Below are 57671 nucleotides of genomic sequence, written 5' to 3'. Positions count from 1 at the left end.
AAACTGGGGCATACCGGTCGCTAGGACGGTGTTCACATAGTGAGAATCCCCAGTTCCGCTAAGGGGCTTGGGTGGATCACGGTCCTGACGGCGGCCCTGTGAGGGTCTCCGGATATCGGACAAGGGCTCTGATCCCAGCGGACGGCGGGCCGACCCCGCGACGGCGCGGCTCTCCGGCCCGAACATTGCGCGAGTGTTACGCAGTGTGACGCCGGGCGTGGCCGAGATCAGCCGCTCGGTGAGGGCGGGGGAGTCGTCCACTCCTCCGGTGGGCGCCAGTTCTCCGAACTCCCGGTGGCCCCCTTCGCCGCCTCGCAGCGCCGCCGCGACTCCCGGTCGGCGAACGCCGTCGCCGCCTCGCGGCCCGCGCGCCGCTCCTCGGCCCGGGCCGCCGTGAGCACCTCGTCGTGGATCGCGTACTGCTCGTTGGAGAGCCCCTTCTGCTCCCAGTCGAGCCCGGCCCAGATGCTGCCTTCGAGGGCCTCCCTCACCCAGTACGACACCAGGCTCGTACAGATGTCCGCGGGGGTGCTGACGTGCGGGGCGGGCGTACTCGTACGGGGTGGGGGCGCAGGATCCGCCGCGCCGCCGCAGCCGGTCGTGAGGGTCAGCAGGCATCCGGCCAGGGCCGCGGCGAGGGGCGGCCCGGGAAGGTGAACTCGGCTTCCTGTCACGGGTGTTCCCTCGATGGGTGAACGGCTCGGGCGTACTCCGGGAGAGGTCAGCCAGTGAAGCGGCTCGGCCCGCTCGGGGCAAGAGGGCGCGAGGGGAAGGCAGTTGGCGTGAAAACGCCGAAGAGGGGCGGTGCGTTCACGCACCGCCCCTCTTCGACCGCCTTTGGCTCAGGCGCCGTTCGTCCGTCCCGCCGCCGGGATGTTGCCCGCGTCCTGGGGGTTGATCTCGCGCAGCATGCAGGTCAGCCGCGCCGAGCAGACCCGCTTGCCCTGCTCGTCGGTGATCACGATCTCGTAGGTGGCGGTGGACCGCCCGCGGTGCACCGGGGTCGCCACACCGGTCACCAGGCCGCTGCGCGCGCCGCGGTGGTGGGTGCAGTTCAGGTCGACGCCCACCGCGATCTTCGAGACCCCGCCGTGCAGCATCGAGCCGATGGAGCCCAGCGTCTCGGCGAGCACCGCCGAGGCGCCGCCGTGCAGCAGCCCGTACGGCTGGGTGTTGCCCTCCACCGGCATGGTGCCGACGACCCGCTCGGCCGACGCCTCCACGATCTGGACGCCCATCCGGTTCCCGAGGTGTCCGGCAGAGAAGAGCGCCGGGAGGTCGACGCCCAGCGCCGCGTACTCGTCGATGACCTCCTGCGGGAACTTCACATGCTGCTGTTCACCCATGGTCCGGCTCCGTTCGTCCGCGTACGGCTGCTGATCGCGTGGTCGCGCCGCGTGATCCCGCGACGCGCTGCCTGAGCAAACGCTTAGGCGGAAGGTGATTGTTCCAGACGGACGACGACGGACTTGCTCGCGGGGGTGTTGCTGACGTCGGCCGTCGACTCCAGCGGCACCAGCACGTTCGTCTCCGGGTAGTACGCCGCCGCGCACCCCCGCGACGTCGGGTAGTGCACCACCCGGAAGCCCGCCGCCCGCCGCTCGGTGCCGTCCGTCCACTCGCTGACCAGATCCGTGTACGCCCCGTCGGCGAGCCCGAGCGCCGCCGCGTCCTCGGGGTGCACCAGGACGACCCGGCGGCCGCCCTTGATACCCCGGTAGCGGTCGTCCAGACCGTAGATCGTGGTGTTGTACTGGTCGTGCGAGCGCAGCGTCTGGAGCAGCAGCCGGCCCTCCGGCACCCTCGGGTACTCGACCGGCGCGGCCGTGAAGTTGGCCTTGCCCGTCGCCGTGGGGAAGCGGCGCTCGTCACGCGGGCCGTGCGGCAGCGTGAAACCGCCCGGGTTCGCCGCGAGCCGGGCGTTGAAGTCCTCGAAGCCGGGCACCACACGCGCGATGCGGTCACGGATCGTGGCGTAGTCCTCCTCGAAGCGCTCCCAGGGAGTGGCCGAACCGTCGCCGAGGACGGCCCGGGCCATCCGCGCCACGATCGCCGGCTCGGACAGCAGATGCGGACCCGCCGGCGGCAGGTTGCCCCGGGAGGCGTGCACCAGACTCATCGAGTCCTCGACCGTCACGACCTGCCGGCCGCTCTTCTGCACGTCCTTGTCCGTGCGGCCGAGCGTGGGCAGGATCAGCGCGCGCGTGCCCGTCACCGCGTGTGAGCGGTTCAGCTTCGTCGACACGTGGACGGTCAGCCGCGCGTTCCGCATCGCCGCCTCCGTCACCTCCGTGTCGGGCGTCGCCCCCACGAAGTTGCCGCCCATCGCGAAGAACACCTTGGCCTCGCCGTCGCGCAGCGCCTGGATCGACCGGACCACGTCGAAGCCGTGGTGACGCGGCGAGACGATCCCGAACTCCTTGTCCAGGGCGTCCAGGAACGCGGGCGCGGGCCGCTCGAAGATCCCCATCGTCCGGTCGCCCTGCACGTTCGAATGGCCGCGCACCGGGCACACGCCCGCGCCCGGCCGCCCGATGTTGCCGCGCAGCAGGAGGAAGTTGACCACCTCGCGGATGGTCGGCACCGAGTGCTTGTGCTGGGTGAGGCCCATCGCCCAGCAGACGATCGTCCGCTCCGAGGCGAGCACCATCTCCAGGGCCCGCTCGATCTCGGAGCGGTCCAGGCCGGTCGCGGCCAGCGTCTCGTCCCAGTCCGCCGCCCGGGCCGCCGCCGCGAACTCCTCGTAACCGTGCGTGTGCTCCCGTACGAACTCCTCGTCGACCGCCCCGGACGTCTCCAGGACCAGCTTGTTGAGGAGCCGGAAGAGGGCCTGGTCGCCGCCTATGCGGATCTGGAGGAAGAGATCGGTGAGCGCCGTGCCCCTGAGCATGCCCTGCGGGGTCTGCGGGTTCTTGAACCGCTCCAGGCCCGCTTCCGGCAGCGGGTTCACCGAGATGATCCGCGCGCCCGCCGCCTTGGCCTTCTCCAGCGCCGACAGCATGCGCGGATGGTTCGTCCCCGGGTTCTGCCCGGCCACGATGATCAGGTCGGCCCGGTGCAGGTCCTCCAGCGAGACACTGCCCTTTCCTATGCCGATCGTCTCCGTCAGCGCCGAGCCCGAGGACTCGTGGCACATGTTGGAGCAGTCCGGCAGGTTGTTGGTGCCGAACTCGCGCGCGAAGAGCTGGAGCAGGAACGCGGCCTCGTTGCTGGTCCGCCCCGAGGTGTAGAAGAGCGCCTCGTCGGGGGAGGCCAGGGCCCGGAGCTCCTCGGCGATGATCGCGAAGGCCCGCTCCCAGGTCACCGGCTCGTACCGCTCGCCGCCCTCCGCCAGCAGCATCGGCTCGGTGATCCGGCCCTGCTGCCCCAGCCAGTAGCCGCTGCGGGTCGCCAGGTCGGCGACGGGGTGCGCGGCGAAGAACTCCGGGGTCACCCGGCGCAGCGTCGCCTCCTCGGCGACCGCCTTCGCGCCGTTCTCGCAGAACTCCGCGACGTGCCGTTTGTCCTCCTCCGGCCACGCGCAGCCCGGACAGTCGAAGCCGTCCTTCTGGTTGACCTTGAGCAGGGTCCGGGCGGTGCGGCTCAGCCCCATCTGCTCCCGCGCGATGCGCAGGGTGTGCCCGATGGCGGGCAGGCCGGCTGCGGCGTGCTGCGGCGGCGTGACCTGCGGTGCGTCCTGAACCGGGTCACCGGCCGGCGGCTTGCTGACCATCGCGCTCTCCCTTGAGCGGTAATCCTGTGGCGTACGTCTTCGATCCTGTCACGGACCACCGACGGCCCGGCGGGCCGGGCGGCGCGGAGGGAGCCGGGCGACCGGGAATGTCAGTGGGCCGTGGGAGGATCGTCCCGTGGCCGAGACAGCATCGAAGAAGACCGAGAAGACCGAAGCGGACCGCCCGCGACTCCTCCTCATGGACGGGCACTCCCTGGCGTACCGCGCGTTCTTCGCGCTGCCCGCGGAGAACTTCACCACCGCGACCGGGCAGCCGACGAACGCCATCTACGGGTTCGCCTCGATGCTGGCGAACACCCTGCGCGACGAGGCGCCCACGCACTTCGCCGTCGCGTTCGACGTGTCCCGCAAGACCTGGCGGTCGGAGGAGTTCCCGGAGTACAAGGCGAACCGCTCCAAGACCCCCGACGAGTTCAAGGGGCAGGTCGAGCTGATCGGCGAGCTCCTCGACGCGATGCACGCCCCGCGCTTCGCCGTCGACGGCTTCGAGGCCGACGACGTCATCGCGACCCTCGTCACCCAGGCCGAGGCCGAGGGCTTCGAGGTCCTGATCGTCACCGGCGACCGGGACTCCTTCCAGCTGGTCACCGAGCACACCACCGTGCTCTACCCGACCAAGGGCGTCTCCGAGCTCACCCGCTTCACCCCGGAGAAGGTCCAGGAGAAGTACGGCCTGACCCCCTCGCAGTACCCCGACTTCGCGGCCCTGCGCGGCGACCCGTCCGACAACCTCCCCGGCATCCCCGGCGTCGGCGAGAAGACCGCCGCCAAGTGGATCAACCAGTTCGGCTCCTTCGCCGAGCTCGTCGAGCGCGCCGACGAGGTCAAGGGCAAGGCCGGCCAGAACTTCCGCGACCACCTGGAGTCGGTCCGGCTCAACCGCCGCCTGACCGAGATGGTCCGGGACGTCGAGCTGCCGAAGACCGTGACGGACCTCGCCCGCGAGCCGTACGACCGCACGGCCGTCGCCCTCGTCCTCGACACCCTGGAGATCCGCAACCCCTCGCTGCGCGAGCGGCTCCTCGCCGTCGACCCCGGCGCCGCCGAGGAGGCCGCCCCGGCGCCCGCCGCCGGTGTCGAGCTCGACACCAGCGTCCTCGGCGCCGGCGAGCTCGCCCCCTGGCTGGCCGAGCACGGCACCGAGCCCCTCGGCATCGCCACCGTCGACAGCTGGGCCCTCGGCACGGGGAACGTCTCCGAGATCGCCCTCGCCTCCGCCGGAGGCGCCGCCGCCTGGTTCGAGCCCGGCGACCTGGACGAGGCCGACGAGCGGGCCTGGGCCGCCTGGATCTCCGACCCCGACCGCCCCAAGGTCATGCACAACGCCAAGGGCGCCATGCGGGTCTTCCCCGAGCACGGCTGGAGCATCGCGGGCGTCACCATGGACACCGCCCTCGCCGCCTACCTGGTGAAGCCCGGCCGCCGCTCCTTCGCCCTCGACGCGCTCTCCGTCGAGTACCTCGGCCGCGAGCTCGCCCCGGCGGCCGCCGCCGACGGACAGCTCGCCTTCGGCGCCGACGACACCGCCGAGGCCGAGGCCCTGATGACCCAGGCGCGGGCCGTCCTCGACCTCGCCGACGCCTTCGACGAGCGGCTCGGCGAGGTCGGGGCCCGCGAACTCCTCCACGACGTCGAGCTGCCCACCTCCGTCCTCCTCGCCCGCCTGGAGCGGCACGGCATCGCGGCCGACCGCGACCACCTGGAGGCCATGGAGCAGCAGTTCGCCGGCGCCGTGCAGCAGGCCGTGAAGGAGGCGCACGCCTCCGTCGGCCACGAGTTCAACCTCGGCTCGCCCAAGCAGCTCCAGGAGGTCTTCTTCGGCGAGCTCAACCTGCCGAAGACCAAGAAGACCAAGACCGGGTACACCACGGACGCCGACGCGCTCGCCTGGCTGGCCGGCCAGACCGAGCACGAACTGCCCGTGATCATGCTCCGCCACCGCGAGCAGGCCCGGCTGCGCTCCACCGTCGAGGGCCTGATCAAGACCGTCGCCGCCGACGGCCGGATCCACACCACCTTCAGCCAGACCGTCGCCGCCACCGGCCGCCTCTCCTCCACCGACCCCAACCTGCAGAACGTGCCGGTGCGCACCGACGAGGGCCGGGCCATCCGGCACGGCTTCGTCGTCGGCGAGGGCTTCGAGGCCCTGATGACCGCGGACTACAGCCAGATCGAGCTGCGCGTGATGGCCCACCTCTCCGAGGACGAGGGGCTCATCGAGGCGTTCGCCTCCGGCGAGGACCTGCACACCACGGTCGCCTCCCAGGTCTTCGGCGTCGAACGGTCCGCCGTCGACGCCGAGATGCGCCGCAAGATCAAGGCCATGTCGTACGGCCTGGCCTACGGCCTGTCCGCGTTCGGCCTCTCCCAGCAGCTGAGCATCGACCCGGGCGAGGCCCGCGGCCTGATGGACACCTACTTCGAGCGCTTCGGCGGGGTGCGGGACTACCTCCACCGGGTCGTCGACGAGGCCCGCGCCACCGGGTACACGCAGACGATGCTCGGCCGCCGCCGCTACCTGCCCGACCTCAACAGCGACAACCGGCAGCGCCGCGAGGCGGCGGAGCGGATGGCGCTCAACGCGCCGATCCAGGGCACCGCGGCCGACATCGTCAAGGTCGCCATGCTGAACGTCGACCGGGCGCTGGCGGAGGCCGGCCTCTCCTCGCGGATGCTCCTCCAGGTCCACGACGAAATCGTGCTCGAACTCGCCCCCGGCGAGCGCGAGCAGGTCGAGTCCCTCGTGCGCGAGCAGATGTCGGCCGCGGCCGACCTGCGCGCCCCGCTGGACGTCTCGGTGGGCGTCGGCCACGACTGGGACTCCGCCGCGCACTGACACCACCATGACGGCGGTGGGCCGGCCGGCCCACCGCCGTCATCACGGGCTCCGCTGCCGGGCGAAGCCCGGCCCGTCCCAGGACTACGGGCGGCGCCGCCCGTCGCCCGGGCCCGCCCCATCGGAGCGGGCCCGACGGGTGTGCGCCAGGTGGACCAGTCGGCGGGCGGCCCCGCGGCCCCGCTCCCGAGACTGGTGGGCATGATCACGAGCCGCCGCTCCCGCCTCCGCGTCTGGGCCCTCCTCGGCGCGATCCTCGCGGGGACGGGCACCGCCTGGCCCGCCGAGGCGCACCCGGCACCCGCCCTCTGCACCTCGCCCGGCGAACCCGCCCTCGCCGCCCGGCTGTCCCAGGACATCGCGGCCGCGCTCAAGGGCCGCGACGGCACGGTCTCCGTCGCCGTCGACGACGTCCGACACGGACTGCGCTGCCGGCTCGGCGACACCCTGGCGTACGACTCCGCCAGCATCGCCAAGGTCCTCATCCTCCAGGCCGTCCTCGGCCGCGCCGAGGAGCTCGGCCGGGCCCCCACCCGGCTGGAGGCCCGGAGGATGAAGGCGATGATCACCCGCTCCGACAACACCGCGGCCACCGACCTCTGGCTGGGTCTGTCGCGCGCCCGGCTGAAGCGGGTGCTGCGCGAGGCCGGTGCCCAGGACACCGTCCTCGGCCACGACCGCTACTGGGGCCTCACCCGGACCACCGCCCGGGACCAACTGGCCCTGCTCGCCGCGGTCTCCCGCCGTACCGAGGCCCTGACCCTGATGGGCCAGGTCGTCCGCGACCAGGCATGGGGCGTCACCGCGGGCGCGCCCCGCACGGTCGAGGTCCACCTCAAGAACGGCTGGCTGCGCCGCGCCACCCACGCCTGGCGCGTCCACAGCATCGGGATCGTCCGCCCGGCCGCTCCCGCCCCGGCCGCTCCCGCCCGGGACGCTCCCGCCCGGGACGCTCCCGCCCCGGACGCGACTGCCTCGGACCCGGCCGCCCCGGCCGCGGACCCGCCCACCCCCGCGATCGACTACCGGATCGCCCTGCTGAGCCACGACAACCGCACCATGCGGTACGGCGTCCGCACCCTGGAGGGGATCGCGCTCGCCGTGCACCGCAGACTGGGCGGCGGCCCGGCGGCCCGCGGCTTCACCCCGCCCGAGAAGATCAGCGGGATCCCGGACGGGAGCGTTCCGCACGACGCTCCGGGGCCGCCGTCGCGGGACCAGGCGGGGGACCGGACGCCCCTTCCCGCAGCCTCGCCCCCACCCCGTACAGCACGAGCCCGACGGCGAGCCCCGCGCCGGCCCCGAAGCAGGCCGTCGGAATGACGTCGAGGGGCGTCTCGATCCGGTCCCAGCCCCAGTACGAGGCCCGGCGCAGCACCCGGTGGACGACACCGGCGACGACGCAGCCACCGATCAGGCCGACCGCGACGAGCCGCCCGCGCCGGCCCGGCACCGGCACCCGGGCCGGCAGCTCCACCCCGGGGCCGGCGGACCGCAGCGCCCGCGCCGCGAACCGGACCAGCAGGCCGAGGGCCAGCGCCGAACCCCCGTACTGCGCGTACAGGTAGACCGGGAAGCCGGCCACGACGTCGCCGAGGAACGGGACGGCCCGGGTGCCCCAGCGGTCCAGGTGGGTGAAGGAGTCCCACACCACGTGGGTCGTGGAGCCGAGCACCGCGGAGAGGAAGAACCAGCCGACGAGCGCCGCCGTGTGCCGGTCGCGCCAAGGGCGGCCCCGGACCAGCCCGTACACCCGCCCGCGCCACCGGGCGGGCAGCAGCGCCACGAGCGGCTCACGGACGGTCAGCCACAGGCCGACGAGCACGGCGGTGATCAGCACGTCGGCCGTGACGATCCCGACGGGGGAGTGGGTGACGTCCCCGAGGACCATCGCCCCCGGGGCCGCGGTGGCGGCGAAGTAGGTCATGTCGGGGGCGAAGGAGCCCGCGACCAGCGCGGAGGCGACCAGCGGACCGCGCGCGGTCCCGTTCCGGCGCAGCCCGGGCAGCACGGCAGCGGCATGACTCAGCGTGAACGGCAACGGGAGGTCCCCTCGCTTGCGGTGGCGACGGCCGGAGTGCGGGAGCGGCCGCAGTGCAAGAGGGCCCCGGACCTCCCGGCGGTTCCCTCACCCACCGCACCGGACGACGGCGAGCGGAACAAGGACCAGAGGTGACGAAACCGTGAAACACGGTCAGACGCCGGTGCCCGGCGGTCTCGAGTTGGCATAGGGTCGCCTGGGGTCACGCGCGGGGAGCGTGGGGCCGGAGTCGACGGGGAGGGGACCACGGGTATGGCAGCGCACATCGGTCATCGGCTGCGCAAGGGGGCCACGAGCGGCGTGGTGGTGGCCGCGGCGGTCGCCGCGCTCGCCGCCTCGCAGGCGCCGGAGGCCGCGCCGCCCGCGGACAACGCCAACGGGGACCACGCCATCGGAGCCGGCGACACCGCGCCGCCGTCGGGTGACGGCTCCGCGACCGGCGATTCCCCCTACTTCACCGAACTGCCGCCGCTGCACACGCCGAACAAGCCCGGCGCGGGCACCGACCTGCCGGTGATCACCGGGCCCGCCGAGGCCGGCATACCCGCGTCCGTCCTCGCCGCGTACAAGCGGGCCGAGCAGTCGATCCGCTCGACCGCCCCCGGCTGCAACCTGCCCTGGCAGCTGCTCGCCGGCATCGGCAAGGTCGAGTCCGGACAGGCGCGCGGCGGCCGGGTCGACGCCAACGGCACGACCCTCTCGCCGATCCTCGGCCCCGTTCTCAACGGCGTCGGTTTCGCGAACATCTCCGACACCGACGACGGTGCCTACGACGGCGACAAGATCCACGACCGCGCCGTCGGCCCGATGCAGTTCATCCCGTCGACCTGGGCGACCTGGGGTCAGGACGCCAACAGCGACGGCAAGAAGGACCCGAACAACATCTACGACGCCGCGCAGGCCGCCGGCCTCTACCTCTGCGCGAACGACCGCAACCTCGCGCTCAAGGCCGACCTCGACCGGGCGATCCTCAGCTACAACCGCTCGACGGAGTACCTGAACCTGGTCATGTCCTGGGTCACGTACTACCAGCGCGGCACCCACCAGATCCCGGACGGCACGGGCGTGATCCCGGTCGACCGCAGCGACGACCCGGGCCGGGGCAACCGTCCCACCGCGCCGCTCTCGCCCGCCCCGACGACTCCGGCGCCGACGCCGGGCACCCCGACGCCGAAGCCGTCGCAGACCCACCCCGGCACGGTCACGCCCCCGACCGTCCCGACCAAGCCCCCGGTCACCCCGCCCGCCGTCACACCGGCCGGCAAGGTCACGCGGCTCACGATCGTGGCCAACGGGAGGCTGACCACCACCACCGGCAGCGACTTCACGGGATCCCCCCGGGTCGCGGCGCTCGACGCCTCGGGCAAGCCGGTCGCCGGGGTCGCCGTCCGCTTCGAGATCGCCGGGACCACCGACTCCCGCTTCGCCGGCGGCGCGAGGTCCGTCACCGTCACCACCGGCTCGGCCGGCCTCGCCACCGCTCCCGCCCTCCGGGCCGGAGAGCAGACGGGGTCGTTCACCGTGCGCGCCACCGTCGTGGGACGCACCCTGGCCGCGGCCGACTTCGCCGCGACCGTCACGGAACGCCAGGCGGACACCCTCACCCGGGTCGGCGAGGACTCCCTGTCGGCCGCCACCGGCACCGCCTTCGCCCAGCAGGTCCAGGTGAAGGCCACCGACAAGGGCGCCCTCGCCCCCGGCGTACGCGTCACCGCGGTGATCGTCACCTCGAAGACGGAGCCCACCGAGAGCACCGAGGGCCCGTACTTCAAGCAGGGCGACGAGGTCGTCCGCACCGTCACCCTCACGACCGGTGTCGACGGACTGCTCACCCTCGCCCCGGGCACGCTGCTCGCCGGCGACAAGGCGGGCCCGTTCTACCTGCGGCTGACCACACCCGGCGGCGGCAGCGTCTTCGTCGACCTCACGGTCACGGCGCCTCCGACGCCGGAACCCACGCCGGAGCCGACGCCCTCCGGCACGGGATCGCCCGAGGCCACCCCCTCCGCCACCTCCTCTCCCACGGCCTGACCCCCGGGCGAACCGCCTTCCGCGCCGCCCCGCCGTCCCCACCGGACGGCGGGGCGGCGCTCCGCGTTACCCGGGTGCAACGTGTTCTCATCTCGCGGTCGCGTTGCTACGGTGCCCCCGCCCTGACGACGTATCAGATCGCACCCCGGGAGGCCGACCATGCGTGCCCTCGTCGCCGCCGCCATCGGACTCGCCCCAGTCCTCCTCTTCGTCCTGCTCGTCTCCCTGGTCGATCTGCCGCCCGACGGCCCCACCTCGCCCAAGCCGCTGCTCACCGCCGATCCCGGCCCCAAGAAGTAGAGGGGGCGACCGTGCGCCGCCGAGCCAGCCTCGTCCTGCTCGCCCTTGCCGTCTTCTGCGCCGCGATGGCTCCGGTCCTGCGCTGGTACGCCTTCCCCCGCCTGGCGAAGATCCCGCCGAACCAGTACCAGGAGACCGTCCTGGAGGCCCGGCCCGCGACCCTCCTCAACTACTCCACGCTCCAGGCCGAGAAGGTCGACAAGATCACGATCGTCCAGACCCTCAAGGGCAACGTGGAGGAGTCGCGGCGGATCGAACGCGACGCCGGACGCGACGTCGTCGTCTGGGACTCCCTCTCCTACGTCATGGGCCCCGACGGCAAGATGGTGTCCCGGATCCCCGAGCGGTACATCTTCGACGCCCACACCCAGGCCCCCGTGCACGCCACCGGCGAGACGGTCGACGGCGACCCGGTCCGGCGCGAGGGCATCGAGTTCAAGTGGCCCTTCCTCACCGAGAAGCGGGACTACCAGTACTTCGACGCCCAGACCCGCACCGCGGCCCCCATCCACTACAAGGGCACCCGCACCTTCCGGGGCATGGAGGTCTACTACTTCGAGCAGACCATCCCCTGGACCAAGGTGCCCATGCCCAAGGCCATGCCGGTCAAGGGCATCACGCCGAAGATCCTCGCCGACTCGGGCCTCACCCGCTGGTACACGACCAAGCGCATGTTCTGGATCGAGCCGGTCACCGGGGCTCCCGTCAACGGCGAGGAGATCCACAAGGAGGAGCTCCGCAACGCCAAGGCACTGATGGGCCGGGACACCCTCACCGTCTTCGAGGGGCACGTGAAGATGCGCGAGGACTACATCGAGAGCATCGGCGAGCTGGTCTCCTCCAACCGCCTCACCGTGCTGCTGCTCGTCTCCTACATCCCCTGGAGCCTCACCGCCCTGGCCCTGGCCCTCCTCGCCCTCGCCCTCTGGCTGGAGGCCCGGTCCCGCCGCCCGGCACCGGAGCCCGCCGCCGCCCCGGTCACCGCTCCCGTCTGAGCCGGGCGCTCGTGTGCCGGGTCGGCTCCGCCGCCGACGGGTCCTCCGGCCACGGGTGCTTCGGATACCGCCCCCGCAGCTCCGCCCGCACCGCGCGGTAGCCCTCCCGCCAGAACGACGCCAGGTCCGCGGTCACGGCCGCGGGCCGGCCGGCGGGGGAGAGCAGATGGACCAGCACCGGGACGCCCGCCACCCGGGGCGTCTCGGCGAGACCGAACATCTCCTGGAGCTTCACCGCGAGCACCGGCCGCCCGTCGCCGTAGTCGACCCGGATGCGCGAACCGCTCGGCACCTCGATCCGCTCCGGCGCCAGCTCGTCCAGCCGGCCCGCCTCGCCCGAGGCCCATGGCAGCAGCCGCCGCAGCGCCTCGCCCGCGTCGATCCGCCCCAGATCCGCGCGGCGCGCCGCCCGCGACAGCTCCGGCTCCAGCCACTCCGCGGCCCGGTCGACCAGCGGCCCGTCCGCCACGTCCGGCCAGGGTTCCCCCAGCTCCCGGTGGAGGAAGGCGAGCCGCTCCCGCAGCTCCCCGGCCTCCCGGCCCCACCGCAGCAGTCCGAGGCCCTCTCCCCGCAGACCGTCGAGCAGCGCCTCCCGCACGAGCTCCGGCGCGGCGCCGGCCCCGAGCGGCCGGACGGTCAGCTCGACCGCGCCCAGCCGGTCCACCGAGCGCGCCACCACGTCCCCGTCCTCCCAGTGGACCTCCTCGCCGGTGGACCGCAGATGCCCGGCCGCCCGCCGGGCCACGGACTCGTCCACCACGGCCGCGAGCCGGACCCGCGCCGTCGCGTCCCGCGCCGTACGGTCCGCCACCGCCACGGCCAGCCACGGCGTGGCCCGCAGCGCCGAGCCCTCGGCGATCCGCGCCCCGCTCCCCGAGACCATCAGATAGCCGCCCTGCTCCCGGGCCCTGGCGACCCGCTCCGGGAACGCCAGGGCCGTCACCAGCCCGGCGACGACATCCTCGCCCTCCCCGAGGGAGTCCCCCGGGGACTCCCTGAACGGCTGCCGCCCGGAGCCCCCGCTCCCGGCTCCCGCCTCGCCGGCCGACCGCTCCAGGCGCCGCGCCTCGGCCTTCCATCGCGCCCCGTACCCGTCGGAACCCCGGCGGGCCGCACGCCAGGCCGCCGCCAGGTCGTCCCCGTAGTCGCGCGGCGGCTCCTCGCTGAGCAGCGCCACCACCTCCGCCGCCCGGCGGACCCCGACCTCCGCCGCACCGTCCAGCAGGGCACGGCCCAGCCGGGGGTGCAGCCCCAGCCGGGAGAGCCGGACACCCCGCTCGGTGGCCCGCCCGGCCCCGTCCACCGCCCCGATCGACTCCAGGACCGCGCGGGCCGCCGCCATCGCCCCGGCGGGCGGCGCGTCGAGCAGCGCGAGGCCCGCCGCCGCCGGGTCGCCCCAGCACGCGGCCCGCAGCGCGAAGTCCGCCAGGTCGGCGATCCTGATCTCGGGTGACGGGTACCGGGCCCGGCCGCCGTCCTCCGCCTCGGACCAGCAGCGGTACACCACGCCGGGCGCCTCGCGGCCGGAGCGCCCCGCCCGCTGGGTCGCCGCGGCCGTCGACACCGGCACCGTCGCCAGCGAGCCGAGCCCCCGCGCGTGGTCCATCCGCGGCTCCCGCGCGAGCCCTGAGTCCACGACGATCCGCACGCCCGGCACCGTCAGGCTGGACTCCGCCACGGACGTCGAGAGCACCACCCGTCGCGGCCCGCCCGGCCCGGTGCCCCGCAGTACCGCGTCCTGCACCGCCGTCGGCGCCCGGCCGTGCAGCTGGAGCACCTCGGCGTCCAGGCCGGCCAGCAGCCCCGCCGTCCGCGCGATCTCCCCCGTGCCCGGCAGGAAACAGAGGACGTCGCCCTCGTGCCGCTCCATGGCCAGCCGCACGGTGGCCGCCACGTGACGCAGCAGCGCCGGGTCCACCCAGGTGCCGTGTGCGGGCCTGACCCCGGCGGGAGGCGCGGCGAACCGGACCGCGTATCCGTGCCCCTCGCCCTTGCTCCACACGATCGGCGCGGGCCCGCCGCCCTCCACCGCGGTGAGCAGCTGGGCCCACGCCTCCGCGTCGCCGGTCGCCGAGGCCGCGATCAGTTTCAGTTCCGGCCGCAGCGTCGCCCGTACGTCGACGAGGAAGGCCATGGCGGTGTCGGCGTCCAGGTGCCGTTCGTGGCACTCGTCGAGCAGGACCACGTCCACGCCCGCCAGCTCCGGGTCGCGCTGGAGCCGCTGGAGGAGGATGCCCGTGGTGACCACCTCGATCCGGGTCGAGGGCCCGGTCCGCCGCTCGCCGCGCACGGAGAAGCCGACCGCGCCGCCCACCTCCTCGCCGAGCAGCCACGCCATCCGCCGGGCCGCCGCCCGCACCGCCATCCGGCGCGGCTCGGCCACCAGCACCCGCCGCTCCGGTCCGTCCCCTATGAGCCCGGCCAGCGCCGGCGGCACCAGCGTCGTCTTGCCGGTGCCGGGCGGAGCGGACAGCACCGCCGAGCCGCGCTCCGCGAGCGCGGCGAGCAGCTCGGGGACGGCATGGCGGACGGGGAGACGGTCGAGTGCGTCGTGTCGGATCACGCGTTCAGTCTCGTACGTGGAGAACGAGAGGTGGGCCCCGTTGTCCACAGGGCCCACCCGGTCATACGACTGATACGACTATTCGCTCCGCGGGAACGCCCGCATCCCCGCGAGCGCGACCCGCCTGCCCGTGGGAACGCCCGCCTGCCCGCGACCGCGACCCACCTGCCCGCGACCGCGAGACCGCTCCGCTACTCCGCGCGCTCGCACACGAAGATCGCCGTGCCCGGGATCAGGTTCCCCCGCAGCGGGGACCAGCCGCCCCACTCCTGGTCGTTCCACGCCGGCCACTCCGGCTCGACCAGGTCCAGCAGGCGGAAGCCGCCGGCCACCACGTCCCGCACCCGGTCCCCGATCGTCCGGTGGTGCTCCACGTACACGGCCCGGCCCTGCTCGTCCTGCTCGACGTAGGGCGTGCGGTCGAAGTAGGAGGCCGCCACCGAGAGGCCCTCCGGCCCCGGCTCGTCCGGGAACGCCCAGCGGATCGGGTGCGTCACCGAGAACACCCAGCGGCCACCGGGCCGCAGCACCCGGCGCACCTCGCGGAAGACCCGTACCGGATCGGCGACGAACGGCACCGCGCCGTACGCCGAGCAGGCCAGGTCGAAGGAGCCGTCCCGGAAGGGCAGCGCCCCCGCGTCGGCCTCCACCAGCGGCACGTCGCCCCCGATCCGCAGCGCGTGCTGGAGCTGGCGGTGCGAGAGGTCGAGCGCGACCGGCCGCGCCCCCTGCTCCGCCAGCCACCGCGAACACTGCGCCGCGCCCGCGCCGATCTCCAGGACGGTGAGGCCCTTCAGCGACGAGGCCGGACCCAGGAACCCGGCCTCGGCCTCGTCGAGCCCCTCGGGACCCCACACGAACCGGTCGTCACCGAGGAAGGAACCGTGGTCGCTCTGGTACTCGTCGGCATTCCGGTCCCACCAGCCACGACTGGCCCGGCTGCTCTCCGCGTCCCCCGCGTCACGCCGGGTCGCCTCGGCCTCGTCCTCGGTCGCGTCTTCGTGTTCGTACTCTTGGTTCATCTCGCCCGCCGATGTAGTTTGCGCTCAGTGCCGCGGTGCGGCCGACCCCGCCGATGCGGCGTGGGAGGCATGAGTTGCGCCGGAATTGCGGCGTTCTGCCCCGGGTGCGCGCTTCGCGCATTGACCCTGTCCGGCTGCCCCCGTATGCTAAAGGTTGCGCTGCGGGCCTGCGCGCCTCAGACGGAGCAGGCCGCGCTCGTACCTGGTTTATGTCCCCTCGGTTTTCGAGGCTTCCCCCGTTCGCGGGCGGGTGCCTCATTGGCTGTCCGGCTTCTTGGTGCGATACGGGCTCTCGGCGTAGCAGTACCTACGACTTTCTGTCCGTAACCGGAGCCCTTTCCCACATGACGAGCAGCACCGAGACCACCGCCACCAGCACCACCCCGCAGGTTGCGGTCAACGACATCGGTAACGAGGAAGCCTTCCTCGCCGCGATCGACGAGACGATCAAGTACTTCAACGACGGCGACATCGTCGACGGCGTCATCGTGAAGGTCGACCGGGACGAGGTCCTGCTCGACATCGGTTACAAGACCGAAGGCGTCATCCCGAGCCGCGAGCTCTCGATCAAGCACGACGTCGACCCGAACGAGGTCGTCAAGGTCGGCGACGAGATCGAGGCCCTGGTCCTCCAGAAGGAGGACAAGGAAGGCCGCCTGATCCTCTCGAAGAAGCGTGCCCAGTACGAGCGCGCCTGGGGCACCATCGAGAAGATCAAGGAAGAGGACGGCATCGTCACCGGCACCGTCATCGAGGTTGTCAAGGGTGGTCTCATCCTCGACATCGGCCTCCGTGGCTTCCTGCCGGCTTCCCTCGTCGAGATGCGTCGCGTCCGCGACCTCCAGCCCTACGTGGGCAAGGAGCTCGAGGCGAAGATCATCGAGCTGGACAAGAACCGCAACAACGTGGTCCTGTCCCGCCGTGCCTGGCTCGAGCAGACCCAGTCCGAGGTTCGCCAGACCTTCCTCACGACCCTCCAGAAGGGTCAGGTCCGCTCCGGCGTCGTGTCCTCGATCGTCAACTTCGGTGCCTTCGTGGACCTGGGTGGCGTCGACGGCCTCGTGCACGTCTCCGAGCTGTCCTGGAAGCACATCGACCACCCCTCCGAGGTTGTCGAGGTCGGCCAGGAGGTCACCGTCGAGGTTCTCGACGTCGACATGGACCGCGAGCGTGTCTCCCTGTCGCTGAAGGCGACGCAGGAGGACCCGTGGCAGCAGTTCGCCCGGACCCACCAGATCGGTCAGGTCGTCCCGGGTAAGGTCACCAAGCTGGTTCCGTTCGGTGCGTTCGTCCGCGTGGACGAGGGCATCGAGGGTCTGGTCCACATCTCCGAGCTGGCCGAGCGCCACGTGGAGATCCCGGAGCAGGTCGTCCAGGTCAACGACGAGATCTTCGTCAAGGTCATCGACATCGACCTCGAGCGTCGTCGCATCAGCCTCTCGCTGAAGCAGGCCAACGAGTCCTTCGGTGCCGACCCGGCCTCGGTCGAGTTCGACCCGACCCTGTACGGCATGGCCGCGTCCTACGACGACCAGGGCAACTACATCTACCCCGAGGGCTTCGACCCCGAGACCAACGACTGGCTCGAGGGCTTCGAGACCCAGCGCGAGGCGTGGGAGACCCAGTACGCCGAGGCGCAGGCTCGCTTCGAGCAGCACCAGGCTCAGGTCATCAAGTCCCGCGAGGCCGACGAGGCCGCCGCTGCCGAGGGTGCTGCCGCCCCGGCCGCCGGCAACGCCGGTGCGGGCATCTCGGGTGGTTCGTACTCCTCGGAGTCGGACGACAACTCCGGCGCCCTGGCGTCGGACGAGGCGCTTGCCGCCCTGCGCGAGAAGCTGGCCGGCGGCCAGAGCTGAACAGGCTCTCCGCTGAGCGCTAGCCGCTAGCGAATCGAGGCCCGTTCCCCTTCGGGGGAGCGGGCCTCGGTCGTTTTCCGGCGCCGTGCCGGGTCAGGGGGTGACGGCGATGTTCGTCAGGCCGTTCCCGCCGGTCACCGTGTTCGAGGCGTACACCGTGGTCGTACAGGTGCCGCTCTGGTGGGCGACGTTGATCGCGAGCCGCTGGGGGCCGGTCGCGCCCGTGAGGTTCGAGCGGTTGCCCCGGAAGACCGTGCCGCAGCCCCAGCCGCTCTGCTGGCTGTGGGTCTCGAAGCCGTTGTTCGTCGTGTTCACGCCGGTGTTGTCCTCCACGAGGACGCCGTTGCCCTTCACGTCGACCCAGGAGTCGTCGTAGTTGGCGCCGGTCAGCCCGCGCCCGTCGAAGGTGTTGCCGACGATCCGCGCCCCGGTGGTGCCCTCCTTGATGTCGACGCTCTCGCCGCCGACGTCCGGCCCGATGACGTTGTTCAGGATCTGCGCGTTGTCGCTCCGGTCTGTGAGGGTGTTGGCGGTGCCGACGTACACCCCCTCGCCCATGCCCCGCCCGTCGTTCCCGGTGTCGTAGATCCGCGAGTTCCTCAGGACGCCGTTCCTGCTGGAGTTGCGGAAGTGCACGCCCTCCATGTCCAGGTCGTGCACGGTCACGCCGTCGATCACCACGTCGTTCGCGGAGTCCGCCATGATCCCCTTCTGGCCGCCGGTCACGGTGATCCCCGCGACCGTCCAGTACGAGGCGCCGTTGAGGTGCAGCCCGTAGCCGCCGCCGGCCGTCAGGACCGCCCGCGAGGAGCCGGTCAGCGTGATCCGGGCCGTCGCGGTGCCCGGGACGGTGGCCTTGAAGTTCCCGGTGTACGTGCCGTCCGCGAGGTGGATCGTGTCGCCGGGGCGGGCGGCCGCGAGGGCCGTCTTGAGCTGCGCGGCGGTCGACACCTCGACCGTGGCCGCCGCGGCGGGCGTGGTGACGAGGGGGACGGCGAGCAGAGCCGGGAGCAGGGGGAGGAGCAGCGTTCGGGTGCGCATGGGGATGCCTTCCGGACGGGAACGAGGGGGAGTTCCTGTATGTGCACGATGGTCGGGATGCTGAACGCGATGCTGTCCCGAGACGGTAGGGAGAGGTCGTGGTCATGTCAAGGTCTGGACCAGTGGTCGACGGGTGGCTCCTGGCCCGGAACTCCGCCGGAAGATCGCCCGGTGCGGGAATGGCCGTGCCGCACACGGCGTTTCCAGAGAGAACACGAGGAGGAGCGGTAATCGTGCTTGATCCCCAGGATTTGTACGAATGGGACGCGAAGGGCCTGGCGGTCGTCGACTTGGCCCTGGCGCAGGAGTCGGCCGGGCTGGTCATGCTGTACCACTTCGACGGCTACATCGACGCGGGTGAGACCGGCGAGCAGATCGTCGACGGCCTGCTCGACACCCTTCCGCACCAGCTGGTGGCCCGCTTCGACCACGACCGGCTCGTGGACTACCGCGCGCGCCGCCCGCTGCTCACGTTCCGGCGCGACCGCTGGACCGCGTACGAGACGCCGACCATCGAGGTCCGCCTCGTCCAGGACGCCACCGGCGCCCCCTTCCTCGTCCTGTCGGGCCCCGAGCCCGACGTGGAGTGGGAGCGGTTCGCCGCCGCCGTCGGGCAGGTGGTCGAGCGCCTCGGCGTCCGTCTCTCCGTCAACTTCCACGGCATCCCCATGGGCGTGCCGCACACCCGCCCCGTCGGCCTCACCCCGCACGGCAACCGCACCGACCTCATGCCCGGGCACCGCAGCCCCTTCGACGAGGCCCAGGTCCCCGGCAGCGCCGAATCCCTCGTCGAGTACCGCCTCACCGAGGCCGGACACGACACCCTCGGCGTCGCCGCGCACGTCCCGCACTACGTGGCCCGCTCCTCGTACCCGGACGCGGCCCTGACCGTCCTGGAGGCCGTCACTGCCGCCACGGGCCTCGTCCTCCCCGCCGTCGCCCACTCCCTGCGGACCGAGGCCCGTCGTACCCAGACCGAGATCGACCGCCAGATCGGCGAGGGCGACGAGGAGCTGGTCGCGCTCGTACAGGGCCTTGAGCACCAGTACGACGCGGCGGCCGGCGCCGAGACGCGGGGCAGCCTCGTCGCCGAGCCGGTCGAGCTGCCGTCGGCGGACGAGCTGGGCCGCGAGTTCGAGCGCTTCCTCGCCGAGCGGGAGGGCGACGCGTAGCCCTCCGGGCGCAGGCCCTAAGCTGCCGCTCATGCTGAAGGTGGGCCTGACCGGCGGGATCGGCGCCGGCAAGAGCGAAGTGTCGCGGCTGCTCGTCTCGTACGGAGCCGTGCTGATCGACGCGGACCGGATCGCCCGCGAGGTCGTCGAACCCGGGACACCGGGGCTCGCCGCCGTCGTCGAGGCGTTCGGGGAGGGAGTCCTCACCGAGGAGGGGGCGCTCGACCGGCCGAGACTCGGCTCCATCGTGTTCGCCGACCCCGAGCGGCTGGCCACCCTCAACGCGATCGTCCACCCCCTGGTCGGGGCCCGGTCGGCGGAGCTGGAGAGCCGGGCCGTCGCCGGGGACGTCGTCGTCCACGACGTGCCCCTGCTCACCGAGAACGGCCTCGCGCCGCTGTACGACCTGGTCGTGGTCGTCGACGCGGCTCCGGAGACCCAGCTCGACCGGCTGGTACGGCTCCGGGGCATGGTCGAGCCCGAGGCCAGGGCCCGCATGGCCGCCCAGGCCACGCGCGAGCGCCGGCTGGCCGTCGCCGACCTGGTGATCGACAACGACGGACCCCTGGACGCCCTCGAACCGCAGGTCCGGAAGGTCTGGGACGAACTGGAGCGCCGCGCCGCGGCCCCCGCCCAGGGCGACTAGCCGTACCGCCGGGCGGAATGCGGTCGCCGGGTCCGGTGTTCAACCACCGGATCGAGGGGAAGGATGTCATCGTGGCCGACAGGAACCCGGAAACGCACGTGATCGACTTCCGCGCCGCCGAGCACCTGCTGGCCGCGCGGGACCCCCGTGGCGCCGTGAAGCTGCTGGACTCGGTGATCGCCGCCCATCCCGAGAACACGGCCGCGCGCCTGCTGCGCGCCCGCGCGTTCTTCGCGGCCGCCCAGCTGCGACCGGCACAGCTGGAGTTCGAGCTGGTCCTGGAGCGCGAGCCGGACAACGCGTTCGCCCACTTCGCGCTGGCCCGCACCTTCGAGCGCTCCGGGCAGACCGCCCAGGCCACCCGGCACTTCCGCCTCGCCGCCGCGCTCGACCCGAAGCCCGAGTACCTCCAGGCCGCGGGTTTCGACACCAGGAACTGACCGGGAAACCGTCGGCACGGGGGCGGCTCAGCGCTTCGGCGCGCCGTGATCGGGTTCGTACGGTGGGATGTCCCGGCCCGGCTGCCAGTGCGGGCCCTGGTGGAGGTGGCGCGTCACCATCGTCAGGTCGACCACGACCACGAGGAACAGCACCCCGCAGGCCGCGGCCCAGCCCGGGCGGCCCACCAGCGAGAACACGGTCGTGCCGAAGGCCGCCCAGAGCAGTCCCCACACACTCAGCCAGAACCGCAGCCGCAGCGCGCTGCGCGCGGTCGTCGGCTCGTTGCCGCTCCGCATGACGGTCACATCCCCGGTCCGGGTCCCCGAGGGGTACCACCAGCATGTACCCGTGGCGGGGGAATGTGAACGGGGACGGCGGACCCTGGGGTCTGTCGTCACCTTCCCGTCTGCCGGGCGACGACGGGAAGGTGACGACAGGCCCTAGTGGACGACGGTGAAGCTGCGCCAGGGCAGGGTGCCGGGTGCGATCTGGTCGCCGGTGTTGGTGGGCAGGTAGGTGGACATCTCTCCCTGGCAGTCGCGGGTCCGGTAGAGCACGATGTCGAGCAGGGTGTTGTTCTCGATCTTGGTCACTCCGGACGGCGCCAGCCGGTGGCAGCCGTTCACCGAGGGGCTCGTCACGGTCACCAGCAGATCGCGTTCCGTCTCGTACGTCAGGGTGCCCACGGCGCTGCGGCCGAGGCCCGAGCAGCCGGCGACGGCGAGAGTGAGCAGCACGGCCCCGGTGGCGGTCGTGAGACGCCGGCGTACGGACATGGCGGTTCCTCTTCTGTCGTGTCGTGTCGTGTCGAGTCAGGTCGGGTCGTGTCAGGTCGTGTCGCGCCGTACCGGGAGGGACGGAGGCGCCTCGGACCCACGCGGACGCGGGCACCTCGGAGTCACCCCGGTCCAGGCCACCATGCCGCCCGGGGGAACCCTTGTCATCCGCTGATGGGCCGCCCGGGGGAACCGCCTGACGGCCGTTGTCAGACCTCACCCGTAAGGTCGGAGTCCAGTCGGGTTCACGTCGTACAGCGGGAGGAGGGCAGAGCCGTGACACACACCTGGACGACCAGCGCCGCCGTCTTCCTGCCCGCGGCCCTTCCCCGGGAGGGCCGGGTCGCCTTCTGGGCGCCCGACGGCGGGACACTGCCGGAGGCCGGGGAGAGCGGCGCGGAGCGGGTCGAGCTGACCGTCGCCCGCCGGCACGGCGGCGGAGCCCGGGGCCTTGCCGTGCCGGCGCTCGCCCTGCCGGTCGAGGCCGCCCTGCCCCACCTGGTCGTGGCCCGCCACCATCCCGCGGCCCACCCCGCCACCGCCGGCTGGGGAGCGGCCGCGCTGCACGCCCTGCACCTGGCCGCCCGCGGACGGCTGCTGCCGGGCCTCACCGCGGACGACCTGGACGCCTGGCGGGCCGGGCCCCTGGACGCCGACGACATCGCCCATCTGCGGGCCGTCGCCGCCGCCCTGCCGTACGAGGCGTACGCGGTGCCCGTGCCGGGGCGCGGCGCGCTGCGGCTGCCCGAACCGGAGGCCCTCGTGCGTGCCTTCCTCGACGCCGTCGCCGACACCCTGCCCCGCACCCCGGCCGCCGCCCACGCGGTCGGCGCGCCGTTCGCGGCCCGCGCGCCCCAGCATCTGCCCCGCGCGCGTGCCTGGGCCGCCGAGGCGGCGGCCGGGATGGACGCGGGGGTGCGGGTCTCGCTCCGCCTCGACTTCTCGGGGTTCGAACTCTTCGACATCGCCCAGGACGAGGACGGCGACGAGCGGCACGCCGCCGCCGCGCTGCTGCAGATCCACAGCCTCGCCGACCCCACCCTCGTCATCGACGCCACGGACCTGTGGGCGGGCGACGGCGAGCACTTCGGGCCCCGCGCCCGCATCGACGCCGTCCTCGCCCTGCGCCGCGCCGCCCGCGTCTGGCCACCGCTCGCCCGGCTCCTGGAGCGGGACGTGCCCGACGTCCTCGCGGTCACCGAGAACGAGCTGTACGAGCTGCTCGGCCCCGCCGCCGCCCGGCTCGCCGACGCCGGAGTCGCCCTCCACTGGCCGCGCGAACTCGCCCGCTCCCTCAGCGCCTCCGCCGTCGTCAGGCCCGCCCAGGCCGCGCCCGGCTCCGCGACCGACGGCACCTCCTTCTTCGACAGCGAGGAGCTGCTGCGGTTCAACTGGCAGCTCGCCCTCGACGGCGATCCGCTCACCGAGCGCGAGATGGACCTCCTGGCCGAGTCCCACCGGCCCATCGTGCGGCTGCGCGACCAGTGGGTCGTCGTCGACCCCGCGCTCGTCCGCAAGGCGCGCAAGCGGGAACTCGGCCTGCTCGAACCGGTCGACGCCCTCTCCGTCGCCCTCACCGGCACCGCCGAAGTGGACGGCGAGACCGTCCCCGCCGTCCCCGTCGGGGCGCTCGCCGCGCTCCGCGACCGGCTCCTGGCCGGCCCCGAGGACGTGCAGGCCCCGCCCGGCCTCACCGCCACCCTGCGCGACTACCAGCTCCGCGGCCTGGCCTGGCTGGACCTGATGACCTCGCTCGGCCTCGGCGGCTGCCTCGCCGACGACATGGGCCTCGGCAAGACCGTCACCCTCATCGCCCTCCATCTGCGCCGCGCCCGCCGCGCCCCCACCCTCGTGGTCTGCCCGGCGTCCCTGCTCGGCAACTGGCAGCGGGAGGTACGGAAGTTCGCCCCGGACGTACCCGTCCGGAGGTTCCACGGTGCCGACCGCGACCTGACCGGGACCGAGGGCGGCTTCGTCCTCACCACCTACGGCACCCTGCGGACCAGCGCCGCCGAACTGGCCGGACGGGAGTGGGGGATGGTCGTCGCCGACGAGGCGCAGCACGTCAAGAACCCGTTCTCCGCGACGGCCAGGGCGCTGCGCGAGATCCCCGCCCCCGCCCGGGTCGCCCTGACCGGCACCCCCGTGGAGAACAACCTCTCCGAACTCTGGGCGCTCCTCGACTGGACCACCCCCGGCCTGCTCGGCCCGCTCAAGGCGTTCCGCGCCCGCCACGCCAGGGCCGTGGAGAACCACGAGGAGATCGAGCACGAGCAGGCCGTCGAGCGGCTCGCCCGGCTCGTGCGGCCCTTCCTGCTGCGCCGGCGCAAGTCCGACCCCGGCATCGTGCCCGAGCTGCCGCCCAAGACGGAGTCCGACCACCCCGTCTCCCTCACCCGGGAACAGGCATCGCTGTACGAGGCGATCGTCCGCGAGACCATGGCGCAGATCGAGGCCGCCGAGGGCATGGCCCGCCGCGGCCTCGTCATGAAGCTGCTGACCTCCCTCAAGCAGATCTGCAACCACCCCGCCCAGTACCTCAAGGAACAGGCTCCGCGCGGCACCGGCACCGCCCGGCTCGCGGGGCGCTCGGGGAAGCTCGCCCTGCTCGACGAACTCCTCGACACGATCCTCGCCGAGGACGGCTCCGTGCTCGTCTTCACCCAGTACGTGTCCATGGCGCGGCTCCTCGCCGACCATCTGGCCGCGCGCGGCGTCCCGGCCCAACTGCTCCACGGCGGCACCCCGGTGGCCGAGCGGGAGCGGATGGTCGACCGCTTCCAGGCCGGTGAGGTTCCCGTCTTCCTGCTCTCCCTGAAGGCCGCGGGCACCGGCCTCAACCTCACCCGGGCCGGCCACGTCGTCCACTACGACCGCTGGTGGAACCCGGCCGTCGAGGAACAGGCGACCGACCGGGCCTACCGCATCGGGCAGACCCAGCCGGTGCAGGTGCACCGGCTCGTCGCCGAGGGCACGGTCGAGGACCGCATCGCCGAGATGCTCCGGGCCAAGCGGGCCCTGGCGGACGCCGTCCTCGGCTCCGGCGAGGTCGCCCTCACCGAACTGACCGACCGCGAACTGGCCGACCTGGTGTCCCTGAGGAGGCCCGCGTGAACCACGCCAGGGGCGCGCGCGGAGCCGCCCCCCGCCACGACGACCGCCGCCGCAGCTTCCCGCAGGTCGCCCCCCGCGGGGCGCCCGACGGCCGGTTTGCCGCCACCTGGTGGGGAAACGCCTGGGTCGAGGCCCTGGAGGACGCCGCGCTCGACGCGGCCCGCCTCGCCCGCGGCAAGGCGTACGCCGGGCGCGGGCACGTCGACGCGATCACGGTCACCCCCGGCCGGGTCGTCGCCTACGTCCACGGCAGCCGGCCCCGCCCGTACCGCACCGAGATCCGGATGCGGACGCTCGGCGACGACGGCTGGGAGCGGTTCCTCGACGAGGCCGCCGCACGCCCCGACCACATCGCCGCCCTCCTCGACAAGGACGTGCCGCACGCCCTGGAGGCGGTCACCGGACTGCTGCCCGCGCCGGGTGACCTGGTCCCCGACTGCTCCTGCCCCGACGACGGCTACCCCTGCAAGCACGCCGCCGCCCTCTGCTATCAGGCCGCCCGGATCCTCGACGAGGACCCCTTCGTCCTCTTCCTGATGCGCGGCCGGGGCGAGCAGGAGCTCCTCGCCGAGCTCACCCGGCGCAACGCGGCCATGTCGGCCGCCGAGACCACCGCCGCCGCGCCCCCGATGCCGACGGTCCTCGCCCGTATCGCGATTCCTCCGGCCGCCGGGGCCTGGCTCCCGCCGCTGCCCCCCGAGCTGCCGGTCCCGGACCGGCCCGGCCGGCCGGCCGTCTTCCCGCCGGACCCCGACGCCCCCGATCCGCTCGCCCTCGAACTCCTCGCCGGCGAGGCCGCCGCCCGCGCCCACGGCTTCCTCGCCACCGGGCGCGACCCGGTCGCCGCCCTCACCCCCTGGCAGGACGCGGTCCGGCTGGCCGCGGCGCACCCCGGGTCCGGGCTCACCGCATCGACCCGCGCGCTCTACCGCGACCTGGCGTACGCGCTGGACCGCAGCCCGACCGACCTCGCCCGCGCCGTCGCCGCCTGGCGGCAGGGCGGCGCCGCCGGCCTCGCGGTCCTGGAGGAGCCGTGGGACCCGCCGGCCGGCCCGTTCGACCGGGCCAGACCGGCGCTCCTCGCCGCCGACTTCCCCGCCTTCCGCCCCTGGCGCAACCGGCTCTCCACCGAATCCCTACAGCTCCGCCTCGGCCGGGACGGCCTCTGGTACGGCTACGAATCGGACGCCGGCCGCGAGGACTGGTGGCCGCGCGGCGGGCCCGATCCGGACCCGGTCGGAGCCCTCACCGACCTCCTGGGGCGATGACCCGACAAGTGAACGGAATCCCACTCGATGGGGTGAAACCCGTCAACGGGCGGATCCGGCACGCCCGTTTGTCGCGTTGATTCCGGTACGGGCACTTGCCCGTGCACACCTCCGGAAGGCAGGAAGCCATGAGGCAGATTCGCCGAAGTGGTCTGGCCACACTGTTGGTCACGGGTGGGGCGCTCGCGCTCTCGGCGGGCGCCGCGCACGCCGACTCCGGCGCCCAGGGCGCTGCGGTCGGCTCGCCGGGAGTCGGCTCCGGCAACACGGTTCAGCTGCCGGTGCACGTGCCGGTCAACGCCTGCGGGAACACGGTCAACGTCATCGGGCTGCTCAACCCCGCCTTCGGCAACAGCTGTGCCAACCGCTCCTCCGCGCCCGGCGGCTACGGTACGGACGCGGCCGGCGGCGACCGCTCCCACAAGGACGAGCCCGGCACCCCGCGCGGCGGGGAGCACGCCGGTGGCTCCCACAGCGGTGGAGGCGGCTCCTCCAACGGCGGTGGTTCCACCGCCGAGAGCAGCGCCGTGGGTTCCCCCGGCGTGCTCTCCGGGAACGGCCTCCAGCTGCCCGTCGACCTCCCCGTGAACCTCACCGGGAACTCGGTCAACGTGGTCGGCGTCGGCAACCCGGCCTTCGGCAACACCGCGGTCAACGGCCCCGGCAAGCCCCAGCAGCCGATCGAGATCCCCACGCCGCGCCCGCAGACCCCCGTCCGGAACGTGCCGGTGCCGCAGGCCGAGACCGAGGCGCCCGCCCCGGCCCCGCAGGGTGAGACGAGCTCGGTCGCGCTGGCCGCCACGGGTTCGGACACCATCGGCTACGCCGCCCCCGCGAGCGCCGCGCTGCTGCTCGGCGGCGCCCTGCTGTACCGTCGCGCGCGCCGCGCCGGAGACGGGGCCTGAGGGTTCGCCCCTCGCGGACCGGCCGCCGCGCGCTGACACCCGAGCGGTCAGCCGCGGCCCCGGCCGCGCGTGTCCCCGCCGCCGAGCCGCCAGGCCCGGAGCACCGCCTCGATGGCGGGAGCGACCCTCGTCCGGGCCTGGTGCCGAGGAACCCCCTGCATCAGCAGGGTGTCGTACGGGGTGTCGACGTGCCGGACGGAGGCGCGTACCGCGGCGGTGACGGCGCCGCGGTCGAGCGAGCGTCCGGCCGCCGTGCGCCCCACCCGCCCGCTGCCCTTCGTCGACGCGTGGACGGCGATCTCCGTGACCCGGTCCTCCGGGCAGGACGGGAAGAGCCGCTGGATCTCCGCCCGGAGGAGCGCGGTGACGGCGGCGTCGACCGCCGCGCGCCGCACCGCGTCCCGGGCCCGCCGCCTGGCCCGCGCCTCGGCGTCCGCCAGACAGGCGAGCTCCGCCCGGGCGAGCGCCGCCTCCTCGACGAGCAGGCCCTGGCGCTCGTACCGCGTGCGGCGGCGGTTGTGCCGGACGACCACGGCCCAGAGGGCGCTGTTCTCCCGGGCGCGCCGGGTGAGCGCCGTGTCGCCGCGGCGGAGGAAGACCAGGTGCCCGAGGTCGGCGCAGTCCAGGCAGACCGGCGCGTTGAACTCGACGATCATCCGCTCCAGCGGCCCCTGGTGGCACTCCGAGCAGCGGCGTCGTTTGAGCGGCTCGACGACGACGGGTGCGACGAGGTCCACGTCCGCTCCTCCCTCCGGTCGTTCGTCAGCGGACGCCGGGCGCGGCGGCGGCGATGAACACGGCGAGCGCCTTCTTGGCCTGCTCGGAACGGCGGGCGCGGTCCGCCTCGTCGACGGCCTCGTGCATGCAGTGGGAATCCACGAAGGCCGCCTCGGCCAGCCGTCGCACCTCCGGGTCGTCGCACACCAACTGGACGCGGAAGAGCGCCTGCCGGGCGGCGGTGCGCTGCCGGTAGGAGGCGTGACGCGACTCCTCCGCCTCCTCCGAGCCGGGCCGCTGGAGCGCCCGGAACCAGCGGTCGTTCTGGCTGTGCCGGTAGTCGACGACCGCGCCCGCGAAGGCGCTGTAGGTCGCGATCCGTTCCTGCCGGAGCTGTTCGGTGCGGGCGAGCGCGGCCGTGCGCTCGGTGGCCCGCCCCTGGAACCAGTGGGTGAAGACGGCACCCAACAGGGTTCCCGCCACGGCTATCAGCGCCGCATCCATGACCGGTCGCCCTCCCGATTCCCTCGTCCTGCAGACCCGTAGATCATGACAGCCGAGGGGGCGGGGCGTCACTGCCGGTAGCTGCTCAGGAAGCGGCCGATGCGGCTGATCGCGGCGTCCAGGTCGTCTGCGTACGGCAGGGTGAGGATGCGGAAGTGGTCCGGGCGGGGCCAGTTGAAGCCGGTTCCCTGGACGACCTGGATCTTCTCCCGCAGGAGCAGGTCGAGGACGAACTTCTCGTCGTCGTGGATCTTGTGCACGGCGGGGTCGAGGCGCGGGAAGGCGTACAGCGCCCCCTTCGGCTTCACGCAGGAGACGCCCGGGATCTCGTTGAGCTTCTCCCAGGCCCGGTCGCGCTGTTCGCGCAGCCGGCCGCCCGGGGCGGTCAGCTCGTGGATCGACTGCCGGCCGCCGAGCGCGGCCTGGATGGCGTACTGGGCGGGGGCGTTGGGGCAGAGCCGCATGGAGGCCAGCATGGTGAGGCCCTCCAGATAGCTCCTGGCGTGCTGCTTCGGGCCGCTGACGACCAGCCAGCCGGAGCGGAAGCCCGCCACCCGGTACGTCTTGGAGAGCCCGCCGAAGGTGAGGACGACCAGGTCGGGGGCGAGTGTGGCGGCCGGGTGGTGGACGGCGTCGTCGTACACGATCTGGTCGTAGATCTCGTCGGCGAACACCATGAGGCCGTGGCGGCGGGCGAGTTCGAAGATGCCCTCCAGGACCTCCTTCGGGTAGACCGCGCCCGTGGGATTGTTCGGGTTGATGACGACGATGGCCTTGGTGCGGTCGGTGATCTTCGACGCCATGTCGTCGAGGTCCGGGTACCAGTCGGCCGACTCGTCGCACAGGTAGTGCACGGGCTTGCCGCCCGCGAGCGTGATCACCGCCGTCCACAGCGGGTAGTCCGGGGCGGGTACGAGGACCTCGTCGCCGTCCTCCAGGAGGGCCTGGACGGCCATCGAGATCAGCTCGGACACGCCGTTGCCGAGGAAGATGTCGTCGACGTCCACGTCCGGCAGGCCCATGGACTGGTAGCGCTGGGCGACCGCGCGGCGGGCGGAGAGGATGCCGCGCGAGTCGGTGTAGCCGTGGGCCCGGGGGAGCATCCGGATCATGTCCTGGACGATCTCCTCGGGGGCCTCGAAGCCGAAGAGCGCCGGGTTTCCGGTGTTGAGGCGCAGGACGCTGTGGCCCGCCTCCTCCAGCGCGTTGGCGTGCTCGATCACCGGGCCGCGGATCTCGTAGCAGACCTCGTTCAGCTTGCTCGACTGCCGGAACTCCATGTCCGACCTCCCCAGGTCCCCGGAATCAGTGTTGCTTGGTTTTACCAAGTCCGAGCTTGGAAAGTCCAACAACATGTCTAGACTGCGTCGCATGCCACGTCAGCCACGCCGCCGCAGCTACGACCAGCACTGCGCCGCCGCGCGCGCCCTCGACCTCGTCGGCGACCGCTGGACCCTGCTCGTCGTCCGCGAACTCCTCGCCGGACCGCGCCGCTACACCGACCTCCACGCCGACCTGCCCGGCGTCAGCACCGACATGCTCGCCGGTCGCCTCAAGGACATGGAGGGCGCCGACCTGGTCACCCGGCGCCGACTGCCCCCGCCCGCCTCGGCGTCCGTCTACGAACTCACCCCGCGCGGACGGGACCTGCTGCCCGTGCTGCGCGCGCTCGCCGCCTGGGGCGCGCCCGAGCTCGGCGACCCGCGGCCCACCGACGCCGTCCGCGCCCACTGGTACGCCGTCCCGCTGCTCGGGGCGCTCGCCGAACTGGGCGAGGGCGTGGTCCAGGTGACGCTGGACGAAGGGGAGTTCCACGTACGGATCGGATCCGACGGCAGTGCCGCGTACGGCGACGGCGCGTACGGCGACGGCGTCGGCGAACAGCCCGACGTCCGGCTGAGGACCGATACGTCGACCTGCCGGGCCCTCGCCGGCGGCGAACTCACCCTCGCCGGGGCGGTCGAGTCGGGGCGCGCCACCCTCGAACGGACCGCGCCGGCCGCCGTCTGAGGGGCGGCCGGTACTGGCGTCCGGCATCGGCACCGGCACCGGCACCGGTACTGGCATCCGGCATCGACACCTGCATCCGGTACCGGCGCGGGCAGCCGGTCGAGCGGTGACTGTCGGCGGGGCCGCGGTCAGGCCCGGAGGTTCTCCGGCGATGGGATCGCCGCCAGGGCGGCCGCGAGGCGGTTCCTCGCCGTGGTCTGGGCCGCGATCCGGGCGTCGAGGACGGCCAGCCGGTCGCGGGCGATCTCCAGCGCGCGGGCGGACGGCGGGGCGGAGGAGACGTCCCCGTCGAGGCAGGAGCGGAACGCGGACACGTCGTCCAGGGTGAGCCCCGCGCCCAGCAGGTACCGGATGTTCGCCACGCGCGCGACGGCGCCCTCCGCGTACACCCGGTAGCCGTTGGCCGCGCGGGCCGACGCGATCAGCCCCGCCGCCTCATAGTGGCGCAGCGCGCGGGCCGACACCCCGGTCCGCCGGGCCAGTTCACCGATGCGCAAGGACGGCACCTCCTCGCGCAGTCGTATCACGAGACCAGCGCGCCCCCGTCGACGGGCAGCACGGTGCCGGTCAGGAAGGCGGCGTCGGGGGCGGCGAGCGCGGTGATCGCCCAGGCGACCTCCTCGGGCCTGCCGAGCCGGCCCAGCGGGGTGTGCGCGAGCTGCCAGGCCCGCAGGGCCCTTTGCTGCTCGGGGGTGAGCCCCATGTGGTCCGCGATCGGGGTCTCGATCGCGCCGGGGGCGACCGCCACCACCCGGACTCCGTCCGGCGCGAGCTCCACCGCCCAGCAGCGGGTCAGGGTCTCCAGGGCGCTCTTGGTCGCCGGATAGAGGGAGTTGGCGGGCCAGCCGCGCTGTCCGATGGTCGTCGACACGTTCACCACCACGCCCCGGGACGCCCGGAGCGCGGGGACGGCGGCCTGGGTGAGCAGTACGGGGGCGACGAGGTTCGTCTCCAGGAGCGGGGTGATGACGGAGCGGCCGAGGGTCCCGAGCGGGCCGCCGGCGGAGATGCCGGCGTTGTTGACGAGAACGTCGAGGCGGCCGTGGCCGGTGACGGCGGCCCGCACGATCTCCTCGGCGGCCCCCTCCGCCGTGATGTCGGCGACGAACGGGTGGATCCCGGAGTGTCCCTCGGCGGCCTCCCGCAGCGGTTCCTCCCGGCGGCCGACGGCGACGACGGTCGCGCCCTGTCCGGCGAACGCCCGCGCGGTGGCCCGGCCGATGCCGGTGCCCGCGCCGGTGACGACGACGACCCTGGTGGGTGTGGTGGTGTCCATGCGTGCGAGGGTCGAACAGTGACGCCAGTGGCAAGGTCAAGCGGTGACGCGGGAGCGGCGGGCAGGATGAGCGGGATGAGATACGAGGCGATCACCTGGGACCGGCTGGCCGAGACCCTCGCCGGGCACGTCGACCCGGCCACTCCCGGCGACGGCAGCGCGTGGCTCAAGGTCGGCATCGACGGGCCGCCCGCCGCGCCGGGCGGTGAGCTCGCGCGGCTCCTCGTCGAGGCGCTGCGGGCGCGCGGCCGCTCCGTCCACGTGGTCGGGACCGGGGGATTCCTGCGGCCCGCGTCCCTCCGGTACGAGTACGGGAAGCAGGACCCCGACGCGTACTACGACGGCTGGGTCGACACCGGGGCCCTGTGGCGGGAGGTCTTCGGCCCGCTGGAAGCCGGCGGCACCGGGCGCGTCCTGCCCGATCTGTGGGACCCGGTCAAGGACCGTGCGACCCGCAGTCCGTACGTCACCCTGCCGCCCGGCGGAGTGCTCGTCGTGCACGGGCCGTTCCTCCTCGGCCACTGGTTCCCGTTCGACCTCACCGTGCACCTGCGGCTGTCGCCCGCCGCCCTCGCCCGGCGCACCGAGGAGCAGTGGACCCTCCCCGCCTTCGCCCGCTACGCCACCGAGGTCGACCCCGCCGGGACCGCCGACGCCGTCGTACGCGCCGACGATCCACGCCATCCGGCCTGGACGGGTCTCGGTGGTCGTGGGGACGACAACCTCTAGGCCGGGCCGTCCGGCTGATCCGGGTCGGCGGCGCCGGGGGAGGAGTGCGGGGAGTCGGAGGAGTTCGGGCGGTTGGGGGAGTGCGGGCGGTCGGAGGAGTGCGGGCGGTCTGAGGAGTCGGGGCGGTCGGGGAAGCTCCGGTGATCAGGGGAGCTCGGGCGGTCGAAGGAGCTCGGGGCGGTCGGGTGAAGGCGGGACAGTCCGGGGCTCCGGGGGTCTGCCGCCCACGACCGTCACCGCCTCGGCGCCCGCGCGGCAGCCGGCCTCGGCGGCCCGTGCGGGGTCCGCGCCCGCGAGCAGGGCCGCCAGGAAGGCCCCGGTGAAGGCATCGCCCGCCCCCGTCGAGTCGATCCGCCGCGTGGGTGCCACCGGCGGCGCCGCCACCCGGGCGGTGACCGAGCCGCCCTCGGCGAGCAGGGCGCCCGCCGCGCCCAGGGTGACCACGACCAGCGGGAAGCGCCGGCTCAACTCCGCGGCGGCCGCCTCGGGTTCGGAGCCGCCGGTGAGGGAGCGGGCCTCGTCGGCGTTGGGCAGCAGGAGCTCCGTGCCCTCCGCCGCGGCGAGGAACCGGTCCGCGCCCAGCCGGTCCAGGAACCCCGCCGAGGCCGGGTCGACGCTGACCGGGACCCCCGCCGTCCGGGCGTCGCGCAGCGCGCGCCGGGCCGTCTCGCGGCTCGGGCCGGAGAAGAACAGATAGCCGGAGAGGTGCAGCCGGGCCACGCCGTCGAGCAGTCCGGCGGACCAGTCGGCGGGGGAGAGGCGGAGCGCGGCGCCGCTGTCGGTGAGGAAGGTGCGTTCCGCGGAGGCGTCCACGAGCGCGATCACCGTGGCCGTGGCGGTGTCCGCGTCCGGGACCAGCAGGGGGCGTACGCCCGCCCGCCGCAGTGCCCGCTCGTGCCAGCCGGCCGCGTCCGTCCCCACCCGGCCGAGCAGCCGTACGTCGTCGCGGCCGGAACGCGCCGCCCAGCAGGCCGCGTTGGCCCCGGCGCCGCCCGGCAGGGTCCGGATCTCCGCCGCCGTGTCCGTGGCGGGCGCGAGGGGCGTCCGGTGCCGGGCGACGACATCCGTGACCACGTCCCCGACGACCAGCAGCGCGCCCCCGGAAGGCCCGCCGGGCCGCCCGGACCGTGCGCCTCCGGAGCCCTTCACCGACCGGCGGGGCCGCCCGCCCCCGCACCGTCACCTGTCCCCGCGTCACCCGTCCCCGCGCCGCCGGGCACCCCGCCGCCGCTCCCCGTGCCGCCGCCCGCGTACGCGCCCGCGATGCTCGCCGCCAGCCGCACGTTGCCCCGTACCGCCGCGAGGTTCGCCTCCAGGGACGCGCCCTCCGTGTGGACGGTCAGGTATTCGAGCAGGAAGGGTGTCACCGCCTGGCCCGTGATGCCCTTCTCGCTCGCCGCCGCCAGGGCCTGCTCCAGTACCCGGTCGTGCAGGGCGGGGTCCAGCTGCCGGTCCTCCGGGACCGGGTTGGCGACGACGAGCGCCGCCGCGGGGCCGCCGAGCGCGTCCTGGGCGCGTATGACCCCCGCCACCTCGTCCGGGGTGCGCAGGGTCCAGTCGACGGGTTCGCCGGAGGAGGAGAGGTAGAAGCCGGGGAAGTGCTCCGTGCCGTAGCCCACGACCGTCACGCCCAGGGTCTCCAGGCGCTGGAGCGTCGCGGGCACGTCGAGGATCGACTTGACCCCGGCGCAGACGACGGTGATCCCGACCCGGGCGAGCAGGCGGAGGTCGGCGGACTCGTCCTGCGTCTCGCTCCACTCGCGGTGCACGCCGCCGAGACCGCCGGTCGCGAACACGCGTATCCCGGCGGAGTGCGCCAGCCAGGCCGTCGCCGAGACCGTCGTCGCCCCCGTGACGCCGGTCGCGAGGGCGGGGGCCAGGTCGCGGTGCCCCAGCTTGCGGACCGCCGGGTCCTCGGCGATCCGGGTCAGGGCGGCCCGGTCCAGGCCCACTCTGGCCGTGCCGTCGACCACCGCGACGGTGGCCGGGACGGCGCCCCCGGCCCGTACGAGCTCCTCCAGCTCCACCGCCACGGCGAGGTTGCGCGGGCGCGGCAGACCGTGGGCGATGATCGTCGATTCGAGCGCGACGACGGGCCGGCCCTCGTGGAGCGCCTCCCGTACCTCTTCGGACACCTGTGTGGACATGTCCCATTCCTTGGCGCGTCCAGCGGCCCCGCAAACCTCGTTGGCGACCACCTGCCACAGCGCGGGCGGTGCCTGCGGAATCCGTCACGGGGTGCCGCGACCGGTCGCCGGGGAGACCCGCGGCGCCCTTCGGGGGCCGCGTCGGAGGGGTGGTACGGATTTCGTCGTCGTCGCCTGATCCGGGCGTCGTGCCTGGTGGGAGGCGAAGCGGAGCAGGATATTCCAGGTGGTCCCGGCCGGTTGGCGGCCGTGGGGCCCCGCTACAGTCACCGCCCATGACGACACATGACGCGCCCTCCTTCGCCGTGCACATCCCCGACGCCGAGCTCGAAGCGGAGCCGCTCGACCCCGGCCAGATCGTCTCCGGCACGCCTGAGGTGACGGGCAAGGTGCTGTGGGAGTCGGTCGACGGCAAGCAGCTGCGCGGCATCTGGCAGATCACCCCCGGCGTCGTCACCGACACCGAGGCCAACGAGCTCTTCGTCGTGGTCTCCGGGCGGGCGACCGTCGCCGTCGAGGGCGGCGAGACGCTGGAGATCGGCCCCGGTGACGCCTGTGTGCTGCGCGAGGGCGACCGGACGACCTGGACCGTGCACGAGACCCTCCGCAAGGCGTACCACATCAGCCTCTGAACTCCCGGGGCACGCCGCCGGGTTGAGGGTCTGGTAGGAAACCTTCCTATCCGCTAGCATCCCCGGCGGCGGCTTGGCGCGGCGCCCGATCCCGGGGCGTGACGCGCTCAGCGAGAGCTCTGACCCGGCCGCCGAGCACCACCCCACCGCGTGGCGCCCGAATCGCCACCGGCCGGTCGCCCGCGTCGCGTTCTCCGCGGCGCGGACGCCCGGCCCGCGCGCCCGGCCCGCGCGGCCGGACCGTGGTGCGCCGCACCGGTGTCCAGCTCTCGCCACCCCTCAGGTCAGGGAGCCCAGGTATGCGCCTGAACGCCTCCGCCCCACCCCACGGCACCACCACCCACCGTCTGCCCCTCGTCCTCACCGCCGTCCTGCTGCTCGTCGGCGGGCTCCTGCTCGCCCTCCCGGACCGGGCCGGAGCAGCCGCCGACGTCCTCATCTCCCAGGGCCGGCCGGCCACCTCCTCCTCCGTCGAGGACTCCACCTTCGGCCCGGAGAAAGCCTTCGACGGCGTCTCCACCACCCGCTGGGCCAGCGCCGAGGGCGTCGACCCGCAGTGGATCCGCGTCGACCTCGGCCCCTCGGCGACCGTCTCCCGCGTCAAGCTCGTCTGGGAGGCCGCCTACGCCAAGTCCTACCGCGTCGAGATCTCCGCCGACGGCACCACCTGGACCCGCCTCGCCACCGAGACCGCCGGGAACGGAGCCACCGACGACTGGACCGGCCTCACCGGAACCGGCCGCTACCTGCGCGTGTACGGGACCGCCCGCGGCACCTCGTACGGCTACTCCCTCTACACGGTCGAGGTCTACGGCACCACCTCCACCACCCCCACGCCCGGCGGCGCGTTCACCGTCGTCGCCGCCGGCGACATCGCCGCCCAGTGCACGGCCTCCAGCAGCTCGTGCGCCCATCCCAAGACCGCCGCACTGGCCCAGCGGATCGCGCCGTCCTTCTACCTGACGATGGGCGACAACCAGTACGACGACGCCCTGCTCTCCGACTTCCGCGCCTACTACGACAAGACCTGGGGCGCCTTCAAGGCGAAGACCCGGCCCGTCCCCGGCAACCACGAGACGTACGACCCGGCGGGACCGCTCGCCGGATACAAGTCGTACTTCGGCGCGATCGCCTACCCGCAGGGCAAGCCCTACTACAGCTACGACCAGGGCAACTGGCACTTCGTCGCCCTCGACTCCAACTCCTTCGACGACGCCGCGCAGATCCAGTGGCTCAAGGACGACCTCGCGCGGAACACCAAGGGCTGCGTCGCCGCCTACTTCCACCACCCGCTGTACTCCTCCGGCGGCCACGGCAACGACCCGGTCTCCAAGCCCGTCTGGCAGATCCTGTACGGCGCCAAGGCCGACCTCGTCCTCAACGGACACGACCACCACTACGAGCGCTTCGCCCCGCAGGACCCGAGCGGGCGGGCCACCGCCGACGGCATGGTCGAGATCGTCGGCGGCATGGGCGGCGCCGAGCCCTACGACATCGAGACGGTCCAGCCGAACAGCCAGAAGCGGATCAGCGGCACGTACGGCGTCCTGAAGCTGGACCTCACCGACACCACCTACACCTGGCAGTACGTCGGCACCGACGACCAGGTCAAGGACTCCGGCCCGACCTACACCTGCCACTGATGTACCTCGCGACCACCGGTCGCCGCGACGCGCCGCCCACCCCCTCGGGGGTCCGGCGGCGCGTCCCGGGCACCGTCCTCGCCCTCGGCGCGGTCAGCCTGGTCACCGACGTCTCCTCGGAGATGGTGACCGCCGTCCTGCCGCTCTACCTGGTCCTCGGACTCGGCCTCTCCCCTCTCCAGTTCGGACTCCTCGACGGCCTCTCCACCGGCGCCACCGCGCTCGTGCGGCTCCTCGGCGGCGCCACCGCGGACCGCGGCGGACGGCACAAGCAGGTCGCCGGGCTCGGCTACGCCCTCTCCGCCTGCTCCCGGCTCGGCCTCCTCCTCGCGGGCGGCGCGACCGGCTGGATCGCGACCTCGCTCGCCGCCGACCGGCTCGGCAAAGGGGTGCGCACCGCCCCGCGCGACGCCCTCATCACCCTGCACAGCCCGCCGGAGGACCTGGGCCGCGCCTTCGGCACGCACCGCGCCATGGACACCACCGGAGCGCTCCTCGGCCCGCTGGCCGCGTTCGCCCTCCTCTCGGCGACGGCCGAGGCGTACGAGGCCGTCTTCGCCGTCAGCTTCTGCGTCGGCGCGTTCGGCGTCGTGCTGTGGCTGCTCCTGGTTCCCGGACGGCGGACCGCGCCGCCGTCGCACGACACGATGGACCGGGCGGGCGGGCGCACCGCCGCGCCCCGCGCGCGTGGCGGGCTCTTCGCCGCGCTGCGCTCACCCGCGTACCGGCGGATCGTGCTCTGCGCCGGCCTCCTCGGGGCCGCCACCGTCGGCGACTCCTTCCTCTACCTGCTGCTCCAGCGGCGGCTCGACCTCGACGCGACCTGGTTCCCGTTCCTGCCGCTCGGCGCGGCCGCCGTCTACCTGCTGCTCGCCGTACCCGCCGGACGCCTCGCCGACCGCACCGGGCGCCGCACGCCGCTCCTGTACGGCCACGGGGCGCTGCTCCTCGCCTACGGGCTGCTCCTGGCCCCCGGGCCCGACACGGCGGTCCTCGTCGGCGTCCTGGCGCTGCTCGGGGTCTTCTACGCCGCCACCGACGGCGTCCTGATGGCCCTGGCCGGCCCGTTCCTCCCCGAGGGACGGCAGGCGGGCGGGCTGGCCCTCGTCCAGACCGCCCAGGCGCTCGCACGGCTCGGTGCGGCGGTCGCCTTCGGGGCCGTCTGGACGGCGAGCGGTCCCGGGACCGCCCTCGTGGCCGCGCTCGTCGCCCTCGCTATGGCCGTGTGCTGCGCCGCCCGCCTGCTGCCGAAAGCCCCCGAGGCGCCCAGGACCCCCAGGACCCCCATGGCCCCCACAGCCCCCACCGCCCTCCGAGAGGACTGACCCCATGAACGCCCCGACCGTCGCCCGCCTCTCCGCACGCGCGCGCGTGGGCATCCTCGTCCTCGCCCTCCTGCTGCTCGGCGGCGGCGCCACCGCCTACACCCTGCGGGCGGCCTCCGGGCGACAGGCCGGGGCCACCGGTACCGCCGACCCCGGCTTCACCCTCGACGGCGGCGCGCTCTACGCACGGGACACCGCGAGCGGGCGCATCGCGCGCGTGGACCCGTCCGCGCCCGGCGGCCGGGTGGTCGGCGGCCCCTCCTGCGACCGTTTCCACGCGGCCGGGCCCACGGCCCTCTGCCTCCAGCGACGACCCGGCGTGCCGGCCCGTTCGTACGTCCTCGTCCTCGACCGGAACCTGCGCGAGCTCCGCCGCATCGGGCTGCCGGGCATCCCCAGCCGGGCCCGGGTCTCCGCCTCGGGCCGGATGCTCTCCTGGACGATGTTCGCGACCGGCGACTCGTACGCGCGCTCGTCCTTCTCGACCCGCACCTCGATTCTCGACCTGAGCACCGGCTATCTGGTGAAGAACATCGAACAGATCCCGCTCACCCTCGGCGGCCGCCGCCACCACGCCCCGGACGTCAACTACTGGGGCGTCACCTTCGCCTCCGACGACAACCGCTTCTACGCCACCGTGTCGACGGGCGGTCGCACCCACCTCGTCGAGGGCGACATGCGGTCCTGGTCGGCGCGGGCCCTCCGCGAGAACACCGAATGCCCCTCACTCTCCCCGGACGGCACCCGGATCGCCTTCAAGAAGCGCGTCTCGGACGGCCCGCGCGAGCCGTGGCGGCTGTACGTCCACGACCTGCGCACCGGGCGCGAGCACCCCGTCGCCGAGCGGCGGGGCATCGACGACCAGGCGCTGTGGACGGACCGGGACACCCTCGCGTACGGGTACGGGGGAGCGGTCTGGTCGGTGCCGGCCGACGGCACGGGCACCGCGCGCTCCCTGCTGAGCGGCGCCTCGTCCCCGGCGGCGCCGCACTGACCGGGGCGCCGGGGCGGGGCCGCCGCTCGGTACGGCGAGCCGGTTCAGGCCCTGCGCAACGCGCCCCGCACCGCGAGTGCCGCCATCGGCAGCAGCAGGCAGGCGGCGATCGCGTTCAGCGGGCCGTAGCCCGCCTGAGAGACGATCAGGCCCGCCGCGAGCCCGCCGACCCCGGCGGCGGTGTTCATGACGAAGTCGGAGAGCCCCTGGACCGCCGCCCGCGCGGCCTGCGGCACCGAGTCCGTGAGCAGCGCCGAGCCGGACACCAGCCCCGCCGACCAGCCGAGTCCGAGGACGAAGAGGCCGACGGCGGTCTGGGCGTGGCTCGGTCCGGCCGTGCCCGCGACGAGCGCCGCGACACCGAGGAGCCCGACCGCGAGCCCGATGACCGACAGCCGGCCGAGCCGGTCGGACAGCCAGCCCATCACCGGCGAGAACGCGTACATGCCCGCGATGTGCCCGCTGATGACGAGCCCGATCAGCTGGATGTCCGCGCCGTGGTGGGTGAGCGCCACCGGGGTCATCGACATGATGGACACCATCGCGGTGTGCGTGACGGCGACGGTGACCAGGGCGAGGCGGGCCTTCGACGACTCCCGAACCGCCCGCAGGCCGGCGCGCAGCGACCGCCCTTCCGCGGCCGTGCCCGGGTCGGAGTCGCTCAGCGCGCGGGCGGTGAGGAGCGGGTCGGGCCGCAGCAGCAGGGCCACCAGGACCGCCGCGACGACGAAGACCCCGGCGGCCCAGACGAAGGGGCCCGCGGTGGCGGGGATGCCCAGGCCGGCGACGCTCTTCCCGGCCGGCGCGGCGATGTTCGGGCCGAGCACGGCTCCGATGGTGGTCGCCCACACCACGGTGGAGATGGCCCGGGCCCGGTGGTCCGGTTCGGCCAGGTCGGCGGCGGCGAAGCGGGCCGCCAGGTTGGCCGAGGAGCCGGCCCCGAAGCCGACGAGGCCGACGAGCAGCAGGGGGAAGCTGTCGACGACCGCCCCGAGCACCGCGACCCCGGCGCCGACGGCTCCGATGAGGTAGGCGAGGACGAGTCCGGCCCGGCGCCCGCGCGAGGCCATCAGGGAGGCCAGCGGCATCGCGAGCAGGGCGGGTCCGGCGACGGTCGCCGTCGACGCGAGACCGGACAGGGCCTCGGAGCCGCTGACGTCCCTGGCCAGGACGGCGGCGAGCGCGACGCCGGTGGCGATGCCGAGACCTCCGAGGATCTGGGTGCCGATCAGCACGGCCTGGATCCGGCGGCGCAGAGCCGGGAGCTCGGCGGCCGCGACGGGGGCGGGTATGTGGTCGGGCAGGGTGGAGTCAGGGGCACCGGAGGCGTGGGTCACTGACGTGAGTGTGCCAGCCATCCCACCTGATGGGAACGCCTCCCCGGCTTCCGGAGCGGCCTCCCGCTCAGAACAGCGGCGCGGGCAGCACCCCCTCCAGGGCCAGCAGTTGCCGCTTGGTCTCCAGGCCGCCGCCGAAACCGCCCAGCCCGCCGTCGCTCTCCACCACACGGTGGCACGGCACCACGACGGGCAGCGGATTGGCGCCCATCGCCGCTCCGACCGCCTGGGCGGCGCCGGGCTGCCCCAAGCGCCTGGCCAGCTCGCCGTACCCGACGACCGTTCCGTACGGGACGGTCGCCGCCAGCTCGCGCAGCACCTGCCGGTTGAACCCGGTCGTCAGGCTCCAGTCCAGGGGCAGGGCGAGATCGTCCGGCTCGCCGGCGAAGTAGCGGTCGAGCCGACGTATCGCCTCGGCGAGCAGTCCCGAGGCGCACTCCACCGGCTCCGCGCCGAGCTGCCCGGCCAGCCGGTCGAGCATCCGCGCCCGCCGTGCCGCGTCGGCGTGGAACTCGACCCGCACGAGCCCCCGCTCGGTCGCGGCGAGGAAGAGCGGTCCGATGCCGCTCTCCACGACCGTCCACTCCGCCGGGACGGCCCGCGTCCCGCCCGTCGCCTCCGCTTCGATGTCCATGCCGCCCACGGTACGACCGGGCACCGACAACGGGGTCCAAGATCACGGACCGGTCTCGCTCCGGTCTCACCAACGGCAATTCCCCGGTCACGTGGTCGCCGGGGCCCCGGCGCGCCATAATCTCGCCCCGGTAGTACTACCCAGCGGTACCGACTGTTTTCGGACGACGTGGCACCAGGGGTGGAGGACAGACGCTCATGCAGGGCACGGTCGACGGATTCAGCTACGGGCTCGTCACGCCGGTGGCCGCCTTTCTCATGGCGTGCCTCGGCGGCGCCCTCGGGCTGCGGTGCACCACCAGATCGCTCCGCCACCGCGACAGCTTCAAGGCCGGCTGGCTCGCCCTCGGCGCCACCTCGATCGGCACCGGCATCTGGACGATGCACTTCATCGCCATGATGGGCTTCTCGGTGCAGCAGGCGCCCGTCAACTACGACCGCCCCATCACCTTCGCCAGCCTCGGCGTCGCCGTCCTCATGGTCGGCATCGGCATCTTCATCGTCGGCTACCGCGGCGCGACCGCCCTCACCCTGGTCACCGGCGGCACCATCACCGGCCTCGGCGTGGCCACCATGCACTACCTCGGCATGGCCGGCATGCGGCTCCAGGGCCGCATCGAGTACGACACCCTCACCGTCGCCTTCTCCGTGGTCATCGCCGTCGTGGCCGCCACCGCGGCCCTCTGGGCGGCCGTCTCCGTGCACGGGTTTCTGGCCAGCCTCGGTGCCAGCATCGTGATGGGCGTCGCCGTCAGTGGTATGCACTACACCGCCATGGCCGCCGTCAGCGTCCACCTGCACGGGGCCGAGCTCCGCAGCGGGACCGGCGACACCGCGACCTCGCTCCTGCTGCCGATGCTGATCGGCCCGGCGGTCTTCCTCATCCTCGCCGCCGTCGTCGTCATGTTCGACCCGCTGCTCGTGATGGGCGACCCGGACTGGCAGCGGCCCGACGCCCGGAGCGTGAACCGCCCCGGGGTGCCCGCGCCCCGCCACGTGCCGTCCTACGGCGAGCCCGCCAACTGGACCGCGCGCCCCTCCGGACGCTCCGCCCGCAGGAGCGCCCCCCGCGGCGGCCACCGCTCCCAGGACTGGTGACGGGACACCCGCCGGCCGGGCGGTGAGCCGATCACCGCCCGAGTGTCAGTGCCGGGTCGTACGGTGGTTCCATGCGGCCCGTTTCCAAGATCGAACGTTCGGTGGCGCCCTTCGAGGTCGTCAGTTCCTACCAGCCAAGCGGCGACCAGCCCGCGGCCATCGCCGACCTCGAGCGGCGCATCCGCGCGGGCGAGAAGGACGTCGTGCTCCTCGGCGCGACTGGCACCGGCAAGTCGGCGACCACCGCCTGGATGATCGAGAAACTCCAGCGCCCCACCCTGGTGATGGCGCCGAACAAGACCCTGGCCGCCCAGCTGGCGAACGAGTTCCGCGAACTCCTGCCGAACAACGCGGTGGAGTACTTCGTCTCGTACTACGACTACTACCAGCCCGAGGCGTACGTCCCGCAGTCGGACACCTACATCGAGAAGGACTCCTCCATCAACGAGGAGGTGGAGCGGCTGCGCCACTCCGCGACGAACTCCCTGCTCACCCGCAGGGACGTCATCGTGGTCGCCTCCGTCTCCTGCATCTACGGCCTCGGCACGCCCCAGGAGTACGTGGACCGCATGGTCCCCCTCAAGGTCGGCGAGGAGTTCGACCGGGACCAGCTGCTGCGCCGCTTCGTCGACATCCAGTACACCCGGAACGACGTGGCGTTCACCCGCGGCACCTTCCGCGTCCGCGGCGACACCATCGAGATCTTCCCGGTGTACGAGGAGCTCGCCGTCCGCATCGAGATGTTCGGCGACGAGATCGAGGCCCTCTCCACTCTCCACCCGCTCACCGGCGAGGTCATCAGCGAGGACCGCGAGCTGTACGTCTTCCCCGCCAGCCACTACGTCGCGGGCCCCGAGCGCATGGAGCGCGCGGTCAACGACATCGAGCGCGAGCTGGAGGTCCGTCTCGCCGAGCTCGACAAGCAGGGCAAGCACCTGGAGTCCCAGCGCCTGCGCATGCGCACCACGTACGACATCGAGATGATGCGGCAGATCGGCTCCTGCTCCGGCATCGAGAACTACTCGATGCACTTCGACGGCCGCGACCCCGGCTCCGCGCCCAACACCCTCATCGACTACTTCCCCGAGGACTTCCTCCTCGTCATCGACGAGTCGCACGTCACCGTGCCGCAGATCGGCGCCATGTACGAGGGCGACGCCTCCCGCAAGCGGACCCTCGTCGACCACGGCTTCCGGCTGCCGTCCGCCCTCGACAACCGCCCGCTGAAGTGGGAGGAGTTCCAGGAGCGGATCGGCCAGACCGTCTACCTCTCCGCGACCCCGGGGAAGTACGAGCTGTCCCGCGGCGACGGCTTCGTCGAGCAGATCATCCGCCCCACCGGCCTCGTCGACCCCGAGGTCGTCGTCAAGCCCACCGAGGGCCAGATCGACGACCTGGTCCACGAGATCCGGCTGCGCACCGAGAAGGACGAGCGGGTCCTCGTCACCACCCTCACCAAGAAGATGGCCGAGGACCTCACCGACTACTTCCTGGAGCTCGGCATCCAGGTGCGCTATCTGCACAGCGACGTCGACACCCTGCGCCGCATCGAGCTGCTGCGCGAACTGCGGGCCGGCGAGTACGACGTCCTCGTCGGCATCAACCTCCTCCGGGAGGGCCTCGACCTGCCCGAGGTGTCCCTCGTCGCCATCCTCGACGCCGACAAGCAGGGCTTCCTGCGCTCCGGGACCTCCCTGATCCAGACGATCGGCCGCGCCGCCCGAAACGTCTCGGGCCAGGTCCACATGTACGCGGACCGGATCACCCCGGCGATGGAGCAGGCCATCGACGAGACCAACCGGCGCCGTGAGAAGCAGATCGCGTACAACACGGAGCGCGGCATCGACCCGCAGCCGCTCCGCAAGAAGATCAACGACATCGTCGCGACCATCGCGCGCGAGGAGATCGACACCGAGGAGCTGCTCGGCAGCGGGTACCGCCAGGGGAAGGAGGGCAAGGGCGCCAAGGCCCCCGTCCCCTCGCTCGCCGCGCACGGCCCCAAGGGCCGGGGCAGGGCGGGTTCCACCGTCGAGCTCGGCGACCGGCCCGCCACCGAACTGGCCGCGATCATCGAGGAGATGACCGACCGGATGCGCGCCGCCGCCGCGGAACTGCAGTTCGAGGTGGCCGCCCGGCTTCGCGACGAAGTGGGAGAGCTGAAGAAGGAGTTGCGCCAGATGAAGGAGGCCGGAATGGCCTGACCGGGACGCGGTCCGATGTGTTGCAAGACCGACACAAAACCGGACCGCACCTCCGCGGTGTCCGTGGCGCTGCGTAGGGTGCTGGACAACCGCACGCACCGGAACAGCGGTCGCGGGGAACGCTAACGAGAGGGGCAGACGCGTGTCGGTCAACATGACCAAGGGTCAGGCCATCAGCCTGGAGAAGAAGGGCGGGGGCAGCCTCACCCAGGTGCGGATGGGACTCGGCTGGCAGGCCGCGCCGCGCCGCGGTCTCTTCGGATCGCGCACCCGCGAGATCGACCTGGACGCCTCGGCCGTCCTCTTCGCCGACAAGCAGCCGGTCGACGTGGTCTTCTTCCGTCACCTGGTCAGCGACGACGGCTCGGTCAAGCACACCGGCGACAACCTCGTCGGCGGCGCCGGCCAGGGCGGCGACGACGAGGCGATCCTCGTCGACCTGGAGCGGGTCCCGGTCCACATCGACCAGATCGTCTTCACGGTGAACTCCTTCACCGGCCAGACGTTCCAGGAGGTGCAGAACGCGTTCTGCCGGATCGTCGACGAGACGAACGGGCAGGAGCTCGCGCGCTACACCCTCGACGGCGGCGGCAACTACACCGCGCAGATCATGGCGAAGGTCCACCGGGTCGGCTCCGGCTGGCAGATGACGGCCCTCGGCAACCCGGCCAACGGCCGCACGTTCCAGGACCTGATGCCGGCGATCCTGCCGCACCTGTAGAGACGGCGCGCACGCACCCACAGCTCCCGGAGGCATCAGGCCGCCGGGAGCTGTCCCGCATGAACCGAACAATCCGCGTGGTCCGCACCGGGAAACGCTGAGGGGACAGAGTCGATGACGGCCGAGCTGGTCCGGGGACAGAACCACCCCCTGCCCGACACCCGACTGGAGATCCGGGTGTCGGCCGGTCACCCCGTCGTCGCCGGAGCCACCCTCTGCGACGAGCGCGGCCGGGTCCCCGGTGCGGAGTGGATCGCCCACCCCGGCACGCCCTCGCTCCCCGGCGTCGACGTCCCGGGCCGGTGCGCGGCCGACCACCGCCTCACCGTCGACCTCTCGGCGGTCGCCGACACCGTCCACCGCGTCTCCGTGCTCCTCGCGCTTCCGGCGGGCGCCGGCGCCACCCGCTTCGGAGCCCTCGCGGCCCCCTTCGTCGCCGTCACCGGGCACGACGGCACGGACGTCGCCAGCTACACGATCACCGGACTCGGCAGCGAGTCCGCCGTCGTGGCGCTGGAGCTGTACCGCCGCCAGGGCGCCTGGAAGGTCCGCGCCATGGGCCAGGGGTACGAGGGCGGTCTCGCCGCCCTCCTCGGCGACCAGGGCCTGGACCGCCCCGCCGACCTGGCCGCGTCGATCCTGGCGGCCGCCGCCCCGGAGCCGGCCGCCGCCGAGCCGGCCCGTCCGGCCGCCGACCCGGCGCCGCGCGTTCCAGAGCCGGAGCGCGTCCACCGGTCCACGCCGCCGGCCGCACAGGACCCGACCCCGACCCCGCTCCCGCCGGTGACGCCCCCGCCGCTCCCGGCGACGCCCCCGCCCACCCCCGCGACGCCCCCGCCGACCCCCGTGACGGGCACGCCGACCCCCGTGACGGGCACGCCGACCCCCGCCATGGGGACCGCCGGCCCCATCAGCTACGCCCACCCCGGGCGCCGGCCGGCCGCCGCCCCGGAGCCCCGGCAGGCGCCGCCGGTGCCCGTCGCCGGGGACGCCTCGGGCTGGTCGATGGACGAGCGCCTGTACAACCAGGTCTGGGGGATGTTCGAGGACCTGGCCCGTACCGCCGCCGCCTACCGCAGCGCCTGCGACTTCGCGGAGTCCCGGCTCGACCGGGAGCTGGACCAGTCGCTCTCCGACTACCGCTCCCGCGTCGGCGGCGCCAACGACGCGGCACGGGCGACCGCCCGCGCCCGGCACGACGAGCTCGTCGAGCGGGCCCAGGTGGTCCTGGACCGGGACCTCGCGCAGCTCGCGGCCGAGTCCGAGGTCGTCGAACCGGCTCTGCCGCCCGCGTACGCCCGCTGGGACAGCCCCGTCTGGCACGCCTACCGCGTGCCGGCCGAGGAGCCGATGGCCGTCCGCCTCGGCGACCTCCACCTCCCCGAGCGCACCGACCTGCGGATCCCCATGCTCGTGCGGCTGCCGCTGGAGCGGGGGCTCTGGGTGGACAGCGGCCGGGGGCGTTCCGAGGCCGCCGGTCTGCTCGACGAGATCGAGCTGCGGCGGCTCGCCCTGGACAGCGCGGTGGCGCACGCCGCCCGGCTGCTCGCCGCGCACCCGGCCGGCGAGTTCGCGGTCCATGTCCTCGACGCCGCCGGAGCGGGTACCGCCGCGCTCGCGCCGCTCGTGGAGACGGGTGTGCTGGCCGCACCCCCGGCGCGGGGCGCGACCGGGGTCTCGGCGGTCCTGGAGCAGCTCACCGAGCGGGTCGACCTGCTGCAGATGGCGGTGCGGGGCGGCGCCGCCGACGCCCTGCCGCCCGGTCTGGACGCGGCCCGGCAGCTGCTGATCGTGCACGACTTCCCGCACGGTTTCGACGACCGGGCGGTCACCCGGCTCCGCTACCTCGCCGACGAGGGCCCGTCGGTCGGCGTGCATCTGCTGATGGTCGCGGACCGGGCGGACGCCGCGGCGTACGGGCCGCTCCTCGATCCGCTGTGGCGCTCGCTGCTGAGGCTCACGCCCGTCCCCGACGACCACCTCGCCGACCCGTGGGTCGGACACGCATGGTCGTACGAGCCCCCGATCCTTCCTCCGGGCAGCGGAGTCCTTCGGCAGGTCCTGGCCCAGGTGGCGGCGGCTCGCCATGGAAAGCAGCTCTGACCTGGGCTTTTGAGTGTCCTTTACCCTGCCCTTTACCTTCTCTTGGTCTTTCGGGTAAGGTCTTTTCTGCGGAGGGGAGTACTCCCCATGCGCGGCGTACCCGTCAATACGGACGGATCATCCATGGATCCGATCCCGGGGCGTCGGCCCGGCGGCGGAGGTGTCCGCGGACCGGGTGGAAGAGACCTCCGGCAGCGACGACGCTGATCAGTAGCCGTACGACGCCGGAGGCGCAGTGGACGTTTCAATGACCATGTGGGTGCTGACCATTCTCGGTCTGTGTGCCCTGATCGGCGCCGACTTCTTCATCGGGCGCAAGCCCCATGACGTGTCGGTGAAGGAAGCCGGAATCTGGACGGCCGTCTGGATCGTCCTCGCCGGACTCTTCGGGCTCGGCCTGTGGCTCTTCGGCGGGGGCCAGCCTGCAGGCGAGTTCTTCGCCGGCTACATCACCGAGAAGTCGCTCAGTGTCGACAACCTGTTCGTGTTCGTCCTGATCATGGCGAAGTTCGCGGTCCCCTCCCACCTCCAGCAGCGCGTGCTGCTCGTGGGCGTCGTGATCGCCCTGGTGCTCCGCACGATCTTCATCGTCGCGGGCGCCGCGGTCATCGCGAACTTCTCCTGGATCTTCTACTTCTTCGGCGCCTTCCTGATCTACACCGCCTGGAAGCTCATCCAGGAGGCGCGCGCCGACGAGGAGGAGGACGACTACGAGGAGAACCGACTCCTCAAGATGGCCGAGAAGCGGTTCGGCGTCGCCGACCGGTACCACGGCACCAAGCTGTTCATCCGGGTCAACGGCAAGCGGGTGATGACCCCGCTGATGGTCGTCATGCTCGCCATCGGCACCACCGACATCCTCTTCGCCCTCGACTCCATCCCGGCGATCTTCGGCCTCACCCAGGACCCGTACATCGTCTTCACCGCCAACGCCTTCGCCCTCATGGGTCTGCGGCAGCTGTACTTCCTGATCGGCGGCCTGCTCAAGAAGCTGGTCCACCTCAGCTACGGCCTGTCGGTGATCCTCGGCTTCATCGGCGTGAAGCTCGTGCTGCACGCCCTGCACGAGTCCGGGTTCGACGTCCCCGAGATCTCCATCCCGTTCTCGCTCGCGTTCATCTGCGGTGTCCTGGTCATCACCACGATCACCAGCCTCATCGCCTCCAAGCGGCAGTCGGAGCGGGAGGCCGCCGAAAGCGTGGCCGACGCCGACGGCACCGAGAAGGACAGCATCGGCGCCTGACGCGGCACGCACGGCGACGGCCGGCCCCGGGACACCCGTCCCGCGGCCGGCCGTCGCCGTCGCACGTCAGACTGGCGCCGCCTCCTTCGGCTCCGTCCGCGCCCGCTCCGGCAGGGTCTCCGGCAGCAGGGCGAAGCAGCCCAGGCTCACCAGAGCCACCAGCGTCAGATAGGCGGCGACGCCCCAGGGCGGGCCGGAACCGCCGTCGGACAGGGCCGTGGCGACGATGGGGGTCAGGGCGCCGCCGAGGACGCCGGCGAGGTTGTAGCCGACGGCGGCACCCGTGCAGCGGACCCGGGGCTCGTACAGCTCGGGGAGGTACGCGGCGACCACGGCGAACATCGTGATGAAGGCCAGCAGGGAGCCGAGGAAGCCGAGGAACATCAGCAGCGGCTGGGCGGTGTGCAGCAGCGCCACCATCGGGAACATCCAGAGCGCCGAGCCCGCGCACCCCGCCAGACACAGCGGCCGGCGTCCCCAGCGGTCGGCGAGCAGCGCCACGAACGGGGTGGCCGCGCCCTTGATCGCCACCGCCGCCATCACGCAGGTCAGCATCACCGTGCTGCTCACCCCGAGCCGCTCGGTGCCGTAGGCCAGCGCCCAGGTGGAGACGGTGTAGAAGACGGCGTACCCGACCGCGAGCGCACCGGCCGTCAGTAGCACCAGACGCCAGTGGTCACGTGCCACCTCGGCCAGCGGCGCGCCCGCGCGCCGCCCGGACGCGGACAGCTCCTCGAACTGCGGGGTCTCCGCCAGCGAGCCGCGCAGCAGCAGTCCGGCCGCCGCGAGCACCCCGGCGGCCCAGAACGGCACCCGCCAGCCCCACGAGCGGAACTCCGCGTCGCTCAGCCCGGCCGAGAGCGCCAGCATCACCCCGTTCGCCAGGAGGAAGCCGATCGCCGGACCGATCTGCGGGAAGCTCGCCCACAGCGCGCGCCGGTGCTCCGGGGCGTGCTCGGCGGTCAGCAGGACGGCCCCGCCCCACTCGCCGCCGAGGCCCAGGCCCTGGAGGAAGCGGAGCACCAGCAGCAGCACGGGGGCGGCGATGCCGAGCGTCGCGTACGTCGGGACGCAGCCGACCGCGACCGTGGCGCAGCCCGTCAGGAGCAGGGAGGCGAAGAGGACCGGCCGCCGCCCGTACCGGTCGCCGACGTGGCCGAAGAGGACCGAGCCCAGGGGCCGGGCCAGGAAGCCGACGGCGAAGGTGCCGAAGGCGGCCAGGGTCCCCGCGAACGGGGAGAAGGTCGGGAAGAAGAGGGGCCCGAGGACGAGGGCGGCAGCGGTCCCGTAGACGAAGAAGTCGAAGAACTCGATGGCGGTGCCGACGAGCGAGGCGGCGGCGAGCCGTCCCATCGACGGGGTCCCGGGCGGCGACGGAGGGTGACTTTGGCGCATGTCGCGCCAACTACCCCGCCGCCGTCCGGGTTACGGGGGCGTACGGAGGTGCGCAGCTCCGGGGCCGCGCGCCGGGCGTCACCAGCCGCGCTCGCGCCACTCCGCGAGGTGCGGGCGCTCGTCACCGAGCGTGGTGTCCTTGCCATGGCCCGGATAGATCCAGGACTCGTCCGGCAGGACCCCGAAGAGCTTGGTCTCCACGTCGTGGATCAGGCTCGCGAAGGCTCCCGGGTCCTTCCAGGTGTTGCCCACCCCGCCGGGGAAGAGGCAGTCGCCCGTGAAGACGTGGGGATGGCCGTGCGGGTCGTCGTAGACCAGGGCGATCGAGCCCGGGGTGTGTCCGACCAGGTGCCGGGCGGTCAGCTCGACCCGGCCCACCCGGATCGTGTCGCCGTCCTCGACGGGCACGTCGGTCGCGACCGGGATGCCCTCCGCGTCGTGCGCGCCCGCGTACGTCCGGGCGCCGGTCGCCGCGACCACGTCGGCGAGCGCCTGCCAGTGGTCGCCGTGCCGGTGGGTGGTGACGACGGCGGCGATGCCGTCGTCACCGATCAGCGTGAGGAGCGTGTCGGCGTCGTTCGCCGCGTCGATCAGCAGCTGCTCGCCGGTCGCCCGGCAGCGCAGCAGATACGCGTTGTTGTCCATCGGGCCGACCGCGACCTTCGAGATCATCAGGTCCGTCAGCTCGTGCACGTCCGCAGGTCCGCCGACCTTCACCACTCCGCTGTACGTCATGGCCTCAGACTAGCCCCGGGGAGTGACGGTGGCGGCTACAGCGGGGGGAGCGTGGGCAGGGGGCCGCCCTTGGTGGTGAGGGCCGAGCCGTCGCGGCGCCCGGCGAGCCAGCCGAGCATCTCGGTGGCCGGGCCCATGACGGCGACGCCTTCGGACGTACCGCCGGTGGTCCAGCCCCGCCCGTCGGCGGCCCACAGGACGGTCGCGGGGACGCTCTCCAGGCCCTTGAAGCGCTCGGTCAGGAAGTCGATCTCGCGCTGTACGAACTCCTCCGGCAGGTCCTCCAGCTCGTAGCCGACGCCCAGGTCGACGTGGTGCAGGGCCACCTCCACCCAGCGCCGGAACGGGATGCGGGAGGCGCTGTCCGTGACGCCGTTGCGGAGCTCGACCGTACGGCTCCAGTCGGCGGGCTCGGCGCCCGCGGCCTGGAACCGGTCGGCGGTTTCGCGCAGGTCGGCGAGCTGGACGTCGAGCGGGCGTCCGGAGTCGCGCTCGATGTCGGCGTCGCGGGTCGAGGCGTCCGCGTACATGGGCAGGCCCTGGAGGACGTTCACCAGGGCGTCGGCGTTGCGGGCGACGTGGGCGAGCACGTGGCCGCGGGTCCAGCCGGGAAGCCGTGACGGCTCGGCCGTCGCCGCGTTGTCCCATGAGGCGGCCGCGGCCAGGAGCCGGTCGGTCGCCTCGCGGACGGAAGCAAGGTCGCGTTCGTGGTCGATCATGAGGCCGACCTTAGCGCCGCCACTCATTCGGGTGAAGCGGTCTCCAAGCGGCCGGAAATCGAATGTGCGTGCTATAGGCTCGACGGAAGCATCCGGCATCCTTGGTTGTTGGGTGTGTCAGGCACATCCGCTCTCTGAAGAAAGGTGCGGACCGGCGTGGCCGACCGTCTCATCGTCCGTGGCGCTCGCGAGCACAACCTCAAGAACGTCTCGCTCGACCTCCCGCGCGACTCCCTCATCGTCTTCACCGGGCTCTCGGGATCGGGCAAGTCCTCCCTCGCGTTCGACACGATCTTCGCCGAGGGGCAGCGCCGGTACGTCGAGTCGCTCTCCTCGTACGCCCGGCAGTTCCTCGGCCAGATGGACAAGCCGGACGTCGACTTCATCGAAGGTCTGTCGCCCGCCGTCTCCATCGACCAGAAGTCGACCTCGCGCAACCCGCGCTCGACGGTCGGCACCATCACGGAGGTCTACGACTACCTCCGGCTGCTCTTCGCCCGCATCGGCAAGCCGCACTGTCCCGAGTGCCGCCGCCCGATCTCGCGCCAGTCGCCGCAGGCCATCGTCGACAAGGTCCTGGAGCTGCCCGAGGGCAGCCGCTTCCAGGTCCTGTCGCCGCTCGTGCGCGAGCGGAAGGGCGAGTTCGTCGACCTCTTCGCCGACCTCCAGACCAAGGGCTACAGCCGCGCCCGGGTCGACGGCCAGACCGTACAGCTGAGCGAGCCGCCGACGCTGAAGAAGCAGGAGAAGCACACGATCGAGGTGGTCGTCGACCGCCTCACCGTGAAGGACAGCGCCAAGCGCCGGCTCACCGACTCCGTCGAGACCGCGCTCGGACTCTCCGGCGGCATGGTCGTGCTCGACTTCGTCGACCTCCCCGAGGACGACCCCGAGCGCGAGCGGATGTACTCGGAGCACCTCTACTGCCCGTACGACGACCTGTCCTTCGAGGAGCTGGAGCCGCGCTCCTTCTCCTTCAACTCGCCCTTCGGCGCCTGCCCCGACTGCACCGGCATCGGCACGCGCATGGAGGTCGACGCCGAGCTGGTCGTCCCCGACGAGGACAAGTCCCTCGACGAGGGCGCCATCCACCCCTGGTCGCACGGCCACACCAAGGAGTACTTCGGCAGGCTCATCGGCGGCCTCTCCCAGGCCCTCGGCTTCCGCACGGACATCCCGTACGCGGGACTGCCGCAGCGCGCCAAGAAGGCCCTGATGTACGGCCACAAGACCCAGGTCGAGGTCCGCTACCGCAACCGGTACGGACGCGAGCGGGCCTACACCACCCCGGCCTTCGAGGGCGCCGTCTCCTTCGTCAAGCGGCGCCACAGCGAGGCCGAGAGCGACTCCAGCCGCGAGCGCTTCGAGGGCTACATGCGCGAGGTGCCCTGCCCCACCTGCGAGGGCACCCGCCTCAAGCCGATCGTCCTCGCGGTCACGGTCATGGACCGGTCCATCGCCGAGGTCTCCGCGATGTCCATCAGCGACTGCGCCGAGTTCCTCGCCAGGCTGACGCTCAACGACCGCGACAAGAAGATCGCCGAGCGGGTCCTCAAGGAGGTCAACGAGCGGCTGCGCTTCCTCGTCGACGTCGGCCTCGACTACCTCTCGCTCAACCGCGCCGCCGGCACCCTCTCCGGCGGCGAGGCCCAGCGCATCCGGCTCGCCACCCAGATCGGCTCCGGCCTGGTCGGCGTCCTGTACGTGCTCGACGAGCCGTCCATCGGACTCCACCAGCGCGACAACCACCGGCTCATCGAGACCCTGGTCCGGCTCCGCGACATGGGCAACACGCTCATCGTCGTCGAGCACGACGAGGACACTATCAAGGTCGCGGACTGGGTCGTCGACATCGGCCCCGGCGCCGGCGAGCACGGCGGCAAGGTCGTCCACTCCGGCTCCCTGAAGGAGCTCCTCGCCAACGAGGAGTCGATGACCGGGCAGTACCTGTCCGGCCGCCGGGCGATCGCCATGCCGGACATCCGCCGCCCGGTGGACCCCGGCCGCCGGCTCACCGTGCACGGCGCCCGTGAGAACAACCTGCGGGACATCGACGTCTCCTTCCCCCTCGGCGTCCTCACCGCCGTCACAGGAGTCTCCGGCTCCGGCAAGTCGACCCTGGTCAACGACATCCTCTACACCCACCTGGCACGCGAGCTCAACGGCGCCAGGTCGGTACCCGGACGGCACACGCGCGTGGACGGCGACGACCTCGTCGACAAGGTCGTGCACGTCGACCAGTCCCCGATCGGCCGCACCCCGCGGTCGAACCCGGCGACCTACACCGGCGTCTTCGACCACGTCCGCAAGCTCTTCGCCGAGACGATGGAGGCCAAGGTCCGGGGCTACCTGCCCGGCCGGTTCTCCTTCAACGTCAAGGGCGGCCGCTGCGAGAACTGCTCCGGCGACGGCACGATCAAGATCGAGATGAACTTCCTCCCGGACGTCTACGTCCCGTGCGAGGTCTGCCACGGCGACCGGTACAACCGGGAGACCCTGGAGGTCCACTACAAGGGCAAGTCCATCGCCGAGGTCCTGGACATGCCGATCGAGGAGGCCCTGGACTTCTTCGAGGCCGTCCCGACCATCGCCCGCCACCTGCGCACCCTCAACGAGGTCGGACTCGGCTACGTCCGCCTCGGCCAGTCGGCGCCGACGCTCTCCGGCGGCGAGGCGCAGCGCGTCAAGCTCGCCTCCGAGCTCCAGAAGCGCTCGACCGGCCGCACGGTCTACGTCCTGGACGAGCCGACCACCGGTCTGCACTTCGAGGACATCTCGAAGCTGATCAAGGTCCTCTCCGGCCTCGTCGACAAGGGCAACTCGGTGATCGTCATCGAGCACAACCTCGATGTCATCAAGACCGCGGACTGGGTCATCGACATGGGCCCGGAGGGCGGCAGCGGCGGTGGCCTGGTGATCGCCGAGGGCACGCCGGAGGAGGTCGCCTCGGTCCCGGCGAGCCACACCGGCAAGTTCCTCCGCGAGATCCTCGGCGCCGACCGGATCAGCGACGGCGGCGTGACCGTCCCGGCCGCGCGCGGGACGAAGAAGGCGGCGGCGAAGAAGGCCCCCGCCAAGAAGACCGCCGCCCCGGCGACCAAGACGGCGGCGACGAAGGCGGCGGCCACCAAGGCCACCGCCAAGAAGGCGACGTCCGGGGCCCGCAAGGCATGACGTCACGGCAGGGCCCCCGCCCGGGGGCCCTGCCGCACGCCGGGCCCGGCGGACGGCCCGCGGGACCCCGCCGGTATCGTCGGTTCGGTCCCCCCTGGGGCGTCTTGTCCCCGATCTCACCGTGGAGCGCTCATGTCCGGCCAGTCCAGCCGCCGCACCGTACTGAAGGGCGCCGCGCTCGCCGGTGCCGCAGGGCTGGGAGTCGCCGCCTGCTCCACCGAGTCCAACCTCGGCCACGCCCAGGTCCCGACCCCGACCGCCCCGGTCGCCCTCGGCGCCCCGGACGAGGTCCCGGTCGGCGGCTCCCGGCTCTACCGCGAGCAGCGGCTCGTCGTGAGCTGCCCGGCCAAGGGCCAGTACAAGGCGTTCAGCGCCCAGTGCACCCACGCCGGCTGCGTCCTCGACAAGGTCGAGGACAACGAGGGCAACTGCCCCTGCCACGGCAGCCGCTTCGACGTCACCACCGGCAAGGCGCTCCGCGGCCCGGCCACCGTCCCGCTCCCCGAGGTCCCGATCCGCGTCGAGAACGGCACCCTGGTCGCCGGCCCCGAGACCGCCGCCACCACACCGGCGGCCTGAGGACCGGGGGCCCGACGGTCCCGCGGCCTCACTCCCAGTCCCAGTCGATCCCCAGGATTCCCGGGCGCACGCCCTGCTCCACGAGGTGCACCGTGCGATGCCGGCCGCTCAGGGTCAGCTCCGCACGGCCGCCGCGCGGCGCGCCCGCCGACGCCTGCGCGAACCTCCGGCAGCGCACCGGCAGCGCCGCCTCGTCGAAGCGGACCTGGAGCACGTACTGCCCGCCCGCGAAACTGAACCCGCGCACGTACTCCCCGCTCGGCCCCGCCGTACCGTCCTCGAAACCGTACGAGAACAGGTACGTGTCCCCGGCCCGCAGCCGCACGTCGAAGAGCAGCTCCACGACCAGCACACCGGTCCCGGAGTGCCACCGCACCCGTCCCGTACGGCAGTTCTCCACCGCCCGCACCCTCACCCGCGACGGGTCGCAGCCCGGATCCCCGTGATGGATGGCGAGATAGCGGTCGACGCCGTTCCGATGAGCCCGCACCACGTGCTCCGACTCGCGCCCCACCAGCTCGCGCCCCGCACCGATCCGCACCCGCTCGTGATGCCCCACCGTGTGCAGACCGCCGTCCGCCGGACACTCCAGCTCCGCCAGCAGCTCCTCGACCGAGCCCGACGCCTCCACCAGTGAGCGGTACGAGCGGGCCGCCGGACGCTCCACCTCGGACCGGGCGGCCGTGTCCTCCGACAGGAGCCGCAGAAGCGAGTTCCCCGGCAGCTGAAGGACCTCCTCCAAGACGCGGACGGCCTTCAGCGACTCCGGCCGCTGCGGGCGCCGGGCCCCCTGCTGCCAGTAGCTCAGACTCGTCACCCCGACCTTGACGCCCCGGTGCGCGAGATGGTGCTGAACCCGCTGGAGCGGCAGCCCGCGCACCGCGAACGCGGTGCGCAGCGCCAGATGGAAGGGGCCGGTGTGCAGCAGCTGCACCAGATCGGCCTCGGTGTGGCTCACGAGGACTCCTCAGTGAACGTTCACGACGGGGGAGCGGACCGTCGCGCCGCGTGGGGTGGGCGGGCAGGTGGGCCGAGGGCGTCCGTTCACACCCGGGTCACACCGTTCACAGTCCGATGTCACCCCGCATTGAAGCGTGTTGACCCGCTCCCGACAACGGAACATGCTCCTGACCAGCGTCCGGACGCGCTCCTCCACCCCCCCCACATCCCCACACCCCCCGCCATGGGAGGAACGCGATGCGCAGTAGAAGACTGTCCCTCGCGGCACTCGCCGCAGCCGCCCTCTTCCTCGTCCCCACCACCTCGGCCTCCGCCACCCCCGCCGCCGAGGACGCCTCCGCCCTCGCCTCCAAGCGCCTGAACATCACCATGCAGGCGCAGCAGAAGACCAACTGGTGCTGGGCGGCGAGCGGCAACACCATCGCCACCTGGTTCGGCCGGAACTACAGCCAGAACCAGTTCTGCAACGCCGCCTTCAACCGCCAGCAGGGCTACGACTGCCCCAACTCGCAGGCCACGCTCGGCAACGTCCAGACCGGACTGCGCTGGGCCGGCATCAGCTCCGGCTCGTACGTCGACGGCTGGCTGCGCTACTCCACCGTCCAGACCGAGATCAACGCCAACCGGCCCGTCGAGACCCGGATCCAGTGGTCCAGCGGCGGCGGCCACATGCACGTCATCTACGGCTACGACGACGCCGACAGCTGGGTCTACTGGGGCGACCCCTGGCCCTCCAGCGACCGGTACAACTGGGCCTCGCACGCCTGGTACGTCAACAACGACTCGTTCTCCTGGACCCACTCGCTCTACCGGATCGGGGCGTGACGACGATGAACGCACGAGCCACGGCCGCCGGCCTCCTCACCGCCGCCCTCGTCGCCCTCGGGACGCTCCCGGCCACCGCCGCCGAGGGCCTGCCGCCCGCGCCCACCGCCGAACAGGCCGCCTCCGCGCCGCAGACCCTGAACACCCTCGCCCGCTTCTTCGCCCGCGACGGCGCCCTCGCCCGCTCGGCCGCCGCCCCGCGCGTCGACGGCCCGTCCGTACCCGTCCGCATCCTCTCCCCGGACTTCGTCGCCGGGAAGCCCGGCGCACCCGTCGCCCGCGTCGAGTTCCGCGCCAGCCGGGCCGTGGCCGCCGACGGCCGGAAAGCCTCCCTGTGGACGGCCCCGCAGCCCGGCGGCTGGCAGGTGGTCAACATCGCCACCGGCGACGACGAGATCCGCTACGCCGAACAGGGCGGCCGCCTCCTGCCCGGCGGCCTCGTCTTCCGCGAACCGCAGATCGACGCCTGGTACGTCCAGAAGGGCGCGAAGGTGCTCCCGCTCGACGAGGACGCGGTGCGCGCCGTCGGCCACGACGGCACCAGCCTCGACGCCTACCGCGCACGTGTCGTCCGCGCCTACGGCGACAAGCTCCCCGGCTCCCCCTACGCCCACAAGGGCACCGCCGGCGGCTACACGCCCAACCCCGCCCCGGCGCCCGCGCCCGGGTCCGCGCCTGCGCCCGGGTCCGGGTCCGCGCGCGGGTCCGTGCCCGGGTCCGCCCCCGCGCCTGCGCCGGCGTCCGCCCCCGACACCGGGTCCGCCCCCGGCTCCGTGCCCCTTGCCTCGGCCTCCGACGTCGCGGAGCCGGGCCTCACCACGGGGACCGTCACCGCGGGTGCGGCCGCACTGCTCCTCGCCCTGGCGGCCACGGCGGCGGTACGCCGCCGCCGAGCCTCCAGCGAGACCTGACCCACCCGGAGCGGTCCGTCCCACCCCCACCGCCCGCTCCACCCCGCCCGACCCGGGCCCGCCTCACCCTGCGCGCGCCCACGTAAACCCGGCCCACCCCCCACCAGGGGGTGGGCCGGCCCACATCCCCGGCGCCGGCCCACCTCCTGCCCCCGGCGCCCGCCAGCGCGGCCCCCGCCGCCCCCGCATGGGCCCGAGCCCCACCTGCCCCCCATGGACCTGTGCTCCGCCCGCCCCTGCGTGGGCCCGCGCCTTGCTCGCCCCCGTGTGGGCCCGCGCCTTGCTCGCCCTGTGCGGGCTGCTCCGTCGCCCCTGCGTGG

At 73.2% G+C, this 57671-nt stretch carries 48 protein-coding genes and 1 pseudogene; 27 read left to right on the top strand and 22 right to left on the bottom strand.

The window, feature by feature from the left end:
- Positions 1-227: 227 nt before the first annotated feature.
- The 3 genes from ACFVZH_RS26700 to ACFVZH_RS26690 form a co-directional block, all read right to left on the bottom strand.
- Positions 228-674: a hypothetical protein gene (locus tag ACFVZH_RS26700; protein ID WP_384901008.1), complete on the bottom strand. Its 447-nt coding sequence runs from the start codon at positions 672-674 to the stop codon at positions 228-230.
- Positions 675-842: 168 nt separating this feature from the next.
- Entirely contained in the window at positions 843-1346 is a 504-nt protein-coding gene (locus tag ACFVZH_RS26695) for a PaaI family thioesterase (RefSeq protein WP_384901006.1), read from the bottom strand.
- Positions 1347-1429: 83 nt separating this feature from the next.
- Positions 1430-3712, bottom strand: a complete 2283-nt coding sequence (locus tag ACFVZH_RS26690) for an FdhF/YdeP family oxidoreductase (RefSeq protein WP_384901005.1) — start codon at positions 3710-3712, stop codon at positions 1430-1432.
- 136 nt (positions 3713-3848) lie between these two features.
- Here ACFVZH_RS26690 and polA point away from each other — a divergent pair, with 136 nt between their 5' ends.
- A complete protein-coding gene (polA, locus tag ACFVZH_RS26685; RefSeq protein ID WP_384901003.1) occupies positions 3849-6569 on the top strand; it encodes a DNA polymerase I in 2721 nt (906 codons plus the stop codon).
- A 201-nt stretch (positions 6570-6770) separates the two neighbouring features.
- Positions 6771-7463 (top strand): annotated as a pseudogene (locus ACFVZH_RS26680) (serine hydrolase); the annotation flags it as partial.
- 265 nt (positions 7464-7728) lie between these two features.
- Here the strand turns inward: ACFVZH_RS26680 and ACFVZH_RS26675 are convergent.
- Positions 7729-8610, bottom strand: a complete 882-nt coding sequence (locus tag ACFVZH_RS26675; protein WP_384901001.1) for a DUF4184 family protein — start codon at positions 8608-8610, stop codon at positions 7729-7731.
- Positions 8611-8862: 252 nt separating this feature from the next.
- On the opposite strand from ACFVZH_RS26675, the gene ACFVZH_RS26670 reads away from it, so the two are divergent.
- The 3 genes from ACFVZH_RS26670 (at position 8863) to ACFVZH_RS26660 (ending at position 11936) form a co-directional block, all read left to right on the top strand.
- Complete coding sequence (locus ACFVZH_RS26670) at positions 8863-10641, top strand: lytic transglycosylase (protein WP_384900999.1); 1779 nt, start codon at positions 8863-8865, stop codon at positions 10639-10641.
- Positions 10642-10800: 159 nt separating this feature from the next.
- Entirely contained in the window at positions 10801-10941 is a 141-nt protein-coding gene (locus ACFVZH_RS26665) for an SPW_0924 family protein (protein ID WP_366302162.1), read from the top strand.
- An 11-nt stretch (positions 10942-10952) separates the two neighbouring features.
- Positions 10953-11936 (top strand): DUF3068 domain-containing protein, encoded by a 984-nt coding sequence (locus ACFVZH_RS26660; RefSeq protein WP_384900997.1) that lies wholly within the window; start codon positions 10953-10955, stop codon positions 11934-11936.
- On the opposite strand, the gene hrpB is transcribed toward ACFVZH_RS26660, so the two are convergent.
- Together hrpB and ACFVZH_RS26650 are read right to left on the bottom strand one after the other, a co-directional pair.
- On the bottom strand, positions 11920-14499 hold the full coding sequence (gene hrpB / locus ACFVZH_RS26655) for an ATP-dependent helicase HrpB (RefSeq protein ID WP_384900994.1): 2580 nt from the start codon (positions 14497-14499) through the stop codon (positions 11920-11922). The two genes, ACFVZH_RS26660 and hrpB, sit on opposite strands and share 17 nt — an antisense overlap.
- Positions 14500-14690: 191 nt before the next feature.
- Entirely contained in the window at positions 14691-15521 is an 831-nt protein-coding gene (locus ACFVZH_RS26650; protein WP_384900992.1) for a class I SAM-dependent methyltransferase, read from the bottom strand.
- 344 nt (positions 15522-15865) lie between these two features.
- Between ACFVZH_RS26650 and rpsA the strand changes: the two genes are divergently transcribed.
- Entirely contained in the window at positions 15866-17377 is a 1512-nt protein-coding gene (rpsA, locus tag ACFVZH_RS26645) for a 30S ribosomal protein S1 (RefSeq protein ID WP_015032828.1), read from the top strand.
- Positions 17378-17470: 93 nt separating this feature from the next.
- On the opposite strand, the gene ACFVZH_RS26640 is transcribed toward rpsA, so the two are convergent.
- A complete protein-coding gene (locus ACFVZH_RS26640; protein ID WP_384900991.1) occupies positions 17471-18418 on the bottom strand; it encodes a right-handed parallel beta-helix repeat-containing protein in 948 nt (315 codons plus the stop codon).
- Positions 18419-18651: 233 nt separating this feature from the next.
- On the opposite strand from ACFVZH_RS26640, the gene ACFVZH_RS26635 reads away from it, so the two are divergent.
- From ACFVZH_RS26635 to ACFVZH_RS26625, 3 genes are all read left to right on the top strand, one after another.
- The gene (locus ACFVZH_RS26635; RefSeq protein ID WP_384900989.1) at positions 18652-19590 is read left to right on the top strand and encodes a PAC2 family protein; all 939 of its coding nucleotides are present in this window, start codon (positions 18652-18654) and stop codon (positions 19588-19590) included.
- Between the two features lie 31 nt (positions 19591-19621).
- Positions 19622-20236: a dephospho-CoA kinase gene (gene coaE, locus ACFVZH_RS26630; RefSeq protein ID WP_384900987.1), complete on the top strand. Its 615-nt coding sequence runs from the start codon at positions 19622-19624 to the stop codon at positions 20234-20236.
- 71 nt (positions 20237-20307) lie between these two features.
- Complete coding sequence (locus ACFVZH_RS26625) at positions 20308-20676, top strand: tetratricopeptide repeat protein (RefSeq protein WP_190157040.1); 369 nt, start codon at positions 20308-20310, stop codon at positions 20674-20676.
- Between the two features lie 27 nt (positions 20677-20703).
- Here the strand turns inward: ACFVZH_RS26625 and ACFVZH_RS26620 are convergent, their stop codons facing one another.
- Together ACFVZH_RS26620 and ACFVZH_RS26615 are read right to left on the bottom strand one after the other, a co-directional pair.
- Positions 20704-20973, bottom strand: a complete 270-nt coding sequence (locus tag ACFVZH_RS26620; RefSeq protein WP_384900985.1) for a DUF6343 family protein — start codon at positions 20971-20973, stop codon at positions 20704-20706.
- Between the two features lie 144 nt (positions 20974-21117).
- Positions 21118-21453, bottom strand: a complete 336-nt coding sequence (locus ACFVZH_RS26615) for a hypothetical protein (RefSeq protein WP_384900984.1) — start codon at positions 21451-21453, stop codon at positions 21118-21120.
- A 276-nt stretch (positions 21454-21729) separates the two neighbouring features.
- On the opposite strand from ACFVZH_RS26615, the gene ACFVZH_RS26610 reads away from it, so the two are divergent.
- From ACFVZH_RS26610 to ACFVZH_RS26600, 3 genes are all read left to right on the top strand, one after another.
- Entirely contained in the window at positions 21730-24567 is a 2838-nt protein-coding gene (locus tag ACFVZH_RS26610) for a DEAD/DEAH box helicase (protein ID WP_384900982.1), read from the top strand.
- Entirely contained in the window at positions 24564-25835 is a 1272-nt protein-coding gene (locus ACFVZH_RS26605) for an SWIM zinc finger family protein (protein WP_384900981.1), read from the top strand. The genes ACFVZH_RS26610 and ACFVZH_RS26605 overlap by 4 nt, the downstream gene beginning before the upstream one ends.
- 128 nt (positions 25836-25963) lie before the next feature.
- A complete protein-coding gene (locus ACFVZH_RS26600; protein ID WP_384900979.1) occupies positions 25964-26740 on the top strand; it encodes a chaplin in 777 nt (258 codons plus the stop codon).
- A gap of 47 nt (positions 26741-26787) precedes the next feature.
- Here the strand turns inward: ACFVZH_RS26600 and ACFVZH_RS26595 are convergent, their stop codons facing one another.
- From ACFVZH_RS26595 to ACFVZH_RS26585, 3 genes are all read right to left on the bottom strand, one after another.
- On the bottom strand, positions 26788-27477 hold the full coding sequence (locus ACFVZH_RS26595) for a DUF2293 domain-containing protein (protein ID WP_384900977.1): 690 nt from the start codon (positions 27475-27477) through the stop codon (positions 26788-26790).
- A gap of 25 nt (positions 27478-27502) precedes the next feature.
- Positions 27503-27961, bottom strand: coding sequence for a hypothetical protein (locus ACFVZH_RS26590; protein ID WP_384900975.1), 459 nt, complete (start codon positions 27959-27961; stop codon positions 27503-27505).
- A 68-nt stretch (positions 27962-28029) separates the two neighbouring features.
- On the bottom strand, positions 28030-29241 hold the full coding sequence (locus ACFVZH_RS26585) for a pyridoxal phosphate-dependent aminotransferase (RefSeq protein ID WP_384900974.1): 1212 nt from the start codon (positions 29239-29241) through the stop codon (positions 28030-28032).
- A gap of 91 nt (positions 29242-29332) precedes the next feature.
- Between ACFVZH_RS26585 and ACFVZH_RS26580 the strand changes: the two genes are divergently transcribed.
- Positions 29333-29971, top strand: coding sequence for a winged helix-turn-helix transcriptional regulator (locus ACFVZH_RS26580; RefSeq protein ID WP_384900973.1), 639 nt, complete (start codon positions 29333-29335; stop codon positions 29969-29971).
- A gap of 128 nt (positions 29972-30099) precedes the next feature.
- Here the strand turns inward: ACFVZH_RS26580 and ACFVZH_RS26575 are convergent, their stop codons facing one another.
- On the bottom strand, positions 30100-30468 hold the full coding sequence (locus ACFVZH_RS26575) for a MerR family transcriptional regulator (protein ID WP_384900971.1): 369 nt from the start codon (positions 30466-30468) through the stop codon (positions 30100-30102).
- 26 nt (positions 30469-30494) lie between these two features.
- Positions 30495-31247, bottom strand: coding sequence for an SDR family NAD(P)-dependent oxidoreductase (locus ACFVZH_RS26570; protein ID WP_384900969.1), 753 nt, complete (start codon positions 31245-31247; stop codon positions 30495-30497).
- Between the two features lie 75 nt (positions 31248-31322).
- Here ACFVZH_RS26570 and ACFVZH_RS26565 point away from each other — a divergent pair, with 75 nt between their 5' ends.
- Positions 31323-31976, top strand: coding sequence for a uridine kinase (locus tag ACFVZH_RS26565; RefSeq protein ID WP_384901059.1), 654 nt, complete (start codon positions 31323-31325; stop codon positions 31974-31976).
- A gap of 144 nt (positions 31977-32120) precedes the next feature.
- Here the strand turns inward: ACFVZH_RS26565 and ACFVZH_RS26560 are convergent, their stop codons facing one another.
- Both ACFVZH_RS26560 and ACFVZH_RS26555 read right to left on the bottom strand, forming a co-directional pair.
- Positions 32121-33050 (bottom strand): carbohydrate kinase family protein, encoded by a 930-nt coding sequence (locus ACFVZH_RS26560; RefSeq protein WP_384900968.1) that lies wholly within the window; start codon positions 33048-33050, stop codon positions 32121-32123.
- Between the two features lie 71 nt (positions 33051-33121).
- The gene (locus ACFVZH_RS26555; RefSeq protein ID WP_384900966.1) at positions 33122-34123 is read right to left on the bottom strand and encodes a pseudouridine-5'-phosphate glycosidase; all 1002 of its coding nucleotides are present in this window, start codon (positions 34121-34123) and stop codon (positions 33122-33124) included.
- 275 nt (positions 34124-34398) lie between these two features.
- On the opposite strand from ACFVZH_RS26555, the gene ACFVZH_RS26550 reads away from it, so the two are divergent.
- The 4 genes from ACFVZH_RS26550 to ACFVZH_RS26535 all read left to right on the top strand — a co-directional run bounded on the left by ACFVZH_RS26550 (position 34399) and on the right by ACFVZH_RS26535 (position 38717).
- Positions 34399-34755 (top strand): cupin domain-containing protein, encoded by a 357-nt coding sequence (locus ACFVZH_RS26550; protein ID WP_384900965.1) that lies wholly within the window; start codon positions 34399-34401, stop codon positions 34753-34755.
- Positions 34756-35054: 299 nt separating this feature from the next.
- Positions 35055-36398, top strand: coding sequence for a discoidin domain-containing protein (locus tag ACFVZH_RS26545; RefSeq protein WP_384900963.1), 1344 nt, complete (start codon positions 35055-35057; stop codon positions 36396-36398).
- Complete coding sequence (locus ACFVZH_RS26540; RefSeq protein WP_384900961.1) at positions 36398-37723, top strand: MFS transporter; 1326 nt, start codon at positions 36398-36400, stop codon at positions 37721-37723. Before ACFVZH_RS26545 ends, ACFVZH_RS26540 begins: the two co-directional genes overlap by 1 nt.
- A 4-nt stretch (positions 37724-37727) precedes the next feature.
- Positions 37728-38717, top strand: coding sequence for a hypothetical protein (locus ACFVZH_RS26535; RefSeq protein ID WP_384900959.1), 990 nt, complete (start codon positions 37728-37730; stop codon positions 38715-38717).
- A gap of 44 nt (positions 38718-38761) precedes the next feature.
- Here the strand turns inward: ACFVZH_RS26535 and ACFVZH_RS26530 are convergent, their stop codons facing one another.
- Together ACFVZH_RS26530 and ACFVZH_RS26525 are read right to left on the bottom strand one after the other, a co-directional pair.
- A complete protein-coding gene (locus ACFVZH_RS26530) occupies positions 38762-40054 on the bottom strand; it encodes an MFS transporter (RefSeq protein ID WP_384900957.1) in 1293 nt (430 codons plus the stop codon).
- Positions 40055-40121: 67 nt separating this feature from the next.
- Entirely contained in the window at positions 40122-40688 is a 567-nt protein-coding gene (locus ACFVZH_RS26525; RefSeq protein ID WP_384900955.1) for a methylated-DNA--[protein]-cysteine S-methyltransferase, read from the bottom strand.
- Between the two features lie 197 nt (positions 40689-40885).
- Between ACFVZH_RS26525 and ACFVZH_RS26520 the strand changes: the two genes are divergently transcribed.
- The 5 genes from ACFVZH_RS26520 (at position 40886) to ACFVZH_RS26500 (ending at position 48053) form a co-directional block, all read left to right on the top strand.
- The gene (locus tag ACFVZH_RS26520; RefSeq protein WP_384900953.1) at positions 40886-41785 is read left to right on the top strand and encodes an MHYT domain-containing protein; all 900 of its coding nucleotides are present in this window, start codon (positions 40886-40888) and stop codon (positions 41783-41785) included.
- 71 nt (positions 41786-41856) lie between these two features.
- Positions 41857-43986 (top strand): excinuclease ABC subunit UvrB, encoded by a 2130-nt coding sequence (gene uvrB, locus ACFVZH_RS26515; RefSeq protein ID WP_384900951.1) that lies wholly within the window; start codon positions 41857-41859, stop codon positions 43984-43986.
- A 142-nt stretch (positions 43987-44128) separates the two neighbouring features.
- Complete coding sequence (locus ACFVZH_RS26510; protein ID WP_367828334.1) at positions 44129-44707, top strand: TerD family protein; 579 nt, start codon at positions 44129-44131, stop codon at positions 44705-44707.
- Between the two features lie 114 nt (positions 44708-44821).
- Positions 44822-46810 (top strand): TerD family protein, encoded by a 1989-nt coding sequence (locus ACFVZH_RS26505; protein WP_384900949.1) that lies wholly within the window; start codon positions 44822-44824, stop codon positions 46808-46810.
- A gap of 235 nt (positions 46811-47045) precedes the next feature.
- Positions 47046-48053 (top strand): TerC family protein, encoded by a 1008-nt coding sequence (locus ACFVZH_RS26500; protein WP_384900947.1) that lies wholly within the window; start codon positions 47046-47048, stop codon positions 48051-48053.
- Between the two features lie 66 nt (positions 48054-48119).
- On the opposite strand, the gene ACFVZH_RS26495 is transcribed toward ACFVZH_RS26500, so the two are convergent.
- The 3 genes from ACFVZH_RS26495 to ACFVZH_RS26485 all read right to left on the bottom strand — a co-directional run bounded on the left by ACFVZH_RS26495 (position 48120) and on the right by ACFVZH_RS26485 (position 50902).
- The gene (locus tag ACFVZH_RS26495) at positions 48120-49406 is read right to left on the bottom strand and encodes an MFS transporter (RefSeq protein ID WP_384900945.1); all 1287 of its coding nucleotides are present in this window, start codon (positions 49404-49406) and stop codon (positions 48120-48122) included.
- Between the two features lie 120 nt (positions 49407-49526).
- Positions 49527-50183, bottom strand: coding sequence for an MBL fold metallo-hydrolase (locus ACFVZH_RS26490; RefSeq protein ID WP_384900943.1), 657 nt, complete (start codon positions 50181-50183; stop codon positions 49527-49529).
- Between the two features lie 35 nt (positions 50184-50218).
- A complete protein-coding gene (locus tag ACFVZH_RS26485; protein WP_384900940.1) occupies positions 50219-50902 on the bottom strand; it encodes a maleylpyruvate isomerase family mycothiol-dependent enzyme in 684 nt (227 codons plus the stop codon).
- 156 nt (positions 50903-51058) lie between these two features.
- On the opposite strand from ACFVZH_RS26485, the gene uvrA reads away from it, so the two are divergent.
- On the top strand, positions 51059-54076 hold the full coding sequence (gene uvrA / locus ACFVZH_RS26480; RefSeq protein ID WP_384900938.1) for an excinuclease ABC subunit UvrA: 3018 nt from the start codon (positions 51059-51061) through the stop codon (positions 54074-54076).
- 132 nt (positions 54077-54208) lie between these two features.
- Entirely contained in the window at positions 54209-54655 is a 447-nt protein-coding gene (locus tag ACFVZH_RS26475; RefSeq protein WP_384900936.1) for a Rieske (2Fe-2S) protein, read from the top strand.
- Between the two features lie 28 nt (positions 54656-54683).
- On the opposite strand, the gene ACFVZH_RS26470 is transcribed toward ACFVZH_RS26475, so the two are convergent.
- Positions 54684-55613 (bottom strand): hypothetical protein, encoded by a 930-nt coding sequence (locus tag ACFVZH_RS26470; protein ID WP_384900934.1) that lies wholly within the window; start codon positions 55611-55613, stop codon positions 54684-54686.
- 239 nt (positions 55614-55852) lie between these two features.
- Between ACFVZH_RS26470 and ACFVZH_RS26465 the strand changes: the two genes are divergently transcribed.
- Both ACFVZH_RS26465 and ACFVZH_RS26460 read left to right on the top strand, forming a co-directional pair.
- The gene (locus tag ACFVZH_RS26465) at positions 55853-56440 is read left to right on the top strand and encodes a papain-like cysteine protease family protein (RefSeq protein ID WP_384900932.1); all 588 of its coding nucleotides are present in this window, start codon (positions 55853-55855) and stop codon (positions 56438-56440) included.
- Positions 56437-57351: a hypothetical protein gene (locus tag ACFVZH_RS26460; RefSeq protein WP_384900931.1), complete on the top strand. Its 915-nt coding sequence runs from the start codon at positions 56437-56439 to the stop codon at positions 57349-57351. Before ACFVZH_RS26465 ends, ACFVZH_RS26460 begins: the two co-directional genes overlap by 4 nt.
- Positions 57352-57671: the final 320 nt, after the last annotated feature.

The organism is Streptomyces sp. NPDC059534, from assembly GCF_042743475.1.
Taxonomy (GTDB): domain Bacteria; phylum Actinomycetota; class Actinomycetes; order Streptomycetales; family Streptomycetaceae; genus Streptomyces.
The sequence above is the reverse complement of the archived record's forward strand: the minus strand, read 5'-3'. Positions and strand labels throughout refer to the sequence as shown.

What these genes read in the sequence shown, in the direction of transcription:
- ACFVZH_RS26525 (WP_384900955.1), bottom strand. Translation starts at nt 40,688, where the DNA reads ATGGACATCGAAGCGGAGGCGACGGGCGGGACGCGGGCCGTCCCGGCG.
- coaE (WP_384900987.1), top strand. Translation starts at nt 19,622, where the DNA reads ATGCTGAAGGTGGGCCTGACCGGCGGGATCGGCGCCGGCAAGAGCGAA.
- ACFVZH_RS26465 (WP_384900932.1), top strand. Translation starts at nt 55,853, where the DNA reads ATGCGCAGTAGAAGACTGTCCCTCGCGGCACTCGCCGCAGCCGCCCTC.
- ACFVZH_RS26555 (WP_384900966.1), bottom strand. Translation starts at nt 34,123, where the DNA reads ATGTCCACACAGGTGTCCGAAGAGGTACGGGAGGCGCTCCACGAGGGC.
- ACFVZH_RS26535 (WP_384900959.1), top strand. Translation starts at nt 37,728, where the DNA reads ATGAACGCCCCGACCGTCGCCCGCCTCTCCGCACGCGCGCGCGTGGGC.
- ACFVZH_RS26620 (WP_384900985.1), bottom strand. Translation starts at nt 20,973, where the DNA reads ATGCGGAGCGGCAACGAGCCGACGACCGCGCGCAGCGCGCTGCGGCTG.
- ACFVZH_RS26640 (WP_384900991.1), bottom strand. Translation starts at nt 18,418, where the DNA reads ATGCGCACCCGAACGCTGCTCCTCCCCCTGCTCCCGGCTCTGCTCGCC.
- ACFVZH_RS26495 (WP_384900945.1), bottom strand. Translation starts at nt 49,406, where the DNA reads ATGGGACGGCTCGCCGCCGCCTCGCTCGTCGGCACCGCCATCGAGTTC.
- ACFVZH_RS26520 (WP_384900953.1), top strand. Translation starts at nt 40,886, where the DNA reads ATGCAGGGCACGGTCGACGGATTCAGCTACGGGCTCGTCACGCCGGTG.
- ACFVZH_RS26550 (WP_384900965.1), top strand. Translation starts at nt 34,399, where the DNA reads ATGACGACACATGACGCGCCCTCCTTCGCCGTGCACATCCCCGACGCC.
- ACFVZH_RS26615 (WP_384900984.1), bottom strand. Translation starts at nt 21,453, where the DNA reads ATGTCCGTACGCCGGCGTCTCACGACCGCCACCGGGGCCGTGCTGCTC.
- ACFVZH_RS26570 (WP_384900969.1), bottom strand. Translation starts at nt 31,247, where the DNA reads ATGGACACCACCACACCCACCAGGGTCGTCGTCGTCACCGGCGCGGGC.
- ACFVZH_RS26690 (WP_384901005.1), bottom strand. Translation starts at nt 3,712, where the DNA reads ATGGTCAGCAAGCCGCCGGCCGGTGACCCGGTTCAGGACGCACCGCAG.
- ACFVZH_RS26540 (WP_384900961.1), top strand. Translation starts at nt 36,398, where the DNA reads ATGTACCTCGCGACCACCGGTCGCCGCGACGCGCCGCCCACCCCCTCG.
- rpsA (WP_015032828.1), top strand. Translation starts at nt 15,866, where the DNA reads ATGACGAGCAGCACCGAGACCACCGCCACCAGCACCACCCCGCAGGTT.
- ACFVZH_RS26490 (WP_384900943.1), bottom strand. Translation starts at nt 50,183, where the DNA reads ATGACGTACAGCGGAGTGGTGAAGGTCGGCGGACCTGCGGACGTGCAC.
- ACFVZH_RS26670 (WP_384900999.1), top strand. Translation starts at nt 8,863, where the DNA reads ATGGCAGCGCACATCGGTCATCGGCTGCGCAAGGGGGCCACGAGCGGC.
- uvrB (WP_384900951.1), top strand. Translation starts at nt 41,857, where the DNA reads ATGCGGCCCGTTTCCAAGATCGAACGTTCGGTGGCGCCCTTCGAGGTC.
- ACFVZH_RS26565 (WP_384901059.1), top strand. Translation starts at nt 31,323, where the DNA reads ATGAGATACGAGGCGATCACCTGGGACCGGCTGGCCGAGACCCTCGCC.
- ACFVZH_RS26585 (WP_384900974.1), bottom strand. Translation starts at nt 29,241, where the DNA reads ATGGAGTTCCGGCAGTCGAGCAAGCTGAACGAGGTCTGCTACGAGATC.
- ACFVZH_RS26485 (WP_384900940.1), bottom strand. Translation starts at nt 50,902, where the DNA reads ATGATCGACCACGAACGCGACCTTGCTTCCGTCCGCGAGGCGACCGAC.
- ACFVZH_RS26590 (WP_384900975.1), bottom strand. Translation starts at nt 27,961, where the DNA reads ATGGATGCGGCGCTGATAGCCGTGGCGGGAACCCTGTTGGGTGCCGTC.
- ACFVZH_RS26580 (WP_384900973.1), top strand. Translation starts at nt 29,333, where the DNA reads ATGCCACGTCAGCCACGCCGCCGCAGCTACGACCAGCACTGCGCCGCC.
- ACFVZH_RS26600 (WP_384900979.1), top strand. Translation starts at nt 25,964, where the DNA reads ATGAGGCAGATTCGCCGAAGTGGTCTGGCCACACTGTTGGTCACGGGT.
- ACFVZH_RS26505 (WP_384900949.1), top strand. Translation starts at nt 44,822, where the DNA reads ATGACGGCCGAGCTGGTCCGGGGACAGAACCACCCCCTGCCCGACACC.
- ACFVZH_RS26650 (WP_384900992.1), bottom strand. Translation starts at nt 15,521, where the DNA reads ATGAACCAAGAGTACGAACACGAAGACGCGACCGAGGACGAGGCCGAG.
- ACFVZH_RS26695 (WP_384901006.1), bottom strand. Translation starts at nt 1,346, where the DNA reads ATGGGTGAACAGCAGCATGTGAAGTTCCCGCAGGAGGTCATCGACGAG.
- ACFVZH_RS26475 (WP_384900936.1), top strand. Translation starts at nt 54,209, where the DNA reads ATGTCCGGCCAGTCCAGCCGCCGCACCGTACTGAAGGGCGCCGCGCTC.
- ACFVZH_RS26665 (WP_366302162.1), top strand. Translation starts at nt 10,801, where the DNA reads ATGCGTGCCCTCGTCGCCGCCGCCATCGGACTCGCCCCAGTCCTCCTC.
- ACFVZH_RS26545 (WP_384900963.1), top strand. Translation starts at nt 35,055, where the DNA reads ATGCGCCTGAACGCCTCCGCCCCACCCCACGGCACCACCACCCACCGT.